General features: G+C 60.9%; 41 protein-coding genes, 1 pseudogene and 1 riboswitch (1 of these 43 cut by a window edge). Of the genes and pseudogenes, 22 read left to right on the top strand and 20 right to left on the bottom strand.

The features are described 5' to 3' along the window. The 5 genes from ACPYOP_RS16960 to ACPYOP_RS16940 form a co-directional block, all read left to right on the top strand. Positions 1-536: endonuclease domain-containing protein (locus tag ACPYOP_RS16960; protein ID WP_481411527.1), on the top strand; the 536-nt coding region annotated here is incomplete at its 5' end. A 1-nt stretch (position 537) separates the two neighbouring features. Then, complete coding sequence (gene glyS / locus ACPYOP_RS16955) at positions 538-2,766, top strand: glycine--tRNA ligase subunit beta (RefSeq protein WP_481411526.1); 2,229 nt, start codon at positions 538-540, stop codon at positions 2,764-2,766. A gap of 60 nt (positions 2,767-2,826) precedes the next feature. Then, positions 2,827-3,147 carry a type II toxin-antitoxin system RelE/ParE family toxin gene (locus ACPYOP_RS16950; protein WP_481411525.1) on the top strand — a complete coding sequence of 107 codons (321 nt, stop codon included), beginning with the start codon at positions 2,827-2,829 and terminating at the stop codon, positions 3,145-3,147. A gap of 1 nt (position 3,148) precedes the next feature. After that, entirely contained in the window at positions 3,149-3,466 is a 318-nt protein-coding gene (locus ACPYOP_RS16945) for a helix-turn-helix domain-containing transcriptional regulator (RefSeq protein ID WP_481411524.1), read from the top strand. Next, positions 3,463-3,957: a 2-thiouracil desulfurase family protein gene (locus tag ACPYOP_RS16940; RefSeq protein WP_481411523.1), complete on the top strand. Its 495-nt coding sequence runs from the start codon at positions 3,463-3,465 to the stop codon at positions 3,955-3,957. Before ACPYOP_RS16945 ends, ACPYOP_RS16940 begins: the two co-directional genes overlap by 4 nt. 74 nt (positions 3,958-4,031) lie before the next feature. Here the strand turns inward: ACPYOP_RS16940 and ACPYOP_RS16935 are convergent, their stop codons facing one another. The 3 genes from ACPYOP_RS16935 to purD all read right to left on the bottom strand — a co-directional run bounded on the left by ACPYOP_RS16935 (position 4,032) and on the right by purD (position 8,022). After that, entirely contained in the window at positions 4,032-5,846 is a 1,815-nt protein-coding gene (locus ACPYOP_RS16935; protein WP_481411522.1) for a methyl-accepting chemotaxis protein, read from the bottom strand. Positions 5,847-6,219: 373 nt separating this feature from the next. Then, positions 6,220-6,642 (bottom strand): plant virulence effector HPE1-like domain-containing protein, encoded by a 423-nt coding sequence (locus ACPYOP_RS16930; RefSeq protein WP_481411521.1) that lies wholly within the window; start codon positions 6,640-6,642, stop codon positions 6,220-6,222. Between the two features lie 111 nt (positions 6,643-6,753). After that, complete coding sequence (purD, locus tag ACPYOP_RS16925; protein ID WP_481411520.1) at positions 6,754-8,022, bottom strand: phosphoribosylamine--glycine ligase; 1,269 nt, start codon at positions 8,020-8,022, stop codon at positions 6,754-6,756. Between the two features lie 241 nt (positions 8,023-8,263). Between purD and ACPYOP_RS16920 the strand changes: the two are divergent. Both ACPYOP_RS16920 and ACPYOP_RS16915 read left to right on the top strand, forming a co-directional pair. After that, a pseudogene (locus tag ACPYOP_RS16920) lies at positions 8,264-10,427 on the top strand (Tex family protein); the annotation flags it as partial. A 290-nt stretch (positions 10,428-10,717) separates the two neighbouring features. Then, positions 10,718-11,977, top strand: a complete 1,260-nt coding sequence (locus tag ACPYOP_RS16915) for a class I SAM-dependent methyltransferase (RefSeq protein WP_481411519.1) — start codon at positions 10,718-10,720, stop codon at positions 11,975-11,977. Between the two features lie 98 nt (positions 11,978-12,075). Here ACPYOP_RS16915 and ACPYOP_RS16910 read toward each other — a convergent pair whose 3' ends face one another. Next, positions 12,076-12,510, bottom strand: a complete 435-nt coding sequence (locus ACPYOP_RS16910; RefSeq protein WP_481411518.1) for an Ig-like domain-containing protein — start codon at positions 12,508-12,510, stop codon at positions 12,076-12,078. Positions 12,511-12,821: 311 nt separating this feature from the next. On the opposite strand from ACPYOP_RS16910, the gene ACPYOP_RS16905 reads away from it, so the two are divergent. The 3 genes from ACPYOP_RS16905 (at position 12,822) to ACPYOP_RS16895 (ending at position 15,240) form a co-directional block, all read left to right on the top strand. Continuing rightward, positions 12,822-13,604 (top strand): MipA/OmpV family protein, encoded by a 783-nt coding sequence (locus tag ACPYOP_RS16905; protein WP_481411531.1) that lies wholly within the window; start codon positions 12,822-12,824, stop codon positions 13,602-13,604. A gap of 180 nt (positions 13,605-13,784) precedes the next feature. Further along, positions 13,785-14,744 (top strand): 4-hydroxybenzoate octaprenyltransferase, encoded by a 960-nt coding sequence (gene ubiA / locus ACPYOP_RS16900; protein ID WP_481411517.1) that lies wholly within the window; start codon positions 13,785-13,787, stop codon positions 14,742-14,744. Positions 14,745-14,784: 40 nt separating this feature from the next. After that, positions 14,785-15,240 carry an N-acetyltransferase family protein gene (locus ACPYOP_RS16895; RefSeq protein WP_481411516.1) on the top strand — a complete coding sequence of 152 codons (456 nt, stop codon included), beginning with the start codon at positions 14,785-14,787 and terminating at the stop codon, positions 15,238-15,240. Between the two features lie 72 nt (positions 15,241-15,312). On the opposite strand, the gene ACPYOP_RS16890 is transcribed toward ACPYOP_RS16895, so the two are convergent. Continuing rightward, on the bottom strand, positions 15,313-15,879 hold the full coding sequence (locus ACPYOP_RS16890; protein WP_481411515.1) for a DUF6101 family protein: 567 nt from the start codon (positions 15,877-15,879) through the stop codon (positions 15,313-15,315). 317 nt (positions 15,880-16,196) lie between these two features. Here ACPYOP_RS16890 and ACPYOP_RS16885 point away from each other — a divergent pair, with 317 nt between their 5' ends. Continuing rightward, the gene (locus ACPYOP_RS16885; RefSeq protein WP_481411514.1) at positions 16,197-18,704 is read left to right on the top strand and encodes a DUF1217 domain-containing protein; all 2,508 of its coding nucleotides are present in this window, start codon (positions 16,197-16,199) and stop codon (positions 18,702-18,704) included. 219 nt (positions 18,705-18,923) lie between these two features. After that, positions 18,924-21,902, top strand: coding sequence for a DNA translocase FtsK (locus ACPYOP_RS16880; RefSeq protein WP_481411513.1), 2,979 nt, complete (start codon positions 18,924-18,926; stop codon positions 21,900-21,902). 302 nt (positions 21,903-22,204) lie between these two features. Here ACPYOP_RS16880 and ACPYOP_RS16875 read toward each other — a convergent pair whose 3' ends face one another. The 4 genes from ACPYOP_RS16875 to ACPYOP_RS16860 all read right to left on the bottom strand — a co-directional run bounded on the left by ACPYOP_RS16875 (position 22,205) and on the right by ACPYOP_RS16860 (position 25,925). Then, a complete protein-coding gene (locus ACPYOP_RS16875; protein ID WP_481411512.1) occupies positions 22,205-22,756 on the bottom strand; it encodes an MOSC domain-containing protein in 552 nt (183 codons plus the stop codon). A 68-nt stretch (positions 22,757-22,824) separates the two neighbouring features. Then, the gene (locus tag ACPYOP_RS16870; RefSeq protein ID WP_481411511.1) at positions 22,825-24,255 is read right to left on the bottom strand and encodes an FAD-binding oxidoreductase; all 1,431 of its coding nucleotides are present in this window, start codon (positions 24,253-24,255) and stop codon (positions 22,825-22,827) included. Positions 24,256-24,274: 19 nt separating this feature from the next. Beyond that, on the bottom strand, positions 24,275-25,249 hold the full coding sequence (locus tag ACPYOP_RS16865) for an L-threonylcarbamoyladenylate synthase (protein ID WP_481411510.1): 975 nt from the start codon (positions 25,247-25,249) through the stop codon (positions 24,275-24,277). Positions 25,250-25,307: 58 nt separating this feature from the next. Beyond that, positions 25,308-25,925 carry a DUF6656 family protein gene (locus ACPYOP_RS16860; RefSeq protein WP_481411509.1) on the bottom strand — a complete coding sequence of 206 codons (618 nt, stop codon included), beginning with the start codon at positions 25,923-25,925 and terminating at the stop codon, positions 25,308-25,310. A 349-nt stretch (positions 25,926-26,274) separates the two neighbouring features. Continuing rightward, a riboswitch (cobalamin riboswitch) is annotated at positions 26,275-26,478 on the top strand. Positions 26,479-26,575: 97 nt separating this feature from the next. Between ACPYOP_RS16860 and ACPYOP_RS16855 the strand changes: the two genes are divergently transcribed. Beyond that, positions 26,576-27,820, top strand: coding sequence for an aromatic ring-hydroxylating oxygenase subunit alpha (locus ACPYOP_RS16855; RefSeq protein WP_481411508.1), 1,245 nt, complete (start codon positions 26,576-26,578; stop codon positions 27,818-27,820). A gap of 2 nt (positions 27,821-27,822) precedes the next feature. Further along, on the top strand, positions 27,823-28,911 hold the full coding sequence (locus tag ACPYOP_RS16850) for an FAD-binding oxidoreductase (RefSeq protein WP_481411507.1): 1,089 nt from the start codon (positions 27,823-27,825) through the stop codon (positions 28,909-28,911). 110 nt (positions 28,912-29,021) lie between these two features. On the opposite strand, the gene ACPYOP_RS16845 is transcribed toward ACPYOP_RS16850, so the two are convergent. Next, positions 29,022-30,026 carry a glycoside hydrolase family 25 protein gene (locus ACPYOP_RS16845; RefSeq protein ID WP_481411506.1) on the bottom strand — a complete coding sequence of 335 codons (1,005 nt, stop codon included), beginning with the start codon at positions 30,024-30,026 and terminating at the stop codon, positions 29,022-29,024. A gap of 245 nt (positions 30,027-30,271) precedes the next feature. On the opposite strand from ACPYOP_RS16845, the gene ACPYOP_RS16840 reads away from it, so the two are divergent. After that, entirely contained in the window at positions 30,272-30,742 is a 471-nt protein-coding gene (locus ACPYOP_RS16840; protein ID WP_481411505.1) for a BA14K family protein, read from the top strand. Between the two features lie 169 nt (positions 30,743-30,911). On the opposite strand, the gene ACPYOP_RS16835 is transcribed toward ACPYOP_RS16840, so the two are convergent. Next, complete coding sequence (locus ACPYOP_RS16835; RefSeq protein ID WP_481411504.1) at positions 30,912-31,913, bottom strand: transporter; 1,002 nt, start codon at positions 31,911-31,913, stop codon at positions 30,912-30,914. A 287-nt stretch (positions 31,914-32,200) separates the two neighbouring features. Here ACPYOP_RS16835 and ACPYOP_RS16830 point away from each other — a divergent pair, with 287 nt between their 5' ends. Then, positions 32,201-33,979, top strand: a complete 1,779-nt coding sequence (locus tag ACPYOP_RS16830; RefSeq protein WP_481411503.1) for an acyl-CoA dehydrogenase family protein — start codon at positions 32,201-32,203, stop codon at positions 33,977-33,979. 9 nt (positions 33,980-33,988) lie between these two features. Then, on the top strand, positions 33,989-34,741 hold the full coding sequence (locus tag ACPYOP_RS16825) for a crotonase/enoyl-CoA hydratase family protein (RefSeq protein WP_481411502.1): 753 nt from the start codon (positions 33,989-33,991) through the stop codon (positions 34,739-34,741). Between the two features lie 170 nt (positions 34,742-34,911). Here the strand turns inward: ACPYOP_RS16825 and ACPYOP_RS16820 are convergent, their stop codons facing one another. Then, a complete protein-coding gene (locus ACPYOP_RS16820; RefSeq protein WP_481411501.1) occupies positions 34,912-36,162 on the bottom strand; it encodes a class I SAM-dependent RNA methyltransferase in 1,251 nt (416 codons plus the stop codon). After that, positions 36,159-36,899, bottom strand: a complete 741-nt coding sequence (locus tag ACPYOP_RS16815; RefSeq protein ID WP_481411500.1) for a TlyA family RNA methyltransferase — start codon at positions 36,897-36,899, stop codon at positions 36,159-36,161. The genes ACPYOP_RS16820 and ACPYOP_RS16815 overlap by 4 nt, the downstream gene beginning before the upstream one ends. Positions 36,900-37,011: 112 nt before the next feature. Here ACPYOP_RS16815 and ACPYOP_RS16810 point away from each other — a divergent pair, with 112 nt between their 5' ends. Both ACPYOP_RS16810 and ACPYOP_RS16805 read left to right on the top strand, forming a co-directional pair. Then, the gene (locus ACPYOP_RS16810; protein ID WP_481411499.1) at positions 37,012-38,019 is read left to right on the top strand and encodes a DUF4424 domain-containing protein; all 1,008 of its coding nucleotides are present in this window, start codon (positions 37,012-37,014) and stop codon (positions 38,017-38,019) included. Positions 38,020-38,251: 232 nt separating this feature from the next. Beyond that, entirely contained in the window at positions 38,252-40,195 is a 1,944-nt protein-coding gene (locus ACPYOP_RS16805; protein WP_481411498.1) for a methyl-accepting chemotaxis protein, read from the top strand. 247 nt (positions 40,196-40,442) lie between these two features. Here ACPYOP_RS16805 and dxs read toward each other — a convergent pair whose 3' ends face one another. Both dxs and ACPYOP_RS16795 read right to left on the bottom strand, forming a co-directional pair. Next, positions 40,443-42,359 (bottom strand): 1-deoxy-D-xylulose-5-phosphate synthase, encoded by a 1,917-nt coding sequence (gene dxs, locus ACPYOP_RS16800; RefSeq protein ID WP_481411497.1) that lies wholly within the window; start codon positions 42,357-42,359, stop codon positions 40,443-40,445. Positions 42,360-42,484: 125 nt separating this feature from the next. After that, complete coding sequence (locus ACPYOP_RS16795; RefSeq protein ID WP_481411496.1) at positions 42,485-43,408, bottom strand: pirin family protein; 924 nt, start codon at positions 43,406-43,408, stop codon at positions 42,485-42,487. A gap of 152 nt (positions 43,409-43,560) precedes the next feature. On the opposite strand from ACPYOP_RS16795, the gene ACPYOP_RS16790 reads away from it, so the two are divergent. Next, positions 43,561-44,094: a hypothetical protein gene (locus ACPYOP_RS16790; RefSeq protein WP_481411495.1), complete on the top strand. Its 534-nt coding sequence runs from the start codon at positions 43,561-43,563 to the stop codon at positions 44,092-44,094. A gap of 80 nt (positions 44,095-44,174) precedes the next feature. On the opposite strand, the gene ACPYOP_RS16785 is transcribed toward ACPYOP_RS16790, so the two are convergent. Beyond that, the gene (locus tag ACPYOP_RS16785; RefSeq protein WP_481411494.1) at positions 44,175-44,426 is read right to left on the bottom strand and encodes an exodeoxyribonuclease VII small subunit; all 252 of its coding nucleotides are present in this window, start codon (positions 44,424-44,426) and stop codon (positions 44,175-44,177) included. A gap of 2 nt (positions 44,427-44,428) precedes the next feature. Beyond that, complete coding sequence (locus tag ACPYOP_RS16780) at positions 44,429-45,370, bottom strand: histone deacetylase family protein (protein ID WP_481411493.1); 942 nt, start codon at positions 45,368-45,370, stop codon at positions 44,429-44,431. Positions 45,371-45,537: 167 nt separating this feature from the next. Here ACPYOP_RS16780 and ACPYOP_RS16775 point away from each other — a divergent pair, with 167 nt between their 5' ends. Further along, on the top strand, positions 45,538-45,939 hold the full coding sequence (locus ACPYOP_RS16775; RefSeq protein WP_481411492.1) for an acyl-CoA thioesterase: 402 nt from the start codon (positions 45,538-45,540) through the stop codon (positions 45,937-45,939). A 123-nt stretch (positions 45,940-46,062) separates the two neighbouring features. On the opposite strand, the gene ACPYOP_RS16770 is transcribed toward ACPYOP_RS16775, so the two are convergent. Genes ACPYOP_RS16770 through ACPYOP_RS16760 form a run of 3 tightly spaced genes read right to left on the bottom strand, consistent with a single transcriptional unit; the run spans position 46,063 to position 47,928 of the window. Beyond that, the gene (locus ACPYOP_RS16770) at positions 46,063-46,620 is read right to left on the bottom strand and encodes a biotin transporter BioY (RefSeq protein WP_481411491.1); all 558 of its coding nucleotides are present in this window, start codon (positions 46,618-46,620) and stop codon (positions 46,063-46,065) included. Positions 46,621-46,648: 28 nt separating this feature from the next. After that, entirely contained in the window at positions 46,649-47,251 is a 603-nt protein-coding gene (locus tag ACPYOP_RS16765; RefSeq protein ID WP_481411490.1) for an energy-coupling factor transporter transmembrane component T family protein, read from the bottom strand. Beyond that, the gene (locus ACPYOP_RS16760; RefSeq protein WP_481411489.1) at positions 47,251-47,928 is read right to left on the bottom strand and encodes an energy-coupling factor ABC transporter ATP-binding protein; all 678 of its coding nucleotides are present in this window, start codon (positions 47,926-47,928) and stop codon (positions 47,251-47,253) included. The genes ACPYOP_RS16765 and ACPYOP_RS16760 overlap by 1 nt, the downstream gene beginning before the upstream one ends. Positions 47,929-48,035: 107 nt before the next feature. On the opposite strand from ACPYOP_RS16760, the gene ACPYOP_RS16755 reads away from it, so the two are divergent. Next, positions 48,036-48,217 carry the beginning of a winged helix-turn-helix domain-containing protein gene (locus ACPYOP_RS16755; RefSeq protein WP_481411488.1) on the top strand. 1,009 nt of this gene lie beyond the right edge of the window, so 182 of the gene's 1,191 nt are visible here — the first part of the coding sequence; its start codon is at positions 48,036-48,038; the stop codon falls past the right edge of the window.

Here is a 48,217-nt window from a genome sequence, read left to right as displayed (position 1 = left end):
GCGTGCCGACCCTCCCCCTCAAGGGGAGGGTGTATCTCGCGACTCGTCAACTTCGCTGTTTTGACCCCTTGGAGATTCTTTTGCCCAAAAAGCCCTCCAAACTCGACCGTTTCAAAATCGCCAACAGCCGGCGTCTGCGCGCCGGTTCGACCGATGCGGAAGCCAAGCTTTGGAAGCACTTGTGGCGCATCCCGATCGAAGGGACGCACTTTCGACGCCAAGTTCCGATCGGGCGCTATTTCGCTGATTTCGCCTGTCATCAGATCGGCCTGATCATCGAGCTTGACGGCAGCCAGCATGCGCAGGACGCGGCAAGGCGTTATGATGCCGAGCGCACGGCTTATCTTGAGAGCCAAGACTACCATGTCGTCCGATTCTGGAATGCCGAGGTCATGGATGAGGTCGAGGCGGTTCTCGATACGATATTTGCCATTGTGCAGCAGCGGCAAATTTTGCTAGCAGAGGCCGACCGTTTTCACCCCACTCCGGCACGCCGTGCCGACCCTCTCTCTCAAGGGGAGGGTGAGGAACCTTGACATGCCCGATCTCCTTCTCGAACTCCGCTCCGAGGAAATTCCCGCCCGTATGCAGCGCAAGGCTGCCGGCGACCTGAAGAAGCTGGTGACCGATGCCCTTATCGAAGCAGGTCTTTCTTATGAGGGTGCGAGGGAATATTGGACGCCGCGACGCCTTACGCTCGACATTCGAGGCCTGACAGCGCGCTCGGCCGATGTGCGCGAGGAGCGCAAGGGGCCGCGCACCGATGCTAACGAGAAAGCGATTGAAGGCTTCCTGCGTGGTGCGGGCCTGTCTTCCATTTCCGAAGCGCAGGTGCAAAGCGACCCGAAGAAGGGCGATTTCTACGTCGCGATCATTTCCAAGCCCGGCCGTGCCGCCGAGGAAATCGTCGCTGCGATCATGCCGGACATTGTAAGAAACTTCCCCTGGCCGAAATCCATGCGCTGGGGCAAGGCCTCGGTGAAGCCCGGTTCGCTGCGCTGGGTACGCCCGCTGCAGTCGATCGTCTGCACCTTCGGCACCGAGCATGAAGAAACCACGGTCATCCCCTTCGAGATCGACGGTATCGTCGCTTCGAACGTGACCTACGGCCATCGCTTCCATGCGCCCGATGCGATCACGGTCAAGCGCTTCGATGATTACGTCTCGAGCCTGGAAAAAGCCAATGTCATCCTCGATGCCGAGCGCCGCAAGGATATCATCCTGCATGATGCCCGCGATGTCGCCTTTGCGAACGGCTTGGAACTGGTCGAAGACGAAGGCCTGCTGGAAGAAGTATCCGGACTCGTCGAATGGCCGCAGGTGCTGATGGGCTTCTTCGAGGAGGATTATCTGTCGATCCCGTCCGAGATCATCCGCCTGACCATCAAGACCAATCAGAAGTGTTTCGTCACCCGCCCGCAAGGTTCCCACCTCCCCCATGAGGGGGGAGGTCGCAGCGAAGCTGCGGGTGGGGGTGACCCCTTGTTTCAGCAAAATCACCCCACCCCGGCACTGCGGGCCGACCCTCACCCTCAAGGGGAGGGTGCTTTGTCCAACCGCTTCGTTCTCGTCGCCAATATCCAGGCGACGGATGGCGGCGAGGAAATCATCCACGGTAACGGCAAGGTCGTGCGCGCCCGTCTTTCCGACGCGCTGCATTTCTGGAAGCGCGACCAGGGCGATCTGCCCGATCTCGAAACGCTGGAAGCGTCTGCTGCGAAATTCGGCCTCGATCTGAAGAAGCCGCTCGATCAGCGCATGGCAAAGCTCGATGCGCTCAACGTCACCTTCCATGCCAAGCTCGGCAGCCAGGGCGAGCGTGTCGCCCGTATCCGTGCGTTGGCCGCTGACCTCGCCAAGATTACCGGCGCCGATGCCGCGCTGGTCGACCGCGCCGTCGTGCTTGCCAAGGCCGACCTGCGCACCGAAGCCGTCGGCGAATTCCCCGAGCTGCAGGGCGTTATGGGCCGCAAATACGCATCGCTGCAGGGCGAGAACGCCTCCGTCGCAACCGCGATCGAAGATCACTATAAGCCGCAAGGCCCCTCCGACCGCGTCCCCGAAGACAAGGTTGCGATCACCGTAGCACTCGCCGACAAGCTGGACACGCTCGTCGGCTTCTGGGCGATCGACGAAAAGCCCACGGGCTCGAAGGATCCTTACGCGCTGCGCCGTGCAGCCCTTGGCGTCGTCCGCATCCTCTTGGAGCGCGGCGTTCGCCTGCCGCTGCTCGCGACCGCTGGGGATGCCGATCTGCTCGCCTTCTTCCATGATCGCCTCAAGGTCTATCTGCGCGATCTCGGCGCCCGCCATGACCTGATCGATGCCGTGCTGACGCCGGAGGCTGACGATCTGTTGATGGTCGCCCGCCGCGTCGAAGCGCTGACGGCCTTCATCACGTCGGAGGACGGCAAGAACCTTTTGGCCGGCACCAAACGTGCCACCCAGCTTCTGGCCGCCGAAGAGAAGAAGGGCACCGTCGTTGCCGACAGCGTTTCGGAAGCCTTGCTGAAGCTCGACGCGGAAAAAGATCTCTTTGCTGCCGTGAAGGCTGCCTCCGCCGAAGCCTCCGATGCGATCGCCAAGGAAGATTTCCGCTCGGGCATGTCAGCCCTTTCCAAGCTGCGCGCGCCTGTCGACCGCTTCTTCGAAGACGTGCTCGTCAACGATGAGGACGCCGCCATCCGCGCCAATCGACTGGCGCTGCTGCGACTGATCCGCGAGGCCACCGGCACGGTCGCCGACTTCTCGAAGATCGCGGGCTGAACTGTCACTCTAAGTCTTTGATGCTTGTCAATGGTGGCGTATATGTTACCATTAACAAGCATGGAACTTATCGAGTATACCGATCGGCAGGGGAAAAGCCCCTTTGCCACGTGGTTCGCCACAATTGATACCAGAGCAGCTTTGAAAGTACGAACCGCTGTCGGGCGGATTGCGCACGGCCATACGTCGAACGTCAAAAGCGTTGGTGGCGGTGTGATGGAGTATCGCCTGGACTATGGACCGGGCTATCGCATCTATTTCGCTCGTCGCGGCGATAAGCTCGTAATCTTGTTAGCCGGCGGAACAAAAAAGCGGCAGCAAGCGGATATTGAGGCAGCACAAGAACGTTGGCTGGACTACAAACAGAGGAAGGGAGACTGAGATGGCACTGACGCGAGAATTTAGGGAAACGGTCATGGCCCGTGCTCAGGTCGATCCAGAGTTCCGGGCAGGGCTACTTTCGGAAGCCATCGAATTACTGCTCGCCGGCGAGATAGATGTCGGTAAGGACGTATTGCGCGATTTCATCAATGCCACCATCGGCTTCGAATCCCTCGCCGAAAAAGTCGGCATCCCGCCAAAGAGCCTGATGCGCATGTTCAGCGCCAAGGGTAATCCGCGCGCCGACAATCTTTTCAATATTATTAGCCAGTTACAGCAGTCCACTGGGGTGCATCTCGCTGTCGCGGCGGCTGCATGAAGCCTAAAATCCTCGTCAGCGCCTGCCTCATGGGCCATGCCGTCCGCTATGACGGTCGTTCCAAGCCGCTTGTCCATCCGGCGATCGATCGCTGGCGCGAGGAGGGGTTGTTGGTGACGATCTGTCCGGAAATGTCCGCCGGAATGGCCGTACCGAGACCGCCGGCCGAAATTGCAGGCGGTGCTACCGGCGAAGACGTGCTTGCCGGCTCCGCGTGTGTGGTGGAGATCACAGGCGGCGATGTCACGGCGGAGTTTCGTCAGGCGGCGGAGAATGCTTTGGCGCTCGCGACGGAAACCGGCTGTCGCTACGCTCTCTTGATCGACGGCAGCCCGTCCTGCGGCTCCGGCTTCATCTATGACGGCACATTTTCCGGCGGCCGGCAGAGCGGCAGGGGAGTGACTGCGGCACTACTCAAGCAGGCCGGCATCGAGGTCTATTCCGATCGTGAGATCGAGAAATTGGTCGAGCGGCTGAAGGCCGCGGACTGAAGCAGTCAACCGCAGCTTCAAAGAAAACCGCCGGACGCAAGCCCGGCGGTTTCGTGGTTTCTGGCCTATGTCGCTTAGGCGGCGCGGCGATGATCCATGGCCGAGCGACCTTCGTTGACGCGGAAGCCTCGGATGAGGGCGAGAAGATCCTCCGTATCGGCGGCGAGCGTCTCGGCCGATGCGGTGGTCTCCTCGGCCATGGCGGCGTTCTGCTGCGTGGCAGCGTCGAGCTGGTTCATCGACGACGAGATCGAGCGCAGCGTCGTATCCTGCTCGGAGGCGCTGTGGGCGATCTTCGAGACGATTTCGTTGGCGGCCTTGATCTGATCGGAGATGCGCTTCAGCGCTTCGCCTGCCTCGCCGACGAGGCGCACGCCCTGGTCGACCTGGCCGGAAGAGCGGGCGATCTGGTCCTTGATCTCCTTGGCGGCTGCCGCGGAGCGCTGGGCGAGTTCACGCACTTCCTGGGCGACGACGGCAAAACCCTTGCCGGATTCGCCGGCACGCGCTGCCTCGACGCCGGCATTGAGCGCCAGGAGGTTGGTCTGGAAGGCGATCTCGTCGATCACGCCGATGATCTTGCCGATCTCCGCGGAAGACTTCTCGATGCCGCTCATCGCTTCGATTGCCTGGGCAACCACTGCATCGCTGCGCGATGCTTCGGCGCTGACGGCATGAACGCGCTTGCTGGCCTCATCGGCGCCTTCCGCCGTCTGGCGCACGGCGACGGTGAGTTCATCGAGTGCTGCCGAGGTTTCTTCCAGGCTGGCGGCTTGGCGCTCGGTGCGCTGCGACAGCTCGTTGGAGGCACGACGGATCTCTTCCTTGCTGAGGCCGATGTCGTTGCCCTTGGCGTTGACGCGGCCCATCGCGGCTTCGAGGTGCGACAGCGCCTCGTTGAAGTTATTGCGAAGGCCGGCATAGCTGGCGCCGAGATCGCCGCAGCGTATCGTCAGGTTACCCTGGGCGAGGTCTTCGAGCGCCTTGCCGATGATGGAGACGACGCGCGCCTGTTCGCGGGCTTCGTCCTGCTGCTGGCGCAGATTCTGTTCGCGCTCGTTGCTGATTTCGAGTTCCTGTGCGGCCTGGCGGTCGGTCAGCATATGACGTTCGCGAACCTTCTCCTGCAGTGCTTGGGTTGCCTTGGCCATCAGGCCGATTTCGTTGCGCATCTCGGCATGCGGTATGACCATCTTCACGTCTTCGTCGGCCACTGCCTTGAGCGCGGCATGGACTTCGGCGAGCGGCTTCGTGATGCCGCGGATGAAATAAAGGGCCGCACCGACGCCGATCACGAAGACGAGGCCGCAGATGAGCAGGGCACGCCACATCGTTGCGTTGATCTGCGCATCCAGGTCGTCCATGTAGACGCCGCAGCCGAGCACGATCTGCCAGGGAGCGAAGGCGGCCGAATAGCTGCCCTTCAGGAAGAAATCGCTTTCGGGATGGCCGGGCTTGTTCCAGTAATAGATGGTGCGGCCACCGCCCTTGATGCCCTTCTCCACCATTTCCTTGCTGAAATGGGTGCCGTTCTTGTCGACTTGGCCGGACATGTCCTTGCCGATGTTGACCGGGCTCGGGTGAATGCGCTGCACGACATTGTAGTCGAAGCCGAAGAAATAGCCTGATGGTGCGAAGCTGACATGCGACAAGACCTTGAAGGCCTCGGCCTGGGCGGCCTCATGCGTCATCTCGCCGGATTTTTCGCGCTGATAATACTGATTCAAGACGGAGATGCCGGATTCGACCTGCGTGCGCAGCATGTCGAAGCGGTCGTCATAGATGGAATCGGCTTGTGACCGGATCTGAAAATAGGTGGCCACGGCGAAGGCGGCCATCAGGACGCCGAGCAGGGCAAAGAGTTGATGCGCAATCTTGAGATTCTTCATAATGCCTCCCACAGGTAGGTGAATACCGGTGCGGTATCCTACCGCCTGTGCGATCGCCTGAGAGATTCTCAATACGTTTGCCGCCGCTCGAATGACATGCTGCTGTCCGGTGATGAGTAAAATCGCCGTTTATGTCTAAAAATTCTTTAATTTTAAGGGAGTGGTTGTATTTGTCGCGAGTTGAAACTGGAGATATGCCGCCTCACCACAAATAATACTTATGCAGGCTTACGAATAACTTCAGTTATTCCGTGTTCATCTTTTTGTAATTTAGGAATATCGAATATTATACGATGTATAAAGTGTGCCAAGCCGTTGCTCCTTAGGCTCAGCAATGATCGGCAAATATCGTCGCAACGAATGGCGCCTGCAGCTATTGACGCAGCTGGAAGCCGGAGAGGTCGAGGGCTTTGGGAGCCGCCGTGATATCAGGCAGGGCTGCGGTCTTCACCGCCAGATCGATCCCATCGATTGGTTCAGCGGTGGCGGCCAGGGCTTCCGGTGTCGGCTTGCTGACGAACATGACGGGGGATCCGCCCATCCAGGCTTCTGTCCGCACGACCTTCTTTTCGCCGTCTATGCTGCGGACCACGACCGATTGCGTGCCAGGCGCCAATGTCGGCACCTTGTATTCTTTTTCAGCCACTTTCGGCTTGAGGGGAGGGCAGTCGGCGCAGCTCTTGTCGACGATGCTGCTGTCGCCACTCTGCATCGTGCCGTCGATGGACTGGATGGAGGAGGCCATGGCGGAGCCGCCAGCCAGAATGCATGCCAAGGTCAGAAAGAAGGAACGCATAACAACAACTCCGTCCATAATGACGAAGACTTTAGCGGGCCTTTATTTCCATCCCGTCAGGAGATTAGGTAAACATTTAATGGACTTGCGCTTGCAAAAGCGCCGAGATGTTTACGCCTCGCGCTCGACGGCACGCCAGCCGATGTCGCTGCGATAGAAGCCGTTGTCCCATTCCACCTCGCTGGCAAGGGCATAGGCGCGCTCTTTTGCTTCGCCCACCGTCTTGCCCGTTGCCGTAATGTTCAGCACGCGGCCGCCGGTCGCCACCAGCGCGCCGTCCTTCAGGCCTGTCCCGGCATGAAACACTTTCGCGCCTTCGCCGTCGGCCGGCAGCGCGGCGATCGGCGTGTTCTTGGCATAGGAGCCGGGATAGCCCTTCGAAGCCATGACGACGGTCAGCGCCGGATCGTCGCTCCATTCGGCCGTCACCTGATCCAGCGTGCCGTTGGCGCAGGCAAAGAGCAGCGGCAGCAGATCGCTCTTCAGCCGCATCATCAGCACCTGGCATTCGGGATCGCCGAAACGGACGTTGTATTCGATGAGTTCAGGACCCTTGGCGGTAATCATCAGTCCGGCGAAGAAGACGCCGCTGAAGGGATGGCCGCTTTTCGCCATGCCGCGCATCGTCGGCTCGATGATTTCCTTCATGGTGCGCTCGACCATTTCGGGCGTCATGACGGGGGCGGGGGAATAGGCGCCCATGCCGCCGGTGTTCGGCCCGGTATCGCCGTCGCCGACGCGCTTGTGGTCCTGCGCGGTCGCAAGCGCCAGCACATGCTTGCCGTCGCAAAGGCAGAAGAAGCTCGCCTCCTCGCCGTCGAGATAGGCTTCGATCACAACTTCGGCGCCGGCCTCGCCGAAGGCACCCTCGAAGCAATCGTCGATCGCCGCAAGCGCCTCGTCGATCGTCATCGCGACGGTGACGCCTTTACCCGCCGCAAGGCCGTCCGCCTTCACAACGATCGGCGCCCCTTGTGCGCGGACATAGGCTTTCGCCTTCGGTGCATTGTTGAAGCGCTGGTAGGCCCCGGTCGGAATATTGTAGCGGGCGCAGATATCCTTGGTGAAACCCTTGGACCCTTCGAGCTGGGCGGCGGCGGCGGAAGGGCCGAAGACGGCAATACCGGCGGCGCGCAGCTTGTCGGAAATGCCGGCGACCAGCGGCGCTTCGGGGCCAACCACGACGAAGTCGATGGCCTTGTCCTTGCAGAAGGTAATGACCGCATCATGATCGTCGATATCGAGCACGGCGAGTGTCGCATGCTCGGCAATGCCGGGATTGCCGGGCGCGGCATAGAATTCCGTCATGAGAGGCGATTGCGCCAGTTTCCAGGCCAGCGAATGCTCGCGTCCGCCCGATCCGATCAACAGAACTCTCATGGCTTGCCCTTTCGTTGCGTCCTTTTGCGCGGTTAAGGGTGCTTGGGCCAAAGGTCAAGCGGCAAATCCTGTGGAGGCCGGGCCGGCAACATTGCCATGCCTTTTTATCCCGCTAAAGCGGAAGCGCTTCTGCCTCACGCCATCTCCATACCCGGATTGGCGTGTTCCGTGCCGAAACCGCTTCTTATGTCCGCGGGATCATGCTTATGGTCCCTCACGATCGTTCAGTTCAGAGAGACACATGGCCGCTGATATCCGTTCCCTTGCCGCAACCATCGCCGCCGAGATCAACTCCCGCTCGGACCAGGCCAAGGCCGCCATCGAGTTGCTCGATGAAGGCGCGACCGTGCCCTTCATCGCACGCTACCGTAAGGAAGTGACCGGCGGCCTGGATGACACGCAGCTTCGCAACCTCGCGGAGCGGCTCGTCTATCTGCGCGAATTGGAAGGCCGCCGCGCCGCCATCATCGAATCGATCAACGGTCAAGGCAAGATGACCGACGAGCTGATGGCCAAGATCGCAACTGTGGCCACCAAGTCCGAGCTGGAAGATCTCTATCTGCCCTATAAGCCAAAACGCCGTACCCGCGCCGAGATTGCGAGAGAGCGTGGCCTCGGCCCCTTGGCCGACACCATCCTTGCCGATCGTTCGAAGGAGCCTTCCGCCCTCGCCGAAGGTTTCCTGACCGCCGATGTCCCCGATGTGAAGACGGCGCTGGAAGGTGCGCGTGATATCATCGCCGAAGGCATTGCCGAAAATGCCGATCTGCTCGGTAAGCTGCGCAATTACATGAAGACCAATGCCACGCTGAAGGCTGCCGTCGTCGACGGCAAGCAGGAAGCTGGCGCTAAGTTCTCGGATTATTTTGCACATCAGGAACGCTGGGCGACGGCTCCCGGCCATCGCGCGCTCGCCATGCTGCGCGGCTGGAACGAAGAGGTGCTGACGCTGAACATCGAAGTCGATACCGACGCCGTCTCGCCCAACAAGCCGGTCGAGCGCATGGTCACCTCGGCCTATGATATCGGCGCAAGCCGGCCCGGCGACCGCTGGCTGACGGAGGTCGCGAGCTGGACCTGGCGCGTGAAGCTTTCAATGTCGCTCTCGCTCGACCTGATGCGCGAGTTGCGGGAGAGGGCGGAGGAGGAGGCCATCCATGTCTTCGCCCGCAATCTGAAGGATCTGCTGCTCGCCGCTCCCGCCGGCTCGCGCGCCACCATGGGCCTCGATCCCGGCATCCGCACCGGCGTCAAGGTTGCCGTGGTCGATGGCACCGGCAAGCTCCTGGAAACGACGACGGTCTATCCCTTCCCGCCGAAGAATGACGTGCGCGGCACGCAGGCCACACTTGCCTCGCTCGTCCGCAAGCACAAGATCGAGCTGATCGCCATCGGCAACGGCACCGGCAGCCGTGAAACCGAGAAGCTGGTGGCCGACATGCTGGCGGAATTGCCGGCGCCGAAGCCGACCAAGGTCATCGTCTCCGAAGCCGGCGCATCGGTCTACTCCGCCTCGGAAACGGCGGCGCTGGAATTCCCCGGCCTCGATGTCTCGCTGCGCGGCGCCGTTTCCATCGCCCGCCGCCTGCAGGATCCGCTGGCCGAACTGGTAAAGATCGAGCCGAAGTCGATCGGCGTCGGCCAGTATCAGCACGATGTCGACCAGCAGAAACTGTCGCGTTCGCTGGATGCGGTGGTCGAGGATGCGGTGAACGCCGTCGGTGTCGATCTGAACACGGCGTCTGCGCCGCTGCTATCCCGCGTCTCGGGCCTGGGGCCCTCGATCGCCGATGCCATCGTCAAGCATCGTGACGGCGAGGGCCCGTTCGAGACGCGGCGCGATCTCCTGAAGGTCGCGCGCCTCGGCCAGCGCACTTTCGAGCAATGCGCCGGCTTCCTGCGCATTCCCAACGGCAAGGAGCCGCTCGATGCTTCCTCCGTGCATCCCGAAGCCTATGGCGTCGCCAAGAAGATCGTTGCCGCCTGCGGCCGCGACTTGCGCACGCTGATGGGCGATACGGCGATGTTGAAGGCTGTCGATCCCAGGCAGTTCATCGACGACAAGTTCGGTCTGCCGACCGTGCGCGACATCATCTCCGAGCTGGAAAAGCCGGGCCGGGACCCGCGCCCGAGCTTCAAGACCGCAACCTTTGCCGAAGGCGTCAACGAGATCGGCGATCTCAAGCCTGGAATGCTGCTGGAAGGCACCGTGACCAATGTCGCCGCCTTCGGCGCCTTCGTCGACATCGGCGTCCATCAGGATGGTTTGGTGCATGTCTCGCAGCTGGCGGACCGCTTCGTCAAGGATCCGCATGAGGTCGTGAAGGCTGGCGACGTCGTCAAGGTCACGGTCGTGGAAGTCGACGTCAAGCGCAAGCGAATCGGCCTCTCCATGCGCAAAGACGGCGGCGCCATGGCGGCTCCGTCCGGACGTGAGTCGCGCGAGCAGGGTAGCGCACGCAATGCTGGCGTTAGGGAGAATACCCGTCCGAAGGCCGAACAACAGGGTAGTTTCGGAGCCGCTTTGGCCGACGCATTTAAACGAAAATAAGGACTTAGCGGAACTCCGTGCAAGAATGCCACACTCTGGCAGCGTTGTTGCCAGGGTGCCAATGACTGCGAAAAGCTACGCTTGCCACAATGCTGTGAGACGTTAAAGTTGCCTTAATGTCATGTCATAACATTCGAGGCGTCCATGGCGTCGGCACTCTTTTCTCTCGTCAAGAAACTCGTCCGTAAAGGTTCACTGAGGCTTACGCTCGCATCCGGCGAGACCCATATGGTCGGCGACGGAACCGGCGAGACGGTGGCCGTTCGTTTTGCCGATCAGCAGGCGGAAGACGCCGTCGCGCGCGATCCGACGCTCAAGCTCGGCGAGATGTACATGGAGGGCCGCTTCATCCTCGAGCAGGGGGATATCTATGAATTCCTCTCGCTGGTGAAGCAGAATACCACCAACGAGATTTTCGATTTCCGCATGGCCGCGCTGCTACTCGGCCGCATCGCCTGGCAGCAGATCAAAAGTCGCTCGCCGATCAACCGCAACAAGCACAATGTTGCGCATCACTATGACCTGTCGGCAAAGCTGTTCGATCTCTTCCTCGATGAGGATTGGCAATATTCCTGCGCCTATTTCAATCCGCCCGGCATCAGCCTGTACGAAGCGCAATTGGCCAAGAAACGCCATATCGCGGCGAAGCTGCTGGTCGAGCCCGGCCAGAAGGTGCTGGAGATCGGCTCCGGCTGGGGCGGCATGGCCATGTATCTTGCCGAAGCCTATCCCGGCCTCGATGTGACGGGCATTACGCTCAGCGAAGAGCAGCTGAAAGTATCGCGTGACCGCGCGGCAAAGCGCGGCCTTTCCGATCGCGTCCGCTTCGAGCTGCAGGACTATCGCTATATGACCGGCCGGAAGTTCGACCGCATCGTCTCCGTCGGCATGTTCGAGCATGTCGGCATCGGTGACTACGGCAAGTACTTTCGCAAGGTTTCGGAGCTGCTCGACGACAACGGCGTCATGCTGCTGCATTCGATCGCGCGTCCGAAGCCGAGCTATGCCACCAACGCCTTCATCGAAAAGTATATCTTCCCCGGCGGCTATATACCGTCGATCGGCGAGACCACGCCACCGCTGGAGAAGGCGGGCTTGCTGACGAGGGATGTCGAAACCCTGCCGATGCACTATGCCTATACGCTTCGGCACTGGCGCAATCGCTTCGTGGCGCGCAAGGCCGATGCCGTCTCCCTCTACGACGAGAAGTTCTTCCGCATGTGGGAGTTCTATCTGGCCGGTTCCGAAATGGGCTTCCGCTGGGATGAGCTGTTCATCATGCAGATCCAGATCGCTAAAAACCAGTTCGCCGTACCGGACAACCGCAATTACATCTGGGAACGCGAGGCGAAGCTGAAGGAATTCGAGGCAGAGCGGGCACCTCTGGAGAAGGTGACGTTCTAGCTGGGGTTTGAGACCCAAGCGGTTTTTGCACCGGCGGCATGGCAACATGCGCCGGCGTTTCTCATTCATGGCTCGAGCCGGTAGGGCACGTTCTGAGCTTATTTGACAACGCGAATCTTCAAGGTGTGCTCGGCAACACCATTTGCCGCATTCAACCCTGTCATCCGGATCGTGAATTGATCGGTGCCGGTAAAGCCGGCATCGGGCGTATAGTAGACGATGGTACCCTCCGCCGATTTGCCATTGCACATATGCATGGGATCATCGCTCGGGAAATGCGCCTTGACGGCTCCGTGCGTGATCTCGACCTTGCCGTGGCTGCTTGGCTTGATGACGGCGGTATAGGGATAGGATGCGAACGTGCAGTCAGGTTTCAGAAACGAAACCGACATGACCTGGGTTCTCTTGCCCGCGCGAATGCTTCCATTCGTCTCCGTTTGTTTTGCGCCGCCGATCGGAGCGCTGACGCAGCCGGAAAGCGCTACGCCGGCGCCAAGGAGGAGACCTAGGGAAATCAGGGATATGGTCTTCATTCGTTGCTCTTTTTGGGAAACAGGGGCTGCGAAACGGCCGGCGAAAGAAACGGCCGACTTTACCTAGGTCAGCCATTACCTATGATTGAGTAACTTAAACATCAATTAAATCACCGCGACAGATTACCGCATGCCCGTCGCCGCCGCCCACGCAACCTGAATTTGGCTCTTTCACCAAATTCAGCGTCTTGTGGTTAAGAGAGCGGTAACGCGATCCGAATAATTTGCGGCAACTCGGGGGCTGCGTTCATAGCCCTTTGTATTGCGTATCATGGAGTTGCAGTGTGTTTGCAAAGTCGCGTTTTCTTTTCATTTTCGGCCTCTCCGTCGCCTATGCAGGCGCCGCCTCCGCGGGTGATGGCCAGCATTTCTGGTCGGGTGACTGGTACTTAAGCGTCGGTGCAGCCGGTTTCTCCGCGCCGAAATTCGAAGGCGGCAAGCACAACAAGCTGCAGTGGTCGCCGCTGGTCTCGATCGGCCGGCAGGGTCCCGGCCCACGCTTTTCCTCGCGCAACGACAATCCGTCCTTCGCGCTGATCGAGAGCGATGCCTTCCGCGTCGGTATCGTCGGCAAGTTCGTGCCGAGCCGCGACAGCAGCGACGGGCGCGAATTGAGGGGGCTGAAGAAGGTGAAATGGGGTGCTGAGGCCGGTGGTTTCGCCGAAGCCTATCCGACCGATTGGCTGCGCGCCCGCATCGAAGTCCGGCAGGGCATTCGCTCTCATAGCGGCCTCGTCGCCGATACGGCCATCGATGCCTTTACCGACATTACGCCGGAGCTGCGCCTCTCGGGCGGTCCGCGCATGACGATGGCCACCAACGACTACTTCAACACCTATTACGGTGTCGACGCGCGTGAATCGGCCGCTTCCGGCCTCAGCCGCTACAATCCGGGCGGCGGGGTGAAGTCCGTCGGTGTCGGCGGCGCCTTGACCTGGAAGGCATCCGAAAACTGGACCACCAGCACCTTCCTGGAATATACCCGGCTTACCGGCCCGGCTGCCGACAGCAGCCTCGTGCGCGAGCGCGGCGACCGCAACCAGCTGCTGATCGGCCTCTCGGCCAGCTACAAGTTCAATTTCACCACGCATTGAGAAATAGGTGGGGCCAGAGCATGATACCGAAAAGCGTTTGAGCGGTTTTCGGACGACATCATGCTCTAATTCTTTGATTTTAGAGCGGACTTCAGATTTCAGGTGGTTGCGACCTGAAATCATCCGGCTCTAAAGCCCCGCCGCTTGACCTCGGGCGCCGGATGTCACTACTACTCGCCTATGCAAAACACAGGCGACAATGGGCGCGTTGCTGACGCGCCATCCGGCAACTGGGTCTATCGCGTCCTGCCTCCGTGGCTGTGGCCCTACGCCCAGCTTGCGCGCTGGGACAGGCCGATCGGCTGGGAGCTCCTGATGTGGCCGTGCTTCTGGTCGGTCGCGTTGGCGGCCAATGCCTCGGTCGCCATGGGGCATGGCTCGCCGGGCTTCGTGGTGATCTATCACCTCTTCCTCTATTTCATCGGCGCCGTCGCCATGCGCGGCGCCGGCTGCGCCTATAATGATCTGGTCGATCATGAGATCGACATGTCGGTCGCGCGCACGCGCTCGCGCCCGCTGCCATCGGGCCGCGTGACGCGCGCGCAGACCAAAGCCTTCATCGCGCTACAGGCCTTGGTCGGTCTGCTGGTGCTGCTGCAGTTCAATTGGTTTGCGGTCGTTCTCGGCATATTGTCGCTTGCCATCGTCGCGCTCTATCCTTTTGCAAAGCGCTTCACCGACTGGCCGCAATTCTTCCTGGGCCTTGCCTTTTCCTGGGGCGCGCTGATGGGCTGGGCAGGCCTTTTCGGCAGCCTGTCGCTTGCCCCGATCGTGCTCTATCTCGCCTCCATCCTCTGGACGATCGGCTACGACACGATCTACGCGCATCAGGACAAGGAAGACGATGAACTCATCGGTGTGCGCTCGACCGCCCGGCTCTTCGGTGACCAGACGCGCCTCTGGCTGGTCGGCCTTTATGGTGCGACATTGCTGCTGATGCTGATGTCCTTCGCGCTGGCCGGAACGAGCTGGCTTGCCTATCTCGGCCTGCTTGTCGCCGGCGGCATGTTCGCCTACCAGATTGCCGTGCTTGACATCAAAGATGGCGAGCAGTGCCTTGCCTTGTTCAAATCGAACAATCGTGTCGGGCTGATCATCTTTGCCGGTCTCTTCCTGTCGTTCCTGTTTCTGATTCCGTAAGGGGACTGGATCCGGCGCATGCGGTTCTTGAGGACTCGTCATGGCATGTGAAATCCGTTTGGCATCCGAGGCGGATGCCGAAGCCATCAGCGGCGTGATCCTTGCAGCACTTCGTGAGACCAATGCGAAAGATTACCCTCCGCATGTCATCGATCGTGTTGCCGAAGGTTTCAATCCCGCAGCCGTGCGCAAGCTGCTGGGCGGTCGTTCGGTCTTCGTGGCGATCGACGACGGAAGCATTATCGGCACTGCCAGCCTCGACGGCGCCGTCGTGCGTACGGTGTTCGTCTCTCCTTCCGCGCAAAGGCGCGGTATTGGCGCCAGCCTCATGGCTGCAATCGAACATGCCGCTATAGCGCGGGACATCGTCACCTTGTCCGTCCCCTCGTCCGTTACCGCGCAGGGCTTCTACGAGAAGATCGGTTTCAATGTCGTCGGCGATAGTTTCTATGGCGATGAACGGACTGTCGTCATGGAGCGTTCGCTGGCGCCATAAAAGAATTCGGCCGCGGGATTGTTCGTCCCACGGCCGGTCTTTCTGAATGACCAGATTTCGAGCCGATGCGGCTCAATGCCTTGCGATGATCTCGCGGCCTTCGATCTTCATCTTGACGCCGAGCTTGCCCGTCGTGCGGCGCACGAGGAAGCGCGGGCGGCGATCGGCGAAATAGGAGTGGCGGCGACGCGGCTGGCTGTCCTGCGAGCGGACGCCGCCGAGATGTTCTTCGAGCGGACGGGCAACGCCGTCGGCTTCGATCATCAGCATCGGAATGCGGAAGGCTTCCGACCAAGAACGCCAGTCGGCGGCAATATCGCTGAGGTCGTGGGCGACGAGAAGGGGGATGCAGAGATCCGGATCGGAATGATGCAGTTCCAGCGTCACGGTGACTTCACCGTCGCCATGGTCGATGGCGCGGGCGGCGACACCCTTGAAGGCCCGTTTCGGCAGGGCAACGGACAACGGCAGGCCGCTGGACGGCAGGATCTTGCGCAGCACCGCGCCGCGCTCGTCGATCGTAATGGTGACATCACCTACGGCACCTTGCATGGCGTAGCTGACCTGTTGCGGGAAACGCGCAGGATCAAGCCGCAGTGTGGTTCCAGCCCAATCGGGCTTCAGGACGGTATTTGTCATCGATTTTCTACCCTTGCTTTACCTGAGAGCCGGTTGTTCCGGTCTTCTCTCGGAGAACTTTTGTCCTCTCGTTGTTGGGCAGATTAGGCGCCGTCCCTTCCAGACAGCTTAAAAATCGAGGTTAAGAAAACTTTGCGTCCTCAAATGGTTAGCAAAATCGGATGCATCAGGGTTTCCATAAGATGAACACACGGCAGGGCAGTGCGCCAATATAGTGCACGCATAAGGCGAGGCCGTGTAAGTCTCAGGTAAGGTTTATATGCAATAATGACAACTAGATTCGTCCCCTTTATTAGAGATCTATTGGGATTCTGCTGATGATTTCCACTTATCTTGGTTATACGATCGCAACCAGAGATATGGCGACCTCGCTCAACCAGGTGGCATCGCAGTCGCAAAACAAGCGCTTGATCGACTATTACAAGGCCAATATCGGCAAAGTAACCGATGTCGATGACTTCCTGAATGACTATCAGCTATACAGTTACGCCATGGAAGCCTACGGGCTTTCGGATATGACCTATGCCAAGGCCTTTATGAAACAGGTGCTGACGAGCGACCTCAGCGACTCCAGCAGTTTCGCCAACAAGCTCACCGATCCGCGCTACAAGCAGTTCGCCGCCGCGTTCAATTTCGGCACGGGCAGCACGAATACGGCACAGACCGGCGCACAGGAAGACGATCTCATCGGGCTTTATCAGCAGTCGTTTACGAATGAGGAGACGGCCGCGGCGGCCGAAACGAGTTATTACAGCCAGAATGTCAGCTCCGTTAAGACGGTCGACGATCTCCTCGGCAATACCCGCCTGCGCAACTATGTCCTGCAGGCCTATGGCATCGACCCGACCTACGCGTCGAACTCCATTCTGAAGCAGATGCTGACGAGCGATACCAGCGACCCCAACAGCTATGTCAATCAGAACGGCAGCGCCGCCGACAAGGCCCTTGTAGCGGAATTCAATTTCAATGCCGACGGCACGGTCAAGACATCGACGGCCGATAGCGATACGGCCTATTACCAGGTCAATATCGGCAAGATCACCTCCGTCGATCAGTTGACGTCCAACCCGCAGCTGTTTCAATACGTCAAGACGGCATTCGATATCCCCGCCTACATCACGGCCGATCAGTTCAACGCTTCGGCCAAGGATGCGGGTACGGCGACTTCGAACGGGCTGACCGATGTCATGGCGCAGTTCAATTTCCAGAGCGATGGAACGGTCGCCTCCGGCTCGCAGGCGCAGACCGCAGGTCAGATCAGCGCCACGACGACGGCCTATACCGCGAACTATCCGGGAGGCCCCCAGACCCTCGGCCAGCAGGCCGACGTGATGAGCGCCTATAATTCCACCGTGCCCTCGTTCGTCACGAGGGTCGGTGCGGCCGACAATGACCTTTACTACAAGAACCACATCGGTTCGATCACCTCCGTGGACCAGTTGACCTCGGATACGCGCCTCTTCGACTACATCAAGCAGGCCTACAACATCGATCCGACGACACCAGCGGTCGTCTTCAAGAACGCCTTCGCCGATCCATCGACCGCCGCCATCTTCGGCCTGACCGATGTCGTTTCGCAGTTCAATTTCCAATCGGACGGCACGCTCGCCTCCGGCCAGACCGCGCAGTCGCAGGATGAGATCGACGCGGCCTCCAAGGCCTATATGAGCACCTACAAGTCGTCGCAGTCGACGCTGACGACGGATGCCGTCAACAACTACAAGAACCGCATCACCGACGTGAAGACCATCAAGGATTTCTTTGCGAGCAACACGAGCGACAGCGATTCTTCCAACGATAGTGCGCCGGAACTCTACCAGATGGCGCTGCGTGCCTATGGGATCGGCGACAATGAAGTCACTAAGTCGCAGCTGACGAAGATCCTCGAAAGCGATCCCTACGATCCGAAGAGCTATGTCAATTCGCTCAAGGATCCTCGTCTCACCGAACTTGCCAAGGCCTTCAACTTCGATAGCAAAGGCAATCTGAAGCCGCCGGTCCAGTCCCTGTCGCAGGCGCAAGTCAACAGCTATATCTCGCAATATTCCAGCCGCGCCACGACCGGGCTGACGGGCGCGGAGCTGACCAAGGCGACGAACGACGCCAAGGACGCAGGCACCTATTTTGCGACCAATATCGTCAAGGTCACCAGCGTCAAGGATCTGCTGGCCGATAGCAAGCTGACCAATTTCATCCTGAAAGCTAACGACATCGATCCGAAGAGCGTCGATACGGCGACGTTGAAGAAGGCGTTTGCTTCCGATCCGTCCGATTCGAAGAGCTTCATCAACACGGATGACGGCGCCAAGTTCAAGAGCATCGTCGAGGCGTTCAATTTCGATACCGACGGAAACCTGACCGACGGCAAGCTCGGCACGGCGCAAAACCAGGGTGCTCTTGCCGCCACCAATGATCTTTACCTCCATCAGACGCTGGAGGATCAGGAAGGTGAGACCAATGCCGGCGTGCGCCTGGCCCTCTACTTCCAGCGCAAGGCTCCGGATATCAATTCGGTTTACGACATCATGGGCGATTCGGCACTTTATGAGGTCATCACCACGACCTACAATCTGCCGAGTTCGATCTCCAACATGGATGTCGACACCCAGGCCAAGATGCTGAGCAAATTCATCGACGTCACCGACCTGCAGGACCCCGACAAGGTCAACAAGCTGCTGCAGCGCTTCTCCGCGATGTACGACCTCGAGAACAATACGACCTCCTCGACATCTCCGGCGCTTTCGATTCTCAGCGGCTCCTCTTCCAGCGCCGGCATCAGCGCCGACACGCTGCTTTCCATCGCGCAGCTGTCCTCATCGCGCTGATGGGCCCGACAAAAAATTTAACCTGTCTCATTGCCGCACTTCCGTGCGGCTGAGCTGCGTCATGCCCTTGTTCCCACAGAGATTTCGAGAATATTCGGACATGTTTTCCGGGTGCGGAATGGCTGCTTTCCACAAGCGCAGGAAGGAACTTATTAACCATCCTTGCCCTATTCGATTTGAGAAGCCAACGGCGATATCAATGACTGGGTTGCAGGTCTCATGCGTCTTTCCCGAACGACACTTTCCAATGCGTCTCAAGGCGTCCAGCCTGAAGGCGATCTCGACCCGGAACAGGCTGCCGAAGAGGCGCGCCGGACGGAGCAGATCGCTGCTCGCCGCGCCTTCCTGGAAGAGAAGATTCGCAACGCCCGCGAAGCCAAGCGCAAGGCTGAAGAGCAGCGCCGCGCCGAGGAAAAACGCCTTACCGAAGAGGTAAGGAGGCGCACCGCCGCCGCGCCACCGCCGGTCGTGGAAGCGCTGCAGGCAGCCGCCGCTACGAGCGAACAGGAAATGGCCGTTCTGCCGCAGGGAATATCTGCGGAAGATCTCGCATCGCCCGGCTGGCAGAATGCGTTCCTGATGGGTCCGAACGTGCGTTTCACCCGCACACGCGAAAACGAAATCATCAGCCGTCGCCCGCCGGCCGAGCCGAAGCCCGAGGTCCGGCAACAGGTCTCCACACACGCTACCATGCGGGTGATGGAAGCCCCGGTCGTCGAGCCCGCTGCGACCCCGGCTGCAACCATCATCGTTCCGCCCACACGGCCGGATGAGTTCCATCTGCCACCGCTCGAGGACATGCCGCTGGTGGTGGGAAGCTACATACCGACAGTAATTCAGAATTCCCCGGCAACCGAGCCGGACGCATTGGAGATGACCGTTATCGCTACCGCATTTTCGAAAGCTCCCGCGATCGCGCTGGATGCTTCACCCGTACAGTCAAGTGTTCCCGAGTCCCTAGCCGCGCCTGTGGTCGAGTCGCGTCTGGTCCATCTTTCCGATTTCGCCTTCTGGGATGCGATGCCGTTCGATGGCGAATTCGTCTCTGCCCTCAAGGGCGAGCCGAAGCAGCCGGCGACGCCCAAGCCGGAAGTCGATGCCGAATTGATCATCGCCAAGTTCCGCGTCGTCGAGTGCCGCCGCCCGGTTGCCGCCGTCGAGCCGCAGCCCATTGTGGTGCCGTCTCCGGCAGTCGAGATCGCAGCTCACGTCGAAACCGTTTCCAGACCGTCAGCAGCAGATATCAGCACGCCGGCCATGGACGAGCTTGCCGCGCTTGAGGCTGCCGTTCTGGCCCCTGTTGTCGAGGCGGCCCCCGTCATCGTCGAAGCATCCGCTGCCGAGCCGCAGGCTATGCCAGCGCCGACCGAAACATTCGTGCCGCCCGCTTTCGTAGCCGCGGTCTACGGTGCTGACGCCGCTCCTGTCGCTGAAACTCGACCCGCGCCCGTCATGGTCGTGGCGCCGATGCCGACCAAGGTCGCGGCCCCTGCGCCTGCCGAGCCGATTGCCAAGGCTACGCCGGCCATTCCCGCCGTCGAAGCCGCAGCCCAGCGCCTGATCGATACGCCGCCGTCACGGGTCGCGCCGCGTCGCCCTGCGTCGCTGGCGCCGCCCGAGTGGCGGCCGATCGCTCCCAGCGTTGATGGCGAATACGAGCTGCCGCCGCGCGAACTGCTGCAGGAACCCGTTGCCCGTTCCGGCGTGATCATGACTCAGGAAACTCTGGAGCAGAATGCCGGCCTGCTGGAAAGCGTGCTTGAGGATTTCGGCGTCAAGGGCGAGATCATCCACGTCCGTCCCGGCCCGGTCGTCACGCTCTATGAATTCGAGCCGGCGCCAGGCGTCAAATCCTCGCGCGTTATCAATCTTGCAGACGATATCGCCCGCTCGATGTCGGCTCTGTCGGCCCGCGTCGCCGTCGTTCCCGGCCGCAACGTCATCGGCATCGAGCTGCCGAACGTCAACCGCGAGACCGTCTATTTCCGCGAGATGATCGATTCGCCGGATTTCGAGAAGAGCGGCTACAAGCTGGCGCTCGGCCTCGGCAAGACGATCGGCGGTGAGCCTGTCATCGCCGAACTCGCGAAAATGCCACATCTGCTCGTCGCCGGCACCACCGGTTCGGGCAAGTCGGTCGCCATCAACACCATGATCCTGTCGCTGCTCTATCGCATGACGCCGGAACAGTGCCGCCTGATCATGGTCGATCCGAAGATGCTCGAGCTTTCCGTCTATGACGGCATTCCGCACCTCCTGACCCCCGTCGTCACCGATCCCAAGAAGGCCGTGATGGCGCTGAAGTGGGCGGTGCGCGAGATGGAGGATCGCTACAAGAAGATGTCGCGCCTCGGCGTTCGCAATATCGACGGCTACAACAGCCGCGTTGCCTCCGCCAAGGAAAAGGGCGAGACGATCCACGTCATGGTCCAGACCGGCTTCGACAAGGGCACCGGTGCCCCGATCGAGGAGAGCCAAGAAATGGACCTGACGCCGATGCCCTATATCGTCGTCATCGTCGACGAAATGGCCGACCTGATGATGGTCGCCGGTAAGGAGATCGAAGGCGCGATCCAGCGTCTGGCGCAGATGGCGCGTGCCGCCGGCATCCATTTGATCATGGCGACGCAGCGTCCGTCGGTCGATGTCATCACCGGCACGATCAAGGCGAACTTCCCGACGCGCATCTCCTTCCAGGTGACGTCGAAGATCGACAGCCGCACCATCCTCGGCGAGCAGGGAGCCGAACAGCTCCTCGGCCAGGGCGATATGCTGCATATGGCTGGCGGTGGCCGCATCTCCCGCGTTCACGGTCCCTTCGTGTCCGACGAGGAAGTCGAAAAGGTTGTGGCACATCTGAAGCTGCAGGGTCGTCCGGAATATCTGGATACGGTCACCGCCGACGAGGACGAGGAAGACGAGGAAGAAGATACGGCTGTCTTCGACAAGGGCGCGATTGCCTCGGAAGACGGTGACGATCTCTACGAGCAGGCGATCAAGGTGGTCATGCGCGACAAGAAGTGCTCGACCTCTTACATCCAGCGCCGCCTCGGCATCGGCTACAACCGCGCTGCATCGCTCGTCGAGCGCATGGAAAAGGACGGCCTGGTCGGCCCCGCCAACCATGTCGGCAAACGCGAGATCATCACGGGCAACCGCAACGGCAGCGGCAATTCGGGCAACGAGGATTTTGAGTGATATAATTGGGGGATGACATTTGCTGCGGTCGTCGCGGAGAGTGTGCACCCCCCTCTGTCACTTTCGTGACATCTCCCCCACAAGGGGGGGAGATTGGTGACTGGCGGCCTATGCTTGCTCCAAAAAACATCGCATCCGCGGAGACCAAAGCATGATGGTTTGCTAAGGCGGTGCAACACGCTCCCAACAATCTCCCCCCTTGTGGGGGAGATGTCACGTCAGTGACAGAGGGGGGTATCAGAGGCTCAGCATACTCAGAACTAACTTCTTCCTATGCATAGCGCATCAGGTCGATCTCGATATCAAACACGCTCAAGCTTGATATGCGGCAACGGCGGCAGCTCGACGCGGATCGCATCGTTGCGCTGTACACGACCGCCTTGCGAGACGATGCCCATGATGCCGGCCTTGCGGATCAGACCGCCCTCGGCATCCTTGTCGAGCACCGCATGCAGCATGCCCTTTTGAAAATTGTCGATCTGCTTGCAGGGATTGCGCAGGCCCGTCACCTCGACGATTGCATCCTCGCCGATATGCAGGCGCGTGCCCTGGGGCAGGGAAAGCAGGTCGATCCCTCTGGTCGAGATGTTCTCGCCCATGTCGCCCGGCGCGACGGAAAATCCCTTTTCGGTGAGCTCGTCGAACAGTTCTTCGTGGATGATATGCACCTGGCGCAGATTGGGCTGTGTCGGATCGACCGCGACGCGCGAGCGATGCTTCACCGTCACCCCCATATGCGCGTCGCCTTCCACGCCGAGCCCCGTCAGTAGCTGAATGTGATCCTTGCTCTGCTTGCTGAACTCATGCACGCCGCTGCTGCTGACTGACGTCACATATACGCGCTTGTCGTCCATGCTGAGCCCTTCCATGACAACCTAGATTCAGAGCGTGTCTCGCCGCCGTTAAGGCAGCCGACCAGCTCTCATACCTTGAGGACCTTCCCTGGATTCATGATGCCGGCCGGGTCGAAGGCCGTCTTGATCCGGCGCATCAGGTCCATCTCGATATCCGAGCGGATCGACGCCAGCTCGTCGCGCTTCAACTGGCCGATGCCGTGCTCGGCGGAGATCGAGCCGCCATGCCGAAGCACCAGTCCGTGCACGATCTTGTTGATCTCGCGCCAGCGGCCGATGAACTCCACCTTGTCGGCACCGACGGGCTGCGAGATATTGTAGTGGATATTGCCGTCGCCCATGTGGCCGAAGGCGCAGACGCGGGCGCCCGGCATGGCGGCGACCACAGCCTTTTCGGCTTCCGCCATGAATTGCGGGATCTGCGCCACGGGCACGGAAACATCGTGCTTGATCGAGCCGCCTTCCGGCTTCTGCGCGTCCGACATGCTTTCGCGCATGTGCCAGATGGCCTTCTGCTGTGCCTCGGAACTGGCGATGGCCGCATCCTGGATTAGGCCGTCCTCGTAACCCTGTTCCAGCAACGCCGTCATCATCCGCTCAGCCGTTTCGGCCGAATCCGAGGTGGAGATGTCGATCAGCACATACCAGGGGTGAGCCGTCTCCAGCGGATCGCGCACGCCGGGAATATGTCGCGTGGTGAACTCCACGCCGATGCGCGGCATCAGCTCGAAGCCGGTCAGCGCCGCGCCGCAGAGGCTGGAGGCATTCTTGAACAGGGTCAGCGCGTCGTCGACCGATTGCAGGCCGGCAAAGGCGACCTGATGGCCGAGCGGCTGCGGAAAGAGCTTCAGCACGGCGCCGGTGATGACGCCGAGCGTGCCTTCTGCGCCGATGAAGAGGTCGCGCAGATCGTAGCCGGTGTTGTCCTTCTTCAGGCGACGCAAGCCATTCCAGATCTCGCCGGTGGGCAGCACGACTTCGAGGCCGAGGCAGAGCTGGCGCATGTTGCCATAGGCGAGAACAGCCGTGCCGCCGGCATTGGTGGAAAGGTTGCCGGCGATGCGGCAGGAACCTTCCGAGCCGAGGGAAAGCGGAAACATGCGGCCATGCTCGGCCGCTGCCTTATGGACATCGGCGAGAACACAGCCGCCATCGACAACAATCGTGTTGCCGACCGGATCGATATCGCGGACGCGGTTCATGCGTTCCAGCGACAGGATGATGTCCGAGCCGCCCTCGCGTGGCGTCTGGCCGCCGACAAGGCCGGTATTACCGGTCTGCGGAACGATGGCTGCGCCGGTCTCGCTGGCAAGCTTGAGGATCGCGGAAACCTCTTCGACCGAGCCCGGTTTCAGCAGCATCGGCGAAGCGCCGTGATAGAGACCCCGATTTTCCACCAGATGCGGCGCGATCTCCGCTGGGTCTCCCACAGCATGCTTTTCGCCGACGATGGCGGCGAAGCGGTCGAGGAGGGCGGAAGAAGGGGCGGAGTTGCTCATGGCGTATCCTTTGCCGGATTTAGTCTCTGGGCGCTGCTGCGCGGCGCAGCCGGTCGTTGATGGCCTCGCCGAGGCCCTCGTCGGGAATATGCGAAAAGGCGATGGTCTCCGCACCCGTGGCATCGGCGCGCTTCATGAAGTCGAAGAGGTTTGCGGCAGCTTCCGAAAGATCGCCGGTGGCGCTCAGATCGAGCACGGCAATAGCCTTTTCGATGCCGGCAATATCAGGCGTCCCGAAGCGGATCAGCGCCTCGTTTGCGGAAACCTCCATCGCGTCGAGCCGCACCGCTGCTCCCGGCGCATAATGCGAGGCGAGCATGCCGGGCGCCTCGATGGCAGCGGAGGCCTTCTTCTTGCGCTTCAGCGCCTTGCCCGCCACCCGCTCGATCTCGCTTGCCGCGAGGCCGCCCGGTCGCAGCAGGCGCATCTCTCCATCCTCGACCTTGACGATGGTCGACTCCACGCCGACGACCGAGGCCCCGGCATCGAGAATGAGGGTAATGCGCTCACCGAGATCGTCATGGACATGGTCGGCGCTGGTGGCGCTGATCTTGCCCGACGTATTGGCGCTCGGCGCGGCAAGCGGTCGGTCGAAGGCGCGGATCAGCTCGCCGGCAAAGCCCTGGGGCACACGGATGCCGACCGTATCGAGCCCGGCGGTCGCCAGCGGATGGATGCCGCTATCAGGCTTGAGCGGCAGAACCAGCGTCAGTGGGCCGGGCCAGAAAGCTTCCGCCAGCTTGCGCGAGATCGGGTCGAAGATGGCATAGCGCTCCGCCATGGCAAGGTCGCTCATGTGGCAGATCAGCGGATTGAAGCGCGGACGTCCCTTCGTCTCGTAGATCCGGGTAATGGCGGCAGGATTGGTAGCATCGGCTGCAAGGCCGTAGACCGTCTCCGTCGGCAGGCCGATCGGCAGACCCTGGGCAAGCGTTGCCGTCGCGACCTCAATCGCCGTTTGCGGATGTTCGAGAATATCTATGTGTCGTGCCATGGCCTGCCTGCTTGCAGTTCAGGCCGTTCTTATGCTCTTCGAGTTTTCGGATCAATCGTCAAAGCTGGCGAATGATATCGCGAAGCTGCTCGTTGCGGGCGCCGAGGAGGAGAACATTGCGGATGGCGATCTGCGGATCGTGAGTGTGGAACAGCACGCCGTTGCCTCTGACGTCGCGGTTGATCGTCAGCTTCTTGTCTTCGGCTTCCTTGTCCGGATGGATCGCGACGGCGAAATACAGCCGCGAATATTTGAGGCTGATGTCCTCGAAGAAGTTCTCTTCCTGGCCGATGCGGGCAAAGAAGTTGGCGATGTAGAAGGCCCAGTTCACTTCCTCATATCGCGCGAACTGGGTCCGCGCGGCGGTAACGTGACAATAGCCGAGATGCGGCGTGTCCTTCAGCGTGTGATGAAAGATGAGCTTCGGAAAGCGGATGGACTTGTGGAAATTGTTGAGCCGGTCATGGGTCTTTTCGCCGGCGTCCCGGAGCTTCAGCGCCGTGCGTTCGGCCACCTGTTCATGGGTCAGGTATTCCCGCTCTTCCGCCAGCCAATGCGGCCTGTTGCGGTTGATGCGGCCGGTGCGCAGGAATTCGCTGTAGCCCGTCGTCGATACCGCTGCCGCCGGTTCGGGCTCGGCGGGCTTCCCAGCGTCGAAATATCTGAGTTTGGCCATGCCGGATCTCGCTGTAAATCTCTTTAGGCGACATGATGGATCACGGAGCTTGAGCCGAGCTTGATCGCACTGAGCCGAAGGCTCCCGATGGCGGCTCTGCGGGCGCTCTCCGCCGCCCAGTCATTCCCCTGATTATCGGCCGTTCGAGGACCTGTCGCAATCAGGATAAGGCGTCGTTGACGGAATGCGTATGCGATGCGCGGGCCATCTCCTATGCAAGCGCCTAAGAGATTGAACCGTCTCTCTATATTGTCACGATATGCAACCGTCCCATCATCCGGTTTCGCTTGTCGTCAATTTCGAAGCCGATGTCGCATTGCAGCACAGCGGCCGATCGGGCCGAGGGATATGATGACATCAATCTCAAGGTGCCGTCTGCTAGGGAGACGGAGAATTGGGAAGCCGGTCAAAATCCGGCGCTGCCCCCGCAACGGTGGTGGAGTAAGGCATGGCGAATTAAGCCACTGGGTCGATCGACCTGGGAAGGTGCCATGGGGCTCTGGAAACAGGGCCGCTCCAGAGCCCGGAAACCAGCCTTGGGCACATATGGTTTACTGACCGCGGCGGGCGGTCGGGACATTGCTTTCGGCTGTCTTCAACCGGCCGTGCATGTCCTTCGCCCGTTTCCTGGTACTGCGAAGGATAGGCAAATGGATATCGGCAGCAAAGTTCTGCGGCAATTGAAGAACCACCGGACGGGTTTGAGTCTGGAACAACCATTCTATACCGATCCGGATTACTTCAAGCTCGATATGGAGACGATCTACTATCGCGACTGGCTGTTCATCGGCCATGATTGTGAAGTGCCGCGCGCGGGCAATTATTTCACCGTCCAGATCGGCGATTATCCCGTCGTGATCGTTCGTGGCCGCGATCAGGTCATCCGCGCCTTCCACAACAGCTGTCGCCATCGCGGCTCGCGCGTCTGCACGACCGAGCGCGGCTCCTCGGCGAAGCTTGTCTGCCCCTATCACCAGTGGACCTATGAGCTCGACGGCTCGCTGCTCTTTGCCCGCCAGATGGCGGAGGATTTCGACAAGAGCCAGCATTCGCTAAAGCCGGTTCATTGTGAAAGCGTCGGCGGCTACATCTTCATCTGCCTCGCGCAGAACGCTCCGGATTTCGCGCCGGTTCGCGCGACGATCGAGCCTTACATGGCACCGCACCGCATCAGCGAAGCCAAGGTTGCCTTCCAGAGCACCATCATCGAAAAGGGCAACTGGAAGCTCGTCTGGGAAAACAACCGCGAGTGCTACCATTGCGCGGCCAATCACCCGGAACTTTGCCGCACCTTCCCGGAAGCGCCGACCGTTACCGGCGTGCAGGGCGCGATGAACGACCCCGTCATCACCGAGCACTGGCAGCGCTGCGAAGCGGCCGGCCTGCCGAGCGAATTCAAGATCTCGCCGGATGGTCAGTTCCGCGCCGCGCGCATGCCGCTGATCGAGGGGGCCGAGAGCTACACCATGTCCGGCCAGAATGCCGTCAGGCGGCCGCTTTCACCCGATGTGACGATCAATGGCATCGGCACCATGCTGTTGTTCCATTACCCCACAACATGGAACCACATCCTCGGCGACCACGCGATTTCCTTCCGCGTCCTGCCGATCAGCGCCGAGGAAACCGCCGTCACCACCAAGTGGCTCGTCCACAAGGATGCCGTCGAGGGCGTCGATTATAATCTGGAAGAGCTGACGCACGTCTGGACCGAAACCAACGATCAGGATCGCCGTATCGTCGAGGAAAATGCCTTCGGCATCCGCTCCCCGGCCTATGAGCCCGGCCCCTATTCGGAAATCCATGAGGGCGGCGTCATGCAGTTCGTCGAATGGTACACGACGTTTATGGTCAACCGGCTGCAGGGCGACCAGGCCAAGCTTTCGGCGGTTGCCTGAGCATGAACATGACCGTCTCCCTTTCGCACCGCCACCTCGACCAGATGCAGCCCTGGAGTGACAGGCAGCATCTGCTCGAATGCCTCTCGGCAACGCCCGAAGCGCCCGACGTGATGACCTTCACGTTCCGGTCCGATAAGGACAACTGGTTCCGCTATCTGCCGGGCCAGTTCGTGACGCTGGAGTTGCCGACGGCTCCGGAGCCGGTCATGCGCACCTATACGCTCTCCTCGACGCCGTCGCGGCCCTTCTCGGTCGCCGTGACGGTGAAGGCACAGAAGGATAGCATCGGAACGCGCTGGATGTTCGAGAACCTGAAGCCGGGCATGCGCATCAAGGCTTTCGGCCCGCTCGGCGATTTCAGCCATATCCGTCATCCCGGCGAAAAATATCTCTTTGTTTCCGCCGGCTCAGGCATCACACCGATGATGTCGATGACGCGCTACATGGCCGACACGGCACCGCTGTCGGATATTACCTTCGTCAATTGTTCGCGCGGCCCGGCCGATATCATCTTCCGGTCCGAGCTCGAATATCTCGCCCGTTTCATGCCCAACCTCAATCTCGGCCTGATCGTCGAGGGTTGCGGCCGCACCGATCTCTGGTCCGGATTGAAGGGGCGCATCGACAAGGCTAAGATCGGCCTGCTGGCGCCCGATTTCATGGACCGGACGATCTTCTGCTGCGGTCCGGAAGTCTTCATGGACGCCGTGCGCTCCATGCTGGAGGCGCATGGCTTCGACATGTCGCGCTACAATCAGGAAAGCTTCCAGCCGGCGAATGCGGCAACGCCGCTTGCGGAGGTTTCCGATGATGCATCGGGCGAGGCAGCGACGACGATCCGCTTCACCATGGCCGGCAAGGATGTCGTCTGCGCGGCGGGGCAGACCGTGCTTCAGGCCGCGCGCGGCGCCGGCGTGCGCATCGGGGCAGCCTGCGAATCGGGACTCTGCGGCACATGCCGGGTGTTGAAACTCTCGGGCGAAGTCGAGATGAGCCACAATGGCGGCATTCTCGATGACGAGATCGAAGAAGGCTATATCCTCGCCTGCTGTTCGCGTCCGAAGACGGATGTCCAAGTCGAGGCCTAGAGCCGGATGATTTTAGGTCTGTTCGACCTAAAATCTGAATCCGCTTTAGAATCCAAGAAGTAGAGCATGATGTCGTCCGAAAGCCGTTCCACACTTTTCGGCATCATGCTCTAGAAATCCTGATAGTTCAGCTCGTTGATCTCGACTGGAGTCGATTGCGGCGTTGACGCCGTGACGATGGGGTCGACCATAAGCGAAACCAGCGTCTGCCGCGGCCCGTCGCAGGTCGGCGCCTGTGCGATCATCAGATCGGGCGCGGGCAGCGGCTTGGCCGGCAGGAGATCGCCCTGCGGCCAGACTTTGGCGAGCTGAACCTTCGTCATCGGCACGACGTTGACGTCGATATCGGTCAACGTGCCCGGTACGCGATAGGGACAGCTCTTCTCGGAGCAATTGTCCGAGGAAGCGAACTGCCAGATGGCATAGCTGTCCCAGTTGCCGAGCGGGAAGGTGCCTTTCACATCAGGCTTGTACCGCGCGTACCACAATGGCAGCCGCGACAGCAGCGGATAGGTGCCGCGATGGTCGGCGATGTACCGCGCTGTGTTGTGATTGACGTAGAGAATGGGGTAACGCCCGGTCCTGACCTTGATATGGGCCACGAAGATCTGGGCATCGTCGAGCGACATGAACTGCGCCGTGTCCATGCCGTCTATGTCGAGCACCATCAGCTCGTCCGGCTGCGGATCGGCATAGTCGAGAAAATGATTGGCTTGATCGATCGGGTTGCCGGGCCGCCCCAGATGATAGGCGCCCCATAACAGGCCATTCGCCTTCGCCAGCATGCGGCGGGTCTGGAACAGCTCGCGGCTGACGGCATATTTGCGCCACATCGTCCTGCAATGGGCCACCGTATCGCCGGCGTGGTCCCCGGTGCAGCTGAAGCTTTCGGGCAATCCATCGGAAGCCTTGGAGATGAAGCCCGCGATCCGTTTGTCCTGCAGAAACGCATTCCAGTCGATGGTGTTCAGCTCGTAAGCATCGACGATGAGGGCATTTTTCGGATCGGTCCAGGGCTGGCTTTCACCGGCCGAAGGCTTGGAGACCGGCCCCAGCAGGGTCAGGATCGTCAGCAAGCTGTAAATGAGGAGGTTACTCTTTCGGTATCCTTTCATGAAATAATAGTAAGGATTGCTGGTTAATCTTGGGTTAAGAACGCAATCACTATAAATTCATCGTGGAGCCCCGCGTAACTCCTTAAATTGGTAGGGATTTGAGGAACTAAATAACGCGCCGCCGCGTTTCTTGTCGTCTACTCGGATATGCGACGAAGCAGGCGGCGAAACCTTGCTCGGGAAGCATTCCCGGCATGAAACGTTATAGGCTTGAGTACCAAGTCAACCAGGGAATGGAGATGAAAATGCTTGGTTTCCGTGCAAAAATCGCGACTGTCGCCGTTACGGCCGCCGTCGCCCTGACAAGCTTCACACCGTCTTTTGCCATGCAGATGCCCGCCGCGCCGATCGTGAGTAAGGCAGCACCCACCCAGGCCGCGCCCGGCAATGTCGAACAGGTGCAGTGGCGCCATGGTGGTTACTATCGCCGCGGCTGGTATGGCGGCTATCGTGGTTATCGAGGAGGCTATCGTCACGGCTATCGCTACCATGACGGTTATTGGTTCCCGCTGGCAGCCTTCGGCGCCGGCGCTCTGATCGGCGGTGCGATCGCCAGCCAACCGCGCTATTATGAACCGGCTCCGGCCCCGAGTGTTGGTATCAATCCACGCCATGTCGACTGGTGCGAGTCGCGCTATCGTTCCTACCGTGCTTACGACAACACGTTCCAGCCGAATTCCGGCCCGCGCCGCCAGTGCTATTCGCCGTATTTCTAGAGCATTTCCATGAAAAACGCGCAGGGGTTTTCCGTCCGGAATGCGTAAAAACAAGAACATAGAGCGTTTTCGCGATTCGAAGAAAAGCAGAAATGCTCTATGCGGCGTTTCCAGAATCACCAATGCCAGCCGTCCGGTTCCCGCCGGACGGCTTTTGCATGTCTTGACCTCAGAGAATGTTGACCCGCTTGAGCAGCCACCATGCCAGCAGCATGGAGGCGACGATGAAGCCGACGGCATATTCCGTACCGCCCGCGCCGCCGGAAAGCGGCAGGTTCGAGGTGTTCATGCCGAAGAAGCCGGTTACCAGTGTCGGCGGCAGCAGAAACGCGGTCATGATCGACAGGATGTAGAGATGGCGGTTGATCTCGGATCCGAGCTTCGAGTCGATTTCTTCATGCAGCAGCCTGGCTCGCTCCTGCAATGCATAGACATCGTGCTCGACAGCCTCGAGCCGGCCGGTCAAACGCGCGGCAACGTCTTCGAAGCCGAGCGGCATTTCCTCGTCGTCGGAGGCGGCTGCATGGCGCATCAGCGACAACACCGTACGCAGATGCCGGTGCAGCCGCACGATCGTCCTGCGGATTGGAGGAAGCCGCGTGCGCTCGTCGCGTGACGTATTTCCGTGGACGAAATCCTCGATGGCATTGAGCTCTTCGCTGATCTCGATGACGACCGAAATCAGGGTGCGCTGGAATTCGACGACCAGCAGCTCGAAAATATCGAGGGGACGTGAAAACCTCGTGGCATTCTTGTCGATCAGCATTCGCGCCCGATCCAGGCTGCGAAGCGGCTGCAGCCGGCTGGTGATGAGCATGCGGTCGGTTACGGCGAAATGCAGCCAGCCGATATCGTGGGTGTCTTTGGCAAAGTCGCGCTGAAAATCGACCAGCGTGCCGAAGAGCATCTGTTCGTCGACGGTGACTGTTGCATGCGTCTCGTGGCTTGTCAGCGCTATGCGGGCGGCTTCGTTCAGGCCCGGTGCGTCCTCCAGAAAAGCCGGAACGCGTGCATCGACGAGATTGAGATGCAGCCACAGGAAACCGTCGTCGCTGAACAGCGTTGAACGATCGGTATCGTCGGGCAGCCGCTCCGGCTTGGCTTCGCCTGGGCGGAGACGATAGGCCCAGATGAAGCCGGGTATCGTGTTGACTGACGTGATCGTGTTCATGGCTGTATCATTCGCGTTTCTGAACAGTTGCCTTAGTCTTCGTTCATGACGATTGTTTATGCAAGTGCGTGCTCTGGTGGAATAATCGCGGCTGCTGGCGGCGATGTCACAGCCGCGCGGCGCGCGCAAGACGCATAGGACCTCAAGGTTCGCGAGGGGGTGGAAATCAGCATCTTTACCGCCTCGCTAAAATTGACGTTTACGTAAAAATAAACTAGCTATGACCAGAGATGAGCGGTGATCCGGGCGAGGCGGATCATTGTCGGCACCAATGCGGAGGAAGCAGCATGTACAAGGCGCCAGTCGAAGAAATCGCATTCACGCTGAAGCATGTCGCGGGCATGGAGCGCGCGATGGAGGAGGGCATCCTTGGTGATCTGAGTGCCGATGTCGTCGATGCCATCCTGTCCGAGGCCGGCCGTTTTGCCGGCGAGGAGATGGAGCCGCTTGCCGAGATCGGCGACAAGCAGGGTGCGAAACTGGTCGATGGCAAGGTGGTGCTTCCCGACGGCTGGGAGAAGCTCTATCGCGACTGGATCGCCGGCGGCTGGAACGGCTTGACCGCGCCCGAGCAATTCGGCGGGCAGGGCCTGCCGCATATGCTGAATGTCGCGACGCTGGAAATGTGGAACTCGGCCTCCATGGCGTTCGGCCTTGCGCCGACACTGACCATGGGCGCGGTCGAGGCGTTGATTGCCCATGGCAGCGACGACCTCAAGAAGACATATCTGGAAAAGCTCGTCTCCGGGCAATGGTCCGGCACGATGAACCTCACCGAGCCGCATGCCGGCTCCGATGTCGGGGCGCTGCGCACCCGTGCCGAACGCCGCGACGACGGCACCTATCGCCTTTTCGGCCAGAAGATCTTCATCACCTGGGGCGATCACGAGGCGGCGGAGAACATCGTCCATTTCGTTCTCGCCCGTCTTCCGGATGCGCCGGCCGGCACGCGCGGCATTTCGCTGTTCCTCGTGCCGAAATTCCTGGTGAATGACGACGGCTCGCTCGGCGCCCGCAACGACTATTTCGCCCACTCGCTCGAACACAAGCTCGGCATCCACGGTTCGCCGACCTGCACGATGATCTATGGCGATGGCAAATATGGTGCGGAGAAGGGCGCCGTCGCCTGGCTTGTGGGTGAGGAAAACAAGGGCCTCGCCTGCATGTTCACGATGATGAACAATGCCCGCCTTGCTGTCGGCATCCAGGGCGTCGCGATTGCCGAGGCCGCAACCCAGAAGGCCGTCGCCTATGCTCGTGAGCGTACGCAAGGCCGTGCACCGGGCACGACATCGTCGGGCATGAGCCCGATCATCGAGCACCCCGATGTCGCGCGCATGCTGCTGACGATGAAAGCCTTGACGCAGGGCTCGCGCGCCATCTGCTATGCCTGCGCCGAGGCGATTGACATGTCGCATCGCGATCCACAAAAGGCCCGTTTCTGGCAGGAACGCGCCGCATTGCTGACACCGATCGCCAAGTCCTTCTCCACCGATGCCGGCGTCGATGTCGCCTCGTTGGGTATCCAGGTTCACGGCGGCATGGGCTTCATCGAAGAAACCGGTGCGGCACGGCTGCTGCGGGATGCACGTATCGCACCGATCTACGAGGGCACCAACGGCATCCAGGCGATCGATCTGGTGACGCGCAAGCTGACGATCGCCAATGGTGATCATGTGCGCGGCTTCCTTGCCGAATTGCTTGAGATCGCCGATATGGTCGCGAAATCGAACCTCGATGGCTTCGGCGAGACGGCGCCACGGCTGCAGGCGGCCATCGCGGATCTGGAAAAGGCGAGCGACTGGCTGTTGTCGAAGCAGGCCGAAGGCGCCGTCGCGGAAGCGCTGGCGGGCGCCACGCCTTATCAACGGCTCTTCGGCCTGGTGCTGACCGGCTCCTATCTGGCCAAGGGAGGCCTCGTCGATGCGGGGGATGGCGAGGGCGGTAAGCGCATCGCGCTTTGCCGTTTCGCGGCCGAGAATCTTCTGGCTGAGACTGCTGCGCTCTCTGATCGGATCATCGCCGGCGCGTCCAGCGTCGAAGCCGCTCGCATCGCACTTGCCTAAGGACATATGATGACCGACCACATTCTGATCGAACGCCCCGAGACCGCGCCGCAGGTCCAGGTCATCCGGTTCAACCGGCTGGAAAAGAAGAACGCCATCACCCGCGCCATGTATCAGACTATGACCGATGCGCTGAAGGCGGCGGAGGAGGTGCCGGATATCCGCGTTCATGCTTTCCTCGGCACGGAAGGCTGCTTCTCGGCCGGCAACGACTTGGCCGATTTCCTAGCCTTCGCCATGAGCGGCAACATGGGGCGCGAAGTGATTGATTTTCTCGTCGCGCTGGCGAACACGAAGAAGCCGGTCGTCTCCGGCGTCGACGGCCTAGCGATCGGCATCGGCACCACGATCCATCTGCATTGCGACCTGACGGTTGCCTCCGATCGCAGCCTGTTCAAGACGCCTTTCGTCGATCTCGCCCTCGTTCCCGAAGCGGCTTCGAGCCTGCTTGCTCCGCGCGTGATGGGACATCAACGCGCCTTCGCCCTGCTCGCCCTCGGCGAAGGCTTCTCCGCCGCCGAAGCGAAGGAGGCAGGCCTGATCTGGAAGGTAACGTCACCGGACGCGGTGGAGGCCGAAACACTGTCGCTGGCCGCCAAGCTCGCCACAAAGCCGCCCGAGGCTCTGAGGATCGCCCGCGACCTAATGCGCGGCCCACCGGATGCGGTGCTCGACCGAATTCAAAAAGAAGCCGAGCATTTTGCCGCCCAGCTGAAAAGCGCCGAAGCCCGCGCGGCCTTCGAGGCCTTTATGAAGCGGTGAAGCTCAACCCGCCCTCGTGGTTCGAGACGGCCCTATGGGCCTCCTCACGATGAGGGCTAGCTCCCGCACATCTCGACCGCGCTCTACCCGCCCTCATGGTGAAGTGCGAAGCCCAAAGGGCTGCAGCCTCGAACCACGAGGGTCGGCCCGGGAACCTGCGCCTAAAAGAACTACTTCTCCAGCGCTACCACCACCTCGACATGCGAGGTCCACAGAAACTGGTCGATCGGCGTCACTCGCGTGATGCGATAACCGCCTTCGACCAGCAGGGCAAGATCGCGGGCGAGCGTCAGGGGATTGCAGGAGACGGCGACGATTTTCTTGACCTGGGATCGGGCAAGCTCCTTGCACTGGAATTCCGCGCCGGCGCGGGGCGGGTCGAAGACGACGGCGTCGTAGACTTTCAGTTCCTGCGTCATCAACGGCCGGCGGAAGAGGTCGCGGCGTTCGACGGAGACGGGCTTCAGCCCCTGCGTGGTGCGCGCGGCCTGATCCAGTGCCGCGAGCGGCTTTTCCTCGCTTTCCACCGCATGCACGCGCCCGATCCGCGCCAGGCGAAGCGAGAAGGTGCCGCTGCCAGCGAAGAGGTCGGCGATGCGCTTTGCCTTGCCGACATGGGCTGCGACCAGCTCGGCCATGGCGTCCTCGGCCTGCTTGGTCGCCTGCGTGAAGGCGCCCGGCGGCGGTGAGACCGGCACGCCGCCGAAATCGATGATCGGCTTCACCGGTTCCACGAGGGTCTCTCCGTTCAGCGAAAGGCGGGCAATTCCGCGAAGCGACAGCACGGTTTCGATGGTGCTGCGGCGCTGCTTGTCCGAAAGCGACTTGATGCCGTCGACGGCGAGATCGAGGCCGGTCTGCGTTTCCAGCACGGAAACGCGGAAGGCTTCGGCATTGATGGCGATTGCCGCGGCGATCGTCTTGATCGCCGGCAACCGGGCCATGATGCCGGGCGAAGCGATGGGACATTCCTCGATGGCGACGATGTGGTGGCTTTCGGCCTGGTTGAAGCCGATCAGCATGTCCTTTTCGGTCTTGCGCGCGGCGAAGACGACCCGGCGCCGCTCGCCCGGATGCGCGGCGACGATATCGTCGACCTCGGGCGTCAGGCCTTTCGAGCGCAGTGCATCGATGACGAGCTGGCGCTTGAAAGCACGATAGGGCGCATCGGCATAATGCTGCAGGGTGCAGCCACCGCAGGCGCCGTTGACACCGTGCGGGCCGAAGTGCCGACAGTGCGGCTCCTGTCGGTCCGGCGAGGCCGACGCGATCGACATCAGCATGCCCTGGCTTTTCACCCGCGCGATGGCGACGCTTTCGCCCGGCAGCGTGAACGGCACGTAGATCGGGCCATCGGCGCCTTGCGCGATGCCATCGCCCTGGGCGCCGAGCTTCTGGATGGTGACGGTTTCAGTGCTCATGGCTTGATCCCTGCGAGAAGAAATTCCTGGTTGCCGTCGCCGCCTGCGATCGGCGAGGCGATGAGGCCGAGGCTTTGCCAACCCATGTCTTCAGTGAACCAACGCTCGAGTTCCGCCGCAACCGCCGGAGCGGAGGAGGGGTCCTTCAGGAGGCCGGCCTTGCTGATCGCATCGCGGCCCGCCTCGAATTGCGGCTTCACAAGCAGGGCTGCCCGCGCGCCGGGTTCGGCAAGCGCCAGCGCCGGCGCGAGAGCCAGCTTCAGCGAAATGAAAGAGACATCGGAAACGACGAAGGAGAAGGGCTCGCCGATATCCTCCGCGATCAGGTTGCGCGCGTTCAGCCCCTCGATATTGGTCACGCGCGGATCGGCGGCTATGCGCGAATGCATCTGGTCGTGACCGACGTCGATCGCCGTGACATGGGAAGCGCCACGCTGCAGCAGCACTTCGGTAAAGCCTCCGGTCGATGCGCCGACATCGAGACAGTGCTGTCCCTGCGGATCGAGGCCGAAATGATCGAGCGCCGACACCAGCTTCAAGGCCGCGCGTGAGACGTAATCCTGCGCGGGATCATCGATGCTGATCCGTGCGTCTTCGGTGAACAGCGCACCCGGCTTCGTCACGATCCTGCCGTTCACGGTCACCGTGCCGCGCTGGATCGCATCGCGCGCCCGTGATCGGCTGGCAAAGAGCGAGAGGGTGACGAGGAGCTGGTCGAGGCGTTGCGGTTCGGACATGGGCTGTCCATGCCGGGCAATGGGCTACGTTGCAAGCCTTTTATGTTGATATCGGCGTTGACGCCGGATCGCAACCGGCCATAATCGCCGCAATCAACGGGCGAGGGGCATCATGCGAGAGATCGGTGGCTATGCGGCGCTAATGGTGATGTCAGCCGTTCCGGCGCTTGCGAACGACACGATGGCCGAGTTGAGGACGGGCGGTCTCGCCTATGTCCGCACCGGCGATATCAGCATGGCGCAGGAAAAGCTGTTCATTTCGGCGGAGCAGGTCCGCGTCGATTACGTCTTCGAAAACACCTCGGACAAGGATGTCGAAAGCGTCGTCGCCTTTCCGATGCCCGATATCAAGGGCGATATCGACAGCATGGTCGATGCCGGAAATGTCGACGCCGACAATTTCCTTGGTTTCACCGTGGCGCAGGAGGGCAAGGCCATCACGCCGAGCCTGCAGCAGCGCGTGTCGGTTGCCGGGGTAGACATGACGGATGAGTTGAACGCTCGCGGCGTCCCGCTGCTGCCGCTGAGCAAGGCCGCTGCGGCGGCCGTCGCCAAGCTGCCCGCCGACGTGCTCGATGATTGGACGGCTCGCGGCTTGATTACCGATGACGAATACGACACGGACGGTCAGGGCATGAAGCATCACCCGACGCCCATGTGGACGCTGCACACCACCTATTGGTGGCGCACGAAGTTTCCGGCCAAGGCGAAGATCGCGGTCGAGCATCGCTACAAGCCGAGCGTCGGTGGCACTGTCGCCATCACTTTCGCCGGCGAGGAAGACTATCAGAAACAGCAGCTGCAGGCCTATCGTGCCAAATACTGTCTCGATGAATCCTTCCTGAAGACGGCGACCAAGCTCGCCGCTGCAGCCGACAAGGGCGGGCGCGGCTATACCGAAAGCTGGATCTCCTATGTGTTGACGACGGGCGCCAACTGGTCCGGTCCGATCAAGCATTTCGAGCTGACGGTCGATAAGGGCAGCCCTGACAATTACATCAGCTTCTGCGGCAAGGATGTGAAAAAGACCGGTGCAACCAGCTTCCAGATGACGGCGCAGGATTTCTATCCTGAACACGATCTGGATGTCCTCATTCTCGCTGCCGTGCCGGTGAGGTAGAGCGGTTGGAAGTAGCGATGCGGTCGCGTGTAATTAAATAAATTTAAAGTCCGAGCCTCTACTGATGCCTGTGATTACGGTGATCGTCTTGAGATCATCGCCTGCCATGAAGGCTTCGCGCGTCTGCGTCCCAATCATGCCACTCCCTGAATTCTTCGAGCGTCGGCCGCGTTCCCTCCCAATCGCGGCCTAATGACGCTCGCCAGGACCGGCGCTCAGGAGGCGCTCGCCCATGTTTGCGAAAAAACTCTCGCTGAATGGCAAGCTTGCCATCACGTTCACGGCGTTGATCGCCATCTTCGCCTGCGTTTCCGCATTCGTCTATTCCAAGGAAGAAGTGTCCGCCGGTGCCGCCGCCGAGCAGACCAAGTCGCAGCAGCTCGTCAGCCAGATCGACGATTCCCTGCAGGCCATGCTGGAACAGGCGGTCAATCTGCGTGGCTTCCTGCTGCTGCGCAGCGAAAGCACCTATGGCGATATCTTCAACAATCGCGAACGGATGCTGAAGAGCATCGCCGCCGCCAAGCAGGTCGCGGCCGATTCCCCGGATCTGCTGCAGGCCATCGACAACATGCAGAAAGCCGCCGATCTCTATTTCCATCAGCTCGCGGAGCCGCAGGCCAAGGCCCGCAAGGAAACCGAGATGCCGCTCGACCAGATCGTCAAGATCGGGCAGAACGAAACCAAGGGCCAGCTCGATGGCTTCCGCGACGCTGCCGCCAAGATCAAGCAGGCCGCCCGCGCCAAGGCCAGCGATCTGGCAGCCATGCAGGACGATGCCAATGGCGATCTGCGCCTGACGCTTATCGTCGGTGGTGTCTTCGCGTCGCTCGCCGCCGCAGTGCTCGCTTGGTTGCTGTCGCGCCTTATCGTGCGCCCGATCGTCGGCATGACGGCTGCGATGGGCCGGCTGGCGAACGGAGAGCATGATGTCGAAGTTCCGGCGGTTGGCCGCGGCGATGAAGTCGGCCGCATGGCCGATGCCGTCCTGGTCTTCAAGCAGGCGGGGATCGAAAAGCTGCGTCTTGCTGGCGAGACCGAGCGCATGCGCGGCGATGCCGAACGCGAGCGTCAAATGAACGATGAGCAGAAGGCACGCGAAGAGGGCGAAATCCGCTTTGCCATGGAAGCGCTCGCGGACGGCCTCTCCGCCCTGTCTTCCGGCAATGTCGCGACCCGCCTGCGCAATAACTTCGCGCCCCAGTTCGACAGCGTCCGCGCCGACTTCAACAATGCGGTGGAAAAGCTGGAAGCCGCTTTGCAGTCCGTCGGCCACAATGCTTCCGCCATCAATGCCGGCGCCGACGAGATCCGCTCGGCCGCCGACGATCTGTCGCAACGCACCGAGCAGCAGGCTGCAGCCGTCGAGGAGACGGCGGCCGCACTGGAGCAGGTCACCATAACGGTTCGCGACTCGGCCAAGCGCGCCGAAGATGTCGGCCATCTCGTCGAGCGTGCCCGCCTCGGCGCGGAACGCTCCGGCGAAGTGGTGCGCAATGCCGTTTCGGCCATGCACCAGATCGAAAAGTCCTCGGGCGAGATCAGCAATATCATCAGCGTCATTGACGACATCGCCTTCCAGACCAACCTCCTGGCGCTGAATGCCGGTGTCGAGGCAGCCCGCGCCGGCGAGGCCGGCAAGGGCTTTGCAGTCGTTGCCCAGGAAGTGCGCGAGCTCGCTCAGCGTTCCGCCAATGCCGCCAAGGAAATCAAGGCGCTGATCACGACATCGAGCGATCAGGTCAATACCGGCGTCTCTCTGGTCGGCGAGACCGGCAAGGCCCTCCAGTTGATCGTCTCCGAAGTGCAGGAGATCAACCGCCATGTCGGCGCGATCGTTACGGCGACCCGCGAACAGTCGACCGGCCTGCAGGAGATCAACACGGCCGTCAACAACATGGATCAGGGTACGCAGAAGAATGCGGCCATGGTCGAGGAACAGACGGCCGCAAGCCATGCGCTCGCCCGCGAAGCTGCGGCACTCAACGAGCTGCTGCAGCAGTTCCGCCTCGGCGAGGCCCCACAGGCCGCAGCCGCGCGTCCGGTCGCGGCGACAGCACGCTCGAGGCCGGCCGCATCTCCGGCCCGCGCTCTTGGGCGCACCGTCGCCAAGGCCTTCGGCGGCAAGGCAACGGCGACGGCCGCTGCCGCTCGCGACGATTGGGAAGAGTTCTGATCGAATGACTCTCCCCTTGATGGGGAGGGTCGGCACGTCGTGCCGGGGCGGGTGACGACGGCATCCGTCGAATTCCCGTCCCATTTCATGGCAGATCATCCCCAACTCGCCGCTTTGCGGCGAGTTTCCCACAAGGGTGGGGCAATCGCATTCGGCGCCGCACGTTGCTTCTCCCCGAGGGGAGAAGGGGATGCGGCAACGACCTCATTTTACATGCGATAGCCCGTCCTCAAGGGGAAGGAAAAACCTAGCCGGCGGCTTCGACGATGCGACCGTGGCCGAGTGTACGGAATACAGTCTGGACGATGCCGGCACGGTCGAGACCGGCCCTGGCGTTCATGGCTTCGGGCTTTGCCTGCTCCATCCAGATATCCGGCATGACGAGCGAGCGGATCTTCAGGCCATTATCGAGCAGGCCCTCATTGGCGAGGAACTGCATGACCTGGCTGCCGAAGCCGCCGACCGAACCTTCCTCGATGGTGATCAGCATTTCGTGGTGCGCCGCGAGCTGGCGGATGAGGTCGTGATCGAGCGGCTTGGCAAAGCGCGCATCGGCGACCGTCGTCGACAGGCCGGCGGCATCGAGGTCCTCCGCCGCGGCAAGGCTGTCGGCCAGCCGCGTGCCGAAGGAGAGCAACGCGACTTTCGATCCCTGCTTTACAACGCGCCCCTTGCCGATTTCGAGGATCTGACCCCGTTCCGGCAGCTCGACGCCGACGCCTTCTCCGCGCGGATAGCGGAAGGAGATCGGGCCGAGATCATAGGCGGCGGCGGTGCGCACCATATGCTTGAGTTCCGCCTCGTCGGCTGCGGCCATGACGACGAAACCGGGCAGGGTGGCAAGAAAGGCGGTATCGAAGGAGCCCGCATGCGTCGGCCCGTCGGCGCCGACGAAGCCAGCGCGGTCGATGGGGAAGCGGACCGGCAGGCCCTGGATCGCGACATCATGCACCACCTGGTCGTAGGCACGCTGCAGGAAGGTGGAGTAAAGGGCGGCGAACGGCTTGTAGCCTTCGGCGGCAAGACCGGCGGCGAAGGTCACGGCATGCTGCTCGGCAATGCCGACGTCGAAACAGCGCTTGGGGAAGAATTCCTGCAGCTTGTCGAGGCCGGTGCCGTTCGGCATGGCGGCTGTAATGCCGACGATCTTGTCGTCGAGCGTTGCTTCCTGCACCAAAGCGTCCGCAAAGACGCTGGTGTAGCTCGGCGCATTCGGCTTCACCTTTGTCTGCGCGCCGGTAATGACGTCGAACTTGTTGACGCCATGATACTTGTCGGCAGCCGCCTCGGCCGGAGGATAGCCCTTGCCCTTCTGCGTCACCACATGGATCAGCACCGGTCCTTGGGCATTGTCGCGCACATTGCGCAGCACGGGCAGCAGGTGCTCGAAGGAATGGCCGTCGATCGGGCCGATATGGTAGAAGCCCATCTCCTCGAACATGGTGCCGCCGGTCACATAGCCCCGTGCGTGCTCGACCGCCCGCGTGATGGCGCGGTCGACCTTCTTGCCGAGATAGGCGGTCAGCTTCTTGCCGAAATCCCGGAAGCCCATATAGGTGCGGCCGGAGGCGAGGCGGGCGAGATAGGCGCTCATTGCCCCCGTCGGCGGGGCAATCGACATGTCGTTGTCGTTGAGGATGACGATCAGCCGTGCATCGAGCGCGCCGGCATTGTTCAGGGCCTCATAGGCCATGCCGGCCGACATGGCGCCGTCGCCGATAACGGCGATGACGCGGCGGTCGGTCTTATCCAGCTCGGCGGCAACCGCCATGCCGAGACCGGCGGAAATGGATGTGGAAGAATGCGCGGCGCCGAAGGGATCGTATTCGCTTTCGGCCCGGCGCGTGAAGCCGGAAAGGCCGTCTTCTTGGCGCAGCGTGCGAATGCGGTCGCGACGCCCGGTGAGGATCTTGTGCGGATAACACTGGTGCCCGACATCGAAGATCAGGCGATCGTCCGGCGTATTGAAGACGCTGTGGATGGCGATGGTCAGTTCGACGACGCCGAGGCCGGCACCGAGATGTCCGCCAGTGCGCGATACCGCATCGATCATCTCATCGCGGACTTCGCGGGCGAGCTGCGGCAATTCCCGGTCCTCCAGCTTTCGCAGGTCGGAAGGATATTGGACCCGGTCCAGCAGGGGCGTCTCTGGCATTTGTGTCAAGGCTGAAGCCTCTTTCTTGCTATTCTTGGGCGGTTGTCCGCCTTTACGTCAAAACAGATTGCGACAAAAGGCGCCGAATTCAAGGTGCTCCCGAACAAGAAACATGTGGGAGTGTCATGAACCCGTTAGCCTTCCGGCAGGGGAATGAACTCTTCCTCGTCGCCCGGCACGATATCGAAGCGGCCCGTGCGCCATTCTTCCTTGGCCTTTTCGATGCGCTCCTTTGAGGACGAGACGAAATTCCACCAAATATAGCGCTTCGAATTGAGCGCTGCACCGCCAAAAAGCATGAGATGACAGCCTTTTTCAGCGGCCTCCAGCGTTATCGCATCACCGGGGCGGAAGACGAGGAGCTGATCCTCAGCGAAACGGTCGCCAGCGACGATGAGCGAACCGGAGAGAATATAGACCGCGCGCTCCTCATGGGCTGCCCCAAAAGGAAACGTCGTGTTCGGCTGGAGCTGAAGATCGACGTAAAGCGTGTCGGAAAAGGATTTTACCGACGATTTCAGGCCCTCGAATTCGCCGATGACAACGCGCCCGGTCACGCCGCCATCGGCGATCGTTGGCAGGTCATCTTTTTCCGTATGGGCGAAAGAGGGATCGATCTCCTCCTTGTCGTCGGGGAGCGCCAGCCATGTCTGCAGGCCGGACATGGCGAAGGGGTGGTCGCGCAGGTTCTCCGGCGTGCGCTCGGAATGCACGATGCCGCGGCCTGCCGTCATCAGGTTGACGTCGCCGGGGCGGATCACCTTGGCCGTGCCGAGGCTGTCCATATGACGGATTTCGCCGTCGAACAGGTAGGTGACCGTGGAAAGACCGATATGCGGATGCGGGCGGACATCGAGCGCCTGGCCGGGCCGCAAAATGGCAGGACCCATGCGGTCAAAGAAGATGAACGGCCCCACCAGCCGTCGCCGGCTGCTCGGAAGCGCACGCCGCACGGAAAAGCCACCAAGATCGCTGGTGCGCGGAATGATAAGGTTCTCGATCGCATCGCAGGCGAAGGCATCGCCGGCCTGGGGATCGTTGCCTGGGAAGAAGGACATGAAGGCTCTCCTTTCGGTTGGGTCTCAACCTAGCGAGAAAGGCTGGGAAACTCAAATTTTGCTATTCGATGCGTTTGTAAGGGTCATTTCAAAGGGTTGTTTAACATTGCGACCTATGTGAGCAGCGGGGTAACTCTTGGAGACGAACAGGCATGGACATTGATGGAAGCAAAGCGTTGGTTGCCATTCTCTTGGGAGTGATGCTCGCCTCATGCAGCACAGCGAGTGATGGGCCTGAGCAGCAAGTTACCACAAAAGTGGCTAATCCGACGGCAATAGGGCCTGCGGTTGCTGCGTTTCGAGATATTTGCTTTGCTTATAGCGCTCCATATACGCAGGCTCGCGCGGCTGCGGCTCGATATGGGGTTAAGACGTTCGAAACCAAGCAAGGCTCGAGTTTGATCTCCGGCAAATATACATACGCTGAGGGAGCAACAGACGACCGATCGCTTATCGTTATCATCAACCCAGACGGACTATGTGATACGAAGTATCGACGTCATCCGGGCATGGCAGACGATGAAACGATCGAACGTCAATTCGCAAACGTTATCAGAACAAAATATCCGGATGCATTCAAAATCGGCGATAGAGGCAAAGAGTATCATGTGTCCATAAACGGGAAGCGGGCCAGCTTCGCGTTTTCGCTCGATCATGATGGCTATATACAGTTCATGTCGCCTTGACGAAATCGTTCATTCGCATCGAAGCGTTTCACGAGGCTCAAAAAGCGACATTTCCGGCAGGTGCTGGCAACTGTTCTGCCTCAAGCGCCGTCCAGCGCTTCCGTGCCCTGCGGCTTACCGGCGCGGTCGAGCCGGATCTTTTCGATACGGTTTTCCGCAGCCGAAAGCAGCGCCTCGCAATGCTTCTTCAGCGCTTCGCCGCGCTCGTAGATGGTGATGGATTCATCCAGTGCCACATCGCCGCGTTCGAGCCGTGCAACGATGCTCTCAAGCTCCGCCACGGCCTTCTCGAAGGAATAGCCTGATACATCTGCCTTGGCGCTCTCGCTCATCGTCAACCTTTCATCATGCGTAGAATATGCATCCCCGCCGACTCGGCGAGGCCTTCCAGATCATAGCCGCCTTCGAGCAGGCTGACGACCCGGTTCTTGGCGCTGCGGTCGGCGACTTCAAGCAGCCGTCCCGTCGCCCAGTCGAAATCCTCGCCCGTCAGGTTCAGCTGTGCCAGCGGATCGCGGTGGTGGGCGTCGAAGCCGGCCGAGATGATGATGAGGTCGGGGCGAAAGTCGTGCAGCGCCGGCAGGATACGCGACTTGAAGGCCTCGCGAAAATGATCGCCGCCCGTATTGGGCGACAGCGGCGCGTTGACGATGGTGTTGTGCGCGCCGCGCTCATCCTTCTTGCCAGTGCCCGGATAGAGCGGCATCTGATGGGTGGAACAGAAGAGCACGGACGGATCGTCCCAGAAAATGTCCTGCGTGCCATTGCCGTGATGCACATCCCAATCGACGATGGCGACGCGCTCGGCGCCATGGGCCTTTTGCGCATGGCGAGCGGCGATTGCGGCGTTGTTGAAGAAACAGAAGCCCATGGCCTTGGTCTTCTCGGCATGGTGGCCGGGCGGACGTGCCGCGACGAAGACATTGTCGGCCGCACCGGAGAAGACATCGTCGACCGCCGCCATTGCGCCGCCGACGCCATGCATGATCGCCTGCAGCGTCTTCGGGCTGGCATAGGTATCGGCCTCGATCTGGTTGATTTCGCCGTCGTCGCCCCTGTCCGGTATCGAACGCAGCACGAAATCCAGATGCTCCTCGGGATGCGCGAGCAGGATCGCATCCTCATGGGCGGGAGGCGCCTTTCGCCGGTCCAGCCGCTCGAAATTGGGGTGCTCCAGCGCGATATTCAGTGACCGCAGCCGATCCGGCCGCTCCGGGTGGCCAGGCGGAACAATATGTTCCAGGAAGATCGGGTGTTCGTAAAGACGTGTGCTCATGGGGCCAATCTATAAATGAGGTGTGACGCCTATTACAGGACATGGACAATGTCACTACAATGTCAACAACCCACCTTAACCACTCTCAATGGCGCCCGTTTACTTATCGGGGCCTGGTGTTAAGCTTTTATTAGGGCGAGTATGGCGTCGGCCAGGATTATTGCGTGATGGCGAGAGCAGAACGATCCGATGTCGTCGAGGTAAGGGTGCCGCCGCGCGATGTCGACCGGCACGGCCAGATGTTTATCGCCTCCTATATCTCTCAGGCGGAAACAGCGCTCTCGAATTTCTGGCGCACGCGGCCGCTGGTCAAGGACGAGCCCCTTTACATCGCCAGGAAAGCATCCTGTTCGCTGCACCGGGCCTTGCACCATGACGATCTTGCCCGCTTTTCGATCAGCGTCAACAAGATCGGCGGCAAGTCGATCGGCTTCATGATCATGGTCGAAACCGGCAACGAACTGGCGGCGGAGGTGGAAATTCTCTGGCTCGCGGTCCATGGCGACGAACACGATCCGGCGCCGCTGCCGGAAGACACGCGCGACTGGCTCTACAAATACCTGACGTGAATCGAGCTAAGCGCGCGGCGTTGTCGTAAAACCGCCGCACACTCTTGCGCGACGTGCTTTAGAGCCTTTTGTATTTACGCAATTCCGGACGGAAAACCGCTCCGCACTTTTCCTGGAATTGCTTCAGCTCCGCTGCGGCAGAAGCGGATAGCCGACCATGACGGCGCGACCGACCAGAGCCGCGACGACAGCCTTGATGACATCTCCCGGCACAAAGCCCAAGGACCCGAGAAACGCCTTGCTGAACCCGATATTGATGGTCAGCCAGGCAATGCCGAACGCATAGAGCACCACCACGCCGCCGATGACGGCGGCGATGAAGAAGCCGACGCCCTGAACGAGCCCGCTCTGTTCCGGCTTCACTAGTCTCTCCGAGAAATAGCCGGTGACGAAGGCTGCGAATATCCAGCCGACGAAAAAGCCGGCCGTCGGACCGGCGAAGACGGCAAGACCGCCGCGGCCTCCCGACAGCACCGGCAGGCCGATGATGACGAGGACGACCACCAGCAGCACCGCGATCGTGCCGCGCTTGGCGCCGAGCACGACGCCGGCGAGCATGACACCGAGCGACTGCGCCGTGATCGGCACGGGAATGATACCGATCGGGATCGGCGGCAAGAGGCCGAGCGCCACGATGATGGCGGCAAAAAGTGCCGAGAGGACGAGATCGCGGGTGTTCATGGCGGCTCCTTCCGAAAAAGATCTTTGTTCATTGACGCCGAATGCCGCGCGCGTCAATCGCCGCCGCGATATTGTCCGCATCGCGCAGCGTCAGGATGATCAGCGGCGCGAGCGTGGTCGCCAGGCGAACCTTGATCCCGCGTGCCTGATGCGCTTCGCGGATCGCGCGGTAGCGATCGAGAATCTCGGGGACGAAGCGGATCACGAGGCCGATCGCAAGCCCGATATCGGCGGCTTTCAGCAGGCCGAACTTTTCGAGCGGCATGGCAAGGGCAGTGATCTCGTCGATAAATGCGGCCATCGATGTCGTCGCCGTCACCGTGGCGGCAAACAACGCAAGCGCGGTTAAGCGCAGGGCGGTGACGATCGCGGCGTGGAGCGGGCCGACCAGTGCCGTGAAAATTGTAAGGACAGCAATCGAGATCAGGATCGGCCGCAGCCGCTTCAATGCGTTTGGGATCGGTAGGCCTGTGTTGAAATAGAGCCCTGCGCCAATGAGATTTGCGCAGACAAGCACCGCAATGGAATTCGTCAGAAACAGCAGAACGCCAAGTGCGGCGAGTGCCAGGAGCTTTACGCGCGGCGAAAGCCGGTGCAGCCAAGTATCGACATCGACATGCAGCGTCTGCATCAGCTTGCCATCTCCTTGTAGCGGGCGATCGCTTCCGCGGCAGGCGCGTCGGCGATGAGCCGGCCTTGATCGAACACCAACACCCGCTCGAAATCCTCGAGTAGAGGCAGGTCGTGGCTGATGACGATGACGTTTTCCGGCAGTCCCATGATGGTCTTCTGCACCAGCGCCCGGTTCTTGAGGTCGAGCTGGTTGGTTGGTTCGTCCAGAATGAGGATGTCGGGGCCGGTGACCAGCACCGAGCAGAGTGCCGCCATCTGCAATTCCCCGCCGGAAAGCTCGTGTGCCCGCCGCGCCGCCAGATGGCTGACGCCGAACCGGCCTAGAATGCCCTCGACGGCCGCCTCGATTTCAGCCTTGTCGTATCCGCGCGCCTTGAGCCCGAAAGCGATGTCGTCGCGCACGATGGGCAGGATGATCTGGTTCTGCGGCGACTGGAAAATATAGCCGACCTTGCCGAGCACTTCGCGGGCATCGCCGACAGTATCGAGACCGTCGACCACGACGCGCCCGGTCGATGGCTTGACGAGCCCGTTGATCAGCCGCGCGAAGGTCGTCTTGCCGGAACCGTTGAGACCGATGATCCCGACGCGCTTCTCCTGAAGCGTCAGGCTCAGCGGGAAGAGAGCGGTTCGTTTGTCATAGTCGACGCCGGCATTATCGAAGCGGATGTCCAAGCGGCTTCCCTGTTTCATGGTTGTGTCGCGGAGCTATAGCGCATCGCTCCGATTTATCAAATCAACGCCTCTTTGAAAGCATGGGAATTTATGCCTATGATCCAGTCATGACGAATCTGCTTTCGAATCGTGACGCCCGCCGCGTGTTCCTTGCCAAGCAGGGGCTCGCCAATCCGCCGAACCGCGCCTTGACCAAGGCGGGCCTGCTGCAGCTCATCCACGACATCGGCTTCGTGCAGGTGGACAGCATTGCCACCGTCGAGCGCGCCCATCACCAGATCCTGTTTTC

Source organism: Rhizobium sp. KNZ2-6A, assembly GCF_056755475.1.
This window is presented reverse-complemented; position numbering and strand designations above follow the sequence as displayed.

Excerpts from the sequence above, each read along its gene's own strand:
- ACPYOP_RS16780 (WP_481411493.1), bottom strand. The coding sequence starts at position 45,370 with ATGAGCACACGTCTTTACGAACACCCGATCTTCCTGGAACATATTGTT.
- ACPYOP_RS16910 (WP_481411518.1), bottom strand. The coding sequence starts at position 12,510 with ATGAAGACCATATCCCTGATTTCCCTAGGTCTCCTCCTTGGCGCCGGC.
- ACPYOP_RS16770 (WP_481411491.1), bottom strand. The coding sequence starts at position 46,620 with ATGAACACCCGCGATCTCGTCCTCTCGGCACTTTTTGCCGCCATCATC.
- ACPYOP_RS16825 (WP_481411502.1), top strand. The coding sequence starts at position 33,989 with ATGACCGACCACATTCTGATCGAACGCCCCGAGACCGCGCCGCAGGTC.
- ACPYOP_RS16930 (WP_481411521.1), bottom strand. The coding sequence starts at position 6,642 with ATGCGTTCCTTCTTTCTGACCTTGGCATGCATTCTGGCTGGCGGCTCC.
- ACPYOP_RS16860 (WP_481411509.1), bottom strand. The coding sequence starts at position 25,925 with ATGGCCAAACTCAGATATTTCGACGCTGGGAAGCCCGCCGAGCCCGAA.
- ACPYOP_RS16830 (WP_481411503.1), top strand. The coding sequence starts at position 32,201 with ATGTACAAGGCGCCAGTCGAAGAAATCGCATTCACGCTGAAGCATGTC.
- ACPYOP_RS16790 (WP_481411495.1), top strand. The coding sequence starts at position 43,561 with ATGGACATTGATGGAAGCAAAGCGTTGGTTGCCATTCTCTTGGGAGTG.
- ACPYOP_RS16845 (WP_481411506.1), bottom strand. The coding sequence starts at position 30,026 with ATGAAAGGATACCGAAAGAGTAACCTCCTCATTTACAGCTTGCTGACG.
- ACPYOP_RS16765 (WP_481411490.1), bottom strand. The coding sequence starts at position 47,251 with ATGCAGACGCTGCATGTCGATGTCGATACTTGGCTGCACCGGCTTTCG.
- ACPYOP_RS16820 (WP_481411501.1), bottom strand. The coding sequence starts at position 36,162 with ATGAGCACTGAAACCGTCACCATCCAGAAGCTCGGCGCCCAGGGCGAT.
- ACPYOP_RS16785 (WP_481411494.1), bottom strand. The coding sequence starts at position 44,426 with ATGAGCGAGAGCGCCAAGGCAGATGTATCAGGCTATTCCTTCGAGAAG.
- ACPYOP_RS16950 (WP_481411525.1), top strand. The coding sequence starts at position 2,827 with ATGGAACTTATCGAGTATACCGATCGGCAGGGGAAAAGCCCCTTTGCC.
- ACPYOP_RS16880 (WP_481411513.1), top strand. The coding sequence starts at position 18,924 with ATGCGTCTTTCCCGAACGACACTTTCCAATGCGTCTCAAGGCGTCCAG.
- ACPYOP_RS16890 (WP_481411515.1), bottom strand. The coding sequence starts at position 15,879 with ATGACAAATACCGTCCTGAAGCCCGATTGGGCTGGAACCACACTGCGG.
- ACPYOP_RS16885 (WP_481411514.1), top strand. The coding sequence starts at position 16,197 with ATGATTTCCACTTATCTTGGTTATACGATCGCAACCAGAGATATGGCG.
- ACPYOP_RS16940 (WP_481411523.1), top strand. The coding sequence starts at position 3,463 with ATGAAGCCTAAAATCCTCGTCAGCGCCTGCCTCATGGGCCATGCCGTC.
- ACPYOP_RS16815 (WP_481411500.1), bottom strand. The coding sequence starts at position 36,899 with ATGTCCGAACCGCAACGCCTCGACCAGCTCCTCGTCACCCTCTCGCTC.
- ACPYOP_RS16870 (WP_481411511.1), bottom strand. The coding sequence starts at position 24,255 with ATGAGCAACTCCGCCCCTTCTTCCGCCCTCCTCGACCGCTTCGCCGCC.
- purD (WP_481411520.1), bottom strand. The coding sequence starts at position 8,022 with ATGAGAGTTCTGTTGATCGGATCGGGCGGACGCGAGCATTCGCTGGCC.
- glyS (WP_481411526.1), top strand. The coding sequence starts at position 538 with ATGCCCGATCTCCTTCTCGAACTCCGCTCCGAGGAAATTCCCGCCCGT.
- ACPYOP_RS16945 (WP_481411524.1), top strand. The coding sequence starts at position 3,149 with ATGGCACTGACGCGAGAATTTAGGGAAACGGTCATGGCCCGTGCTCAG.
- ACPYOP_RS16855 (WP_481411508.1), top strand. The coding sequence starts at position 26,576 with ATGGATATCGGCAGCAAAGTTCTGCGGCAATTGAAGAACCACCGGACG.
- ACPYOP_RS16850 (WP_481411507.1), top strand. The coding sequence starts at position 27,823 with ATGAACATGACCGTCTCCCTTTCGCACCGCCACCTCGACCAGATGCAG.
- ACPYOP_RS16840 (WP_481411505.1), top strand. The coding sequence starts at position 30,272 with ATGCTTGGTTTCCGTGCAAAAATCGCGACTGTCGCCGTTACGGCCGCC.
- ACPYOP_RS16875 (WP_481411512.1), bottom strand. The coding sequence starts at position 22,756 with ATGGACGACAAGCGCGTATATGTGACGTCAGTCAGCAGCAGCGGCGTG.
- ubiA (WP_481411517.1), top strand. The coding sequence starts at position 13,785 with ATGCAAAACACAGGCGACAATGGGCGCGTTGCTGACGCGCCATCCGGC.
- ACPYOP_RS16895 (WP_481411516.1), top strand. The coding sequence starts at position 14,785 with ATGGCATGTGAAATCCGTTTGGCATCCGAGGCGGATGCCGAAGCCATC.
- ACPYOP_RS16775 (WP_481411492.1), top strand. The coding sequence starts at position 45,538 with ATGGCGAGAGCAGAACGATCCGATGTCGTCGAGGTAAGGGTGCCGCCG.
- ACPYOP_RS16865 (WP_481411510.1), bottom strand. The coding sequence starts at position 25,249 with ATGGCACGACACATAGATATTCTCGAACATCCGCAAACGGCGATTGAG.
- ACPYOP_RS16835 (WP_481411504.1), bottom strand. The coding sequence starts at position 31,913 with ATGAACACGATCACGTCAGTCAACACGATACCCGGCTTCATCTGGGCC.
- ACPYOP_RS16935 (WP_481411522.1), bottom strand. The coding sequence starts at position 5,846 with ATGAAGAATCTCAAGATTGCGCATCAACTCTTTGCCCTGCTCGGCGTC.
- ACPYOP_RS16915 (WP_481411519.1), top strand. The coding sequence starts at position 10,718 with ATGGCGTCGGCACTCTTTTCTCTCGTCAAGAAACTCGTCCGTAAAGGT.
- ACPYOP_RS16795 (WP_481411496.1), bottom strand. The coding sequence starts at position 43,408 with ATGTCCTTCTTCCCAGGCAACGATCCCCAGGCCGGCGATGCCTTCGCC.
- ACPYOP_RS16810 (WP_481411499.1), top strand. The coding sequence starts at position 37,012 with ATGCGAGAGATCGGTGGCTATGCGGCGCTAATGGTGATGTCAGCCGTT.
- ACPYOP_RS16805 (WP_481411498.1), top strand. The coding sequence starts at position 38,252 with ATGTTTGCGAAAAAACTCTCGCTGAATGGCAAGCTTGCCATCACGTTC.